The organism is Leptospira meyeri, assembly GCF_004368965.1.
Taxonomy (GTDB): Bacteria; Spirochaetota; Leptospiria; order Leptospirales; family Leptospiraceae; genus Leptospira_A; species Leptospira_A meyeri.
Map to the genome: position 1 here is coordinate 1 of NZ_SORO01000006.1, position 49908 is coordinate 49908.

Here is a 49908-nt window from a genome sequence, read left to right on the forward strand (position 1 = left end):
CCTGCCTAAAGGAGATTTTTGATAAATCCTACAGATTTGCTATTTCTCCAAGGAAAGCTCTTAAGCAAGCCATTTGTAGTAATGAAGAACGCTTAATGTTGAAGATGGAGCTAGAAGAATTTGAAAAAAGAACCAACTTCGTCCTGAATAATTCACTCATTGTCCATATTACTCATGCAAGATATCTACTAATGAGTCCCAGCCAACTTACCAAATGGGATATTATTGTAATCGATGAAGATATAATGAGCACCGTAATCTCACCAAGGAAAATACCAATCGGAAATATCCAGATGCTCTTGGAGAAGTTATTTACTAAAGTCTTAGGTGAAGAAAATAATTTAAAAGAAGAAAGAAAAGAATTGAGCGATATAAAATCTTTAATCTTCAGAACCTCGGATCAATCCCTATCATCACCAACTGATAGAGAAGAATTAATAAGATACCTCGCTCCAAAAATAAACAATATACCAAACCTTGACACTTACATAAGGGTTACCGAGACAAATTTAAGGGAAAAAGAAGATGATTTAAAGAGAAAAAAGAAACTTATAGCGAAACTCAACAGAATACTGTCTTCAACTGAAAATGAACCCCTGAAAACACCCTACTTCCCTTCCCAAATGATCAAAGACATTAATACTGAGATTGATGAATCAGTGAAAAAGGCATTCGAGGAAATACTAACTGAAGAAGAGATTACCGACGATTTCCTTCAATCTACCTTAAGTTTATTTTTAAAATCCAAAAATTACCAAAAGTCCGAAGGATTTATTGAATTTATACCCAAGTTTAGATTCACCAACCAGAAAACTATCGTCCTAACAGCCACTCCCCTATTGATTGCGTATGAGAAATTAGCTGGTGATAGACTTGTTAATCACCGAATTATTACACCTGAATTAAAAGCTTCTATCATACAAGATTGTAGCGGAAGCTACTCAAGACAGTCGCTAAAGAATAAATATGGTAAATCATTCTTTACTGATTTAATCGATACATACATCTCTCTTGGATACTATGCAATTTCCTACAAAAACTCCCACCCTCTTCTATCAGCTCACTTTGGAGCCACAACAAGTTTAAGAAGTCTAGAAGGAAAAAATCTAATTATTGCTGGAACTCCTAATGTTAGACCAGAAACATTTAGGCTTCAGTGTGCTTATCTGGGATTGAAACATAATTCTGTGGTAAACTACTCCGAAGCCATTGAGAGAAAAATTGATAATGGAAATGAAGTCAATTTCAATGGTTTTGAATTCCTATTTGTGACCTTGAGTGAAGATGAAGAGATTATAAGATTCCAACTCACGTTGATTGATGCGGAATTAGTTCAAGCTCTCGGAAGAGTGAGACCATATGAACATGGAGCAATAATTTTTCTATTCGCTAGACTACCAATTCCAGGGGCAAAATTTCTATGATAAAATTGAAAATATTCCCAATAAAGTACAATAAAATAAATTTAACTCATATTAGCTGCCATATTATTTCTTATCATTTTTTTACTAAGAATAGGATTTTTGTCTCGAAAAATTCAAAAGCTCGTTGATAATGCCAATTGAAAAGATTGCTCTTTTTGATTTTCTTTTTGAAATTTTAAAAACTTAAAGAAGTAAAGAGTATAATAATAAGAAGGAGAGGTAAATGAATTCATTTAATAATTCAAATGATAATAGTGTTTCATTGACTCTTTGGGAACTCCTTCTTAAAGTTAAACTCGAAGTAAATTCTACAGGAATATTAAAATCAAATCCCTTGGAGCACTTAAACATCGGAATTATATATGAATTATCGAGAAGGCTTAAAAGAAATTCAGCTTCGCAAAAAATGGAACTCATAGATTGGCAAAAGAATCCTAAACTAGCCAACGAACTTGCTTCAAAAATTTCAAATAACAAATATGAATTCGGCATTGCGAGGCAAACCACTATCCAATCAAACGGTAAAGATAGAATAATTTATTCGTATCGACTTGAAGACAAAATAGTTCAAAAAATCATCTCACTAGTATTAAATGAGATTTTTGATCATGAATTCTTTTCTGAATCCTTCGCCTATAGACCTAACATGAGTATTCAAGCAGGGATGAGGTTAATCGATCAACAGTATCAAGAGGAGAAATATTGTTTAAAGCTAGATATTCACAAATGCTTCAATAATATTGATAACTTGAAGTTAATTCAGATTCTTGAAAGTAAAATCAAGCACCCACATTTTTTAAAAATCATAAAGAAATCCTTAAACACTTACACAAAGTCAGACGGAAAAAAAGTGAAACATTCTGGAATTCCCCAGGGTAGCGTACATGCACCTATACTCGCAAATATTTACTTGCATCACTGTCTGGATAAACCATTGAGGGAAACCTACCCCGATATAAAATTTTATCGCTATGCAGATGATCTGCTACTAACAACAATTAAGGAGGATACAAACAATCAAATCAACAATTGGATTGAAAACACATTAAGGAGCCAAAATCTAAGTATCTCAGAGAAGACTCCAAATATCTCTCTGGAACTTAAGAATGGGCAAAAATTCCTTGGATACAAGGTTAGAAAGGAACAGGAACGATTAGTCATAGACATAGACCAGAGTAAGATCATACAAAAGATTCTTGAAATAGGTCTAAATACACCAAAGCACCTGAACAACTACCTTAGAAGCCAACTCAAATCCACAAGCATCTCGAAGGATACACATAGGTCCTGGTACTACATGTTGGTAGAACTACCCACCTTGATAAGGAGGGAGTTAAGCACCAAGGTGAAGCCAAGTAGTCTTGACACCATCCTTCACGAGATAGACTCTGCGAGTAAACCTTTGCTTAGAGAGTTGTCATCACAGCTACTCGAACATCAAATAAATTAAATCAATGCGTAACCATATTCTAGGGAAACAGGAGGAAAATTACAATATATCCCTAATAAAATTTAAAATTCGGTTATGAAAAAAATAAAAAAGCTCCTATTACAGAAGGACATCTCCTCTCTTATAGGAGCCATTGATTTCATTTCTTTTATAATTTGAATTTAATATCTTCTTATCGATATGGCTATTCATGTAACTAAAATTGAAATAAATTAATTAATTAGATTCTATGATTCCTTTCAAAAAAGGACTAACTAAGGGAAACGAATCGTAACGTCATGAAGTTCGACTTACTAATTTAGTGAAGTACCAACAAAAGGAATCATAAAATACTATGAAATATATCCAATACCAAAATCAATCTGAGAATTTTATAAAGTTCACCATGGAGAGTGTGAATCGATCCGAAATTTTTGGATTGATTGAAGAACTTTCCAATTTTTATCTCCTTCAAATATTCATGGATGAGATATCTCAAAATAAGTTGGAAAATCCAATTGAATTCTCCAGGATAATGCTCGAAGATGATAGACTCAAAGAATTTACAAAAACTATCAAAAATAAGTTACGTGCTATTAAAATGATGCCCGAAGTAAGTTTTAGCGAATTACTTATAAATTTACCAATTATAGAAAAAGTATATTTAGAAAATTATACTGCACAGGAAAGAAACGATATCGACGAGCTTTTCAAAAAAGTAATACGTAATATCATTTTGGAGAGAATGAAAACTTAATTTACTTCAAATTGGACTGCTTTGCAAGTTTTGAATGAATCTTAAGGGAGATATCGTGATCTCTTTGCCTATCACAATCATTAAATATCTCATGAAGATTAGAGCTGAAACATGCTTCCCCGAACTTGACTCTAATTTGCTTGAACTTAAAACCTGGGTTTCTATTTACTAACATGCGTAATAGTCTATCGAGATAATTACAGATAGGGTCGAAATTACTCTGAACACCTGTAAAACCTTTTTCAATCACATGAGAATATTTTAAATTTAAATCAGTTGAATTCATTTACGAAATCAATTTGAATATGAATAAGATTCTATGATAGTCTTATAATTGATAAGAGATTACTTTCCCATCGTAACTACCAATCGAAATCCGAGTGATGGGGATTTATGATCGGGAGGGAAAAAGAACCTGTGTAGCGGTCGATAATTCAATCCTCCGTGACCGTCAATATCAAATGAACCTCCTCTTGCTGATTTTAAAGTACTAGGAGTAATTCCTTTCGGGTCTATAGAAGGTGCATTTATATAAAGATTTTCATCAAACCAATCATCACACCACTCCCAAACATTTCCGAGCATATCATAAACTCCAAAAGAGTTAGATTTTTTCTTTCCGACTGGTTGTGAATTGTTCTTACTATTGTGCAAAGTCCAAGCATTCTCAAATATGTATTTTTCTGAAAATTCAGCTATTCCTTTGTCATTCGCCACATATTCCCATTCTGCTTCAGTAGGCAGACGATAAATTCTTTCATTATCTAAATTAAGTTTGCTGATATATTTTTGAACATCAAACCAACTCACATTCTCAACAGGACAATTTAAGCCACATTCCTTATTAAGTGAAGGATTGTTTCCCATTACATCTTCCCACTGTTTTTGAGTAACTTCAAATTTACTTATGTAAAAATTCTTAGATATAGTAACTTTACGTTTTGGTTTCTCAGAATCGAAACATTCCTTATCTTTCTTTTCGTCACAACCCATCAGAAAATTACCAGAGGGGATCAGTATAAATTCAATTCCATATTGATCCTTAAATTTTGAGTTAATATTTTCAGAGAAAATAGAACTCTTATTTAAAGTAACTAAAGCCAAAACAATGACAAAAAAAATGTATTTCACTTTCATTTCCTCCCTCCATTAATTTATCTCCTATATTATCTAAGAATATAACTAAGTAATTGAAATTTTTTTCCACAAATTATCCAATTCCAAATTTAATTTAAAGATTATACCAAAAAGCATCCGCTCAATTTATTCACAAATTTTTTAAAGATTCCAAATATAGTCTCCTAACTTCTTCTATCTATTCAATGCTTCCACAAAGATTCACCATTTATGCTAAAAACTCTAAAGTTTTTCACTTTCAAATTAATTTGTCTAAATTTTATCATTTTTTCTTGGATATATGGCAATCCTTCCCTAAAGTTTATCTTATAATTTTCAAAATTCTCTTCATTTAATATTCCATTATACTTTGTTGAAATGAAGGCTTTCTCTGTCTTGAAGTCAAAATCATATTCAGCAATCAATTCTACTCCAAAGTATTTTGCATGACCAAAATTTTCGTAAACATTAGCTTCCAATTTTAAAATTAATTCAGGATCATCGAAAATTGCAAATCCTCCTGAATAGGTAGTTTTAGGTCTAATATACAAAGCGACTGAAGGCTTCTTATCAAGAAGCCGATATGAATAATCGAACTCAGCTCTAATATACTTTTTTGATTTCAATGGATATAAATCTTGAAGTTTCTTTTTAAAATCAATCGCATTCAACCGTTCACTTTCTGGAGTAAATCCAAAATAATTTTCTGGATAATCAATTTTGTTTAAGTTCAGCAAAAAAAAGTTTTTCATATTTTCGTCGTCACGTAGGTCAATAGTATCATTCGGGTTTATACCACCTAATAACCTATTCTCATTTTGTTTTACTTGTTCTTTCCAATTACCTGAAACATGAGTAAAATTCTGCTTATTTTGTTCTCCTATAATAATATATGTTTTAATTTCTTCTTGCAGTTGGCTATGTGGACGCACTCCCCTTAGCCCAATATTTTCCTTTTCCAAAATTTTATAAAATTCTTCAAAAACTCCCCAGCTTTGGCTCTCGGTGACTTCATATATTTTTAACTCTTGAGAATTTAATCGAACCTGATCATACCATGCTAAGGAAGAAAACGGTTTCTTTGAATCAAGCAATTTCCACCTAACTCCTGAATATGTATGCTCAAGCACAGTATCTGCCGTTAATTTAATTCTCTCTTTATTACACTCTAAGAATAATTCGTAAGTGTCGCTTAAATCCCATTTATAACAATTTTGAAACGAATTGATATCGGATTCAAAAGTTCCATCTTCCTTCAGAAAGAATAAATAATATTTGTCGACGTATTTATGTGAAAGGAAGTAAATTGGTTCTCCAATTAAAAATTTCAGCTTGTGATCCGAAGCTTTAATTTTTTCTGTATTCGTTGCACAACCGAAAAACGAAAAGAATAATAAAAAAAGCGAGATTCCTTGACTAAAATATAACATAACAACCTACGATAACCTTAATTTTTTAAGTAAAAATATACATATAGTAACTACTAACATTATATATCCAAAACCCAATAATATTCCTGTTATCAATCTCCTGACGTTAATTGAATCAAAACCATAATACTCTTGTAAGCTCCAATCAATTAAAGCAGGTAGCATTGACGCTATAGCTACCCAAGGAGAAATTATAAGTTCAAATAATAAAAACATTACCAAAACCAAAGCCTGACCTATAATTACACCTGTGCATCTTGCACACACAGGAAATTGCGAACCTTTATAGTAGAAACTTCTCTCAGGCAACTGATGGCACATGAACGGAAGAGTTGCCAGATAGGCTCTCGATATATCGATTAAATTCTTGATCATATATTGTTAATTTCGTATTACTGTTGTTTTGGTTTTGCCTGAACCGCACAATCCACAGAGAAGACCAAAGGGACCCAAAGCAAACATACCAAGACATGCACGAAAAAAACGAAATCCTTTAGTTTCTGTTTTAATGGTTATTGTTTCTGAAGGTTTAATATTAGAATTAACTTCACTTTTCTCTGGCTCTATTATCTCTGACTTTTGAACAACAGCCTTTAATTCTTCTAAAGTGGCAACCTTTGCACTAACTGACCTCTGAAAACAGTTAATGCAAATTTTATGTCCTTTAAAGCGAATCAAAGAGGTATTTAAGAATTTTAGTTCAACTCCGCAACTTGGGCAAGATGCCATTTTTAACCTCTTATATTTGGAAGTTATCCTTAGAATGAAAACTTCTTATTTCAATGTAGATGTCTTCAAACTGAGAATTTATTCCCGAGGATTTTATTTTTTTAAGTATTTTGCCTTCTCAATCCTTAATTGACTTTCGATTTCTTTTGGATTCCGTCTAGTAATCGCCACACAAGTTTTTTCTAAATTTGATAACCTCTTTTCGAAAAACCAGGATTTGACTATGGATTCTTCCATTTCATCAGCCAAACTAATCATATCTTTGTTCCTGATCAAGGCATCAGATAGAGTTCGTTCCTTCCCAAAATCCTTATAGAACTGTAGATAATATGCCATCCGTAGGTTTCCCATATGCCAGGGAGACCATGTTTTCCAGCATTTCAGAAGACCTTTTAAACACTTAGTTTCATCAGAAAAGCGAGAGAATCGCTTCAACATATTTTGTGTTCTTAATTCAATATATTTTAATACTAATTCATTCTCGGTAGCCTGATCTTCCGCCAAAAAAGAAGAAATTACCCCTTGCTGAGAAAGAGGAATTAAACGATAAATTAAGTTCCGTATCTCGTCCATTTCTTCAGCTATCTTTTGTTTTCTAAATTGGGGGCTAGTTTTTTTAGAGTAAACGAGTTCATTAAATTTACCAAAAAAATCATTATATTTGGAAATATCATGACAATGTATTTCTGGATCATCGATTAGCGGGTCAACGTTGCAATTCAGGAGAGTGTAATGAACGGTATAATCTTCCAGGAGAAGATAGTATTTTTCCGATAGGGTTCTGATTTCTGGATTGATTAATTTAGGTAAATATTCTGGGAATTTAGAGGGAATAGCTTTATTCAAATTCCTCTTAAGAGTATCTCGAAGATTGACTTGAATAGATGAGAGAATTAAAGGATAACTCTCTTTCCCTTTCAGCTCATCCTCCAATTTAATCTTCTTCAAATTTGGACAATTTCGGTATAAAAATCCAGGATAACCTAAATAAAACTGATTTAGCTCACGATATATATGGTATTCTTCAAAGAGACAAGTTTCTTTTGGAAATTCTAATTCATCCTGTCTCTCTATATATCTTTTTTGATCACGAGTCTTTATTATTTTATCTTGGAATTCCGCATTCTTAAAGTATTCCTGATACGAATTATGATCCGCATTTCTTTGAGCTTCATGAAAGATTGTTATAGGAATTCTATGTTTTTCATAGAATTGAACTATCAAATTATCTTTATCAATATCAGATTCATTGGTGTCTTTCGCTACTAATGGAGAAATAAGAATTAAGAAGAAATAGAAGAATTGCTTCATCTTTTATTTCCTAATTGTCGTAAACGATATCGGATCAATTCTGAGTCTTCTTCGGTAGTCAAAATTCTAATTAGCTCTTCTTCTCTCTTTTCCTTTGGAACTGAAATAGAACTTTTATCATTTAGATAATCATAAACTTCCTTTTTCAATTCTTCAGAATGATGTTGATCCAGAAATCTTTCTAAATTTCCAATTTTACTTTTCTCTTGAGCATTGCTGACATCCTTTTCCTTATCAACTTGAGCAGATTCTATATTAGAATTTGGTCTGGAATATTTTTTATCTATTACTTTAAGAGAATCTATACTTTCGGTTTTTAACTTCGAGTTTTTTCGGATAGCTATAGATTTATTTTCACCTGAAGAATTCTTTGCGGGAACAAAAACCATTTCCAACTCTTGATACTTAGTATTTTCTTCTTTGAAAAAGCTTAAATAAACAACGAAAGCCAAAAATAGTATGATTCCTGATGAATATATTTTTTTTAAACTGGGGATGTATCCAAATTGATTTGCGGGAGAGTATTCACCGAAATGAACTAACTGATAGGCACCAGGATATCCCTTCCCAAATTTCATTTCTAAAATACTTCTGACAACTTTAAGAGCAAATGACGAAGAACGAGATTTTAAGAATTCTGACCAAAAGCCTTTTCCTGCTTCTCTAGCCACATCATTCCGAACATCACCAAGGTATCCGACAACTTCTTTAGCACCTGCCTGGAGAAAGGCATTTGCAAGCAGCGTAGCCGATGAACAGGAGTTAAAGTAAACCAATTGGACATTAGAAAGATCGAAAGAAGCGATTGTCTCAGCATCTAGAATGATATCATCGCTAAGATAGATTCCGTCTCTATAACTATGTCCACTATAATGAATATACTTCATTGATGAAATTTTTTCTAGGAGTCGATTTTTTGTTAGTCCATAGCCAACGAGTTGTTTTGAAACCAAGCGATTTTTATTCCAAATCTTTACGACCTCCTCTCTCTCTTCTTTCATTCCATGAAATAAATTTTCCGCTTTGAAATGATTTTCAATATAAAGAACTCCCTCCCCGATTCTACCTGATGGTGGGAGTCTATCAGAACGTATCGTCCTATAAATTTTTGTATTGTTGGTTTGCAGAATTTCAAATGGTAGTGAAGAGAATGCGAAATCAGCTATGAACCTGGCTGAATCTAGCTCAATTCTTCCAAGAGAATTCCCAAAAAGCAAAGTTTTAAAGTAGTTTGAAAATTCCTGTAATTTTTCACTATAATCTTGATCTTGGGGTTTGCTTTCATCAATCTGGACTGCATCGACTTGCCTTATCCAATCTGACCAACTTACTAGAAACTCAGAGAGAAAACTCTTTTTGATCGAATGGAATGGCTCCACAACATTGAAACGATTACTTGATTCAGAAACTAGAACCTCAGCATATTCTTGTTTTGCGAGAATTCTGATCGTCTTCACAATTCTTATACGATAAGACTTATCTGAGTTGTCACCTATTTTTCAGGCTTCTAAATGAAGAGTGAGACCTATGCTAAAAACTTTCTCTTTTTTCTTTTTAAAAATAACTTCGATTTCCATAGGGTGAGCTAAAGGAGTTTCGAAAGAATTTTTTTTCTCTAAATCGTCGAGAATTTCTGTTTCGACATTATTTATAGCAAGAACAGCCGATAGTCCAATAGAATCAGAAGACTTCACAGATAGAAAGACACTCTTATTATCGGAGGATGGTGTAAATATAAATGTTATATCCTTGTCGTCTAATTTCCGTGTGATTGTGACTGGTCCCGCCGAACTTCCTCTATATGAAAAATCTGCCATTATGCCCTGATATGTAAGTTCGGCTTGATCCGATGCACTTACCAAAATTTTATCTTTGAGGAACCTAAGAATAAACTGAACATGGGTCATTTTTTTTGCTTTTACAATTCCCAGAATCTTTGACCGTTCATCTAACTCTGCTTCATGACCTACATCCATAAGGTATAGAGCCTCTTTCAATGAAACATATTTCACAAAGTAAGATCGATTACTTTGGATTTGCTCTTTCACGAAATTTGATTCTTCGAAAGATAGCTTTCCCTTAATGTAACGCAAAATTAGATCATCATTTATGTTTTTCTTAGGTTCCATAATGAAGATGTTCTCTCATTTGATTAATATTCCCGATTCTTTCATTTTTTTAATTTTTTCTATTCCACGAGCACTTCGAGTTAATACCGTATTTAGTGGAATTTTTAATATATCAGCTATTTCTCGACTTTTGTATCCTCTAAATTTCAAAAGAAGCACTTCACGGAAGGGACTCTCTAAATTTGTCATGAGATATTCTAAAAATTCAGTTTCGTCTTCCGAATCTTGTGAATTTGTATCAGAAGCAAAATGGTGAAAATCTTCAGGCGAGGAGACTATTTCTCGTTTATTTTTTCTGATTTCTTTTCGATTTTCATTTCTAATAATGTTTTTTACTGATTCGCTCAAATATATCAAAAAGCTCGCAAAAAGCTCTCCATCAAATTTCCGAAGAAGTCGGAAATCATCTTCTACTAATTTCAAATAAACGAGTTGGACAACATCTTCATAGTCTTTTCCATAATGATTTTTATGGACTACCCCCGAAATTAATCTGTGAAAAAGATCAATAAATCGATTCCAGGAATTTGTATTCCCTTTTAAACAACCATCCAATATTGACTTTATATCTGGATTATTTGGATTTGAGTATTTCATTGGAAGGCAGATTTTCTATGAATCAGACTAAAATTCGGGTAACTAAATCGAATATCAAGCATTATAGTTTGGTTGAAACCGCCCTATTCTTCTGATTTTTGAAATTGGAACATTTTGTTTGGATTTTAGAAAACATAAAGAAATATATTTCAAATTATTGAAACGCTCAGCAAACTGAATCTTTCATTTAGAAAATTAAACTGGCTAATCTAAAAAGGATGCTACAAATTTACAGATCAGAAGTAATTGGAAAATTGGTTGGTTTTAATGATTTTTAGTAGGCTCAGATAATTTAAAGCTTTAACAATAATATTATTGGATGTATGTTTTGCAAAGATGCCTAATATGGAGAGAAAATCAGTAAATTCAAAGCCTCAAAATCGAAAGTATGTGGTGGAATCGCTGATGGGAATTAGCAAAAACGAGAACCAGGATAATTTCCTTATAATTGAAGAAAAGGATTACTCTCTTTTCTACGTTTTTGACGGGGTTGGTAGTGCTTTAAACAGCAAAAAAGCAACGGAACTATCCAAAGAATACATTTTAATACACTCAAACTCTCATTTCAACAATGGCTTATTTGATTTTGCAAAACTCATGCTTGAAACCAATTCATATTTATTAAATCAAGGAATCCCAGAAGTCAAAACGACTTATTGCTCAGTTTGCATTTCTTTATTAAATCCAAATCTGATACAATATTCAAGCTTAGGTGATTCTCGAATTTATATTATTAATCCGCAATATTTAAAGCAAATTACAGAAGATGATAGATTTTCAACAAATCGTAATTTATTATCAAAATACCTAGGTATGGAGAATTTAAGTTTAAATGATTTCTATACTGAGAATTACAACATTTCCAATAACGAAAAAATTTTGCTATGCTCCGATGGTTTTTACAACTTAATGGAACAGGAGAAAGCTCGCTCTTTTGAAATTCTTAGTAAGCAATATCTTTCTTCTATAAAAAAAAACTTATTCAGTTTCGTGATTAATAAAAACTTAGATGATTCAACTTTTATACTTATAAAGTGAAGCTCAGTATGTTCCAAACAGAAGAAGCATTAGTAAAAAAGCTAAAGAGAAATTATTCAAACATTTGTTATTGGAATACTTTAAGTTTTCCAACGAAGATTTTTGAAGAAGTTGATTTGGGTTTCGGCATTGCCGATTTAGTTATTTCAAAATTGAAAGCGACCAGCATAAATAGGAACAGTTACCTGAATTACTTAGACATTACAATTTACAAAATAATTCAAAATAACTCCGAAATTTCATTTGAACAAATCAAACACCTAACAAGAGCAGACTCAAGAACAATAAAAAAATCAATATCCAAACTTAAACTCGAAAAGTATGTTAAGGAAGTAAATACAATTTATAAACCTGGAAGAACTTACAAGCATTTTCTTTCCGATTCAATTGCGATAGAGGCAAAGTTAAAGAACTGGAGGCGTGCATTGAATCAAGCTTATAGATACAAGTGGTTTGCCTCAACTTCATATGTTGTCTTAGATGAGAAACGAATTTCAAGTGCAGAGTTAAATATCGACTTATTCAAAGAAATGAATGTAGGCTTGGCATGTATAAATAAAAAAGGGAAAGTTTCGATTAGGTATAAACCCAAGAAAGAAAAACCTTTTGATGAGAAAATGCAAATGCTCTTAAATGAGTTAATGCTTGTTTCTTATCTAGACAGAAGGAAGGACTTCCAAATTGCTAAATGATAGTTACTACTTTCCTCTAATAGGAAAACTTTTTGCTTTTCCAAGTTTTCATAAGCTTTTATTGAATCGTCAACTTTCCCAGTAAAAAATTCCTTCCGTCTTTTTAGATCGGGGATTGATTGCAACTCATATAGTAAATTATTTATTGCAAGCAAGTAATTTTTGTGAACTTCAGGCTTATGATTATTCCATAGAAAATTTAAATCCAAGAGAACGTCAGAAAATATATTCTTTTCATTTTTAATCATAGGCAAACACCCTTTTTCACGAACGAGGTCTATAAACTGTGCCTTTACAAAATTCAATAATTTTTCAGAGAAATACCATCCTTTTGAAGGTCCGCCATCTTCTTCCTGTACAAATCTATTTATTTTAAAATTTCTCAAATTTTCATATGTAGCTATTGAAATGAGATCAATATCAGTTAGAGAAAGAAAAACTAGTGCATCCCAATTGGCATAAGCATAAATAGTAAAAAATTTCTGCTTTTTAAGGGTGGAAAAAACTCCCAATAAATTTTTCAAGTATCTCATATCTGTGCTTACTTTTTGCTTTGATTCTGGCTTCGATTCACAGACTATATAATATCCGTCAAATACTATGCTACCATCAGTCAATGCAAATAGGACACTATCAACTTTCGTTTCATCAATAATTGTGTTATTTGTAAATGGAATAGTCATAAAGTATCTATGATTAGTATCTTTATTTTTAAGAAGCCATAAATTTATGGCTTTAACCAATCCTATGAAACTATCAATACTTTCATTTTCGTAGTAATTCGGAATTATAATATCACGAAAACCCATCTCAACTTGAAATTTTATTCCTTCTTTGATAGCCGTTAGCATATATTCATTAGTTGCTGCACCGCCATCGATTTCATTTGAAGGGTGAAATTTATAGGTTTTTAATTTTCCTCCGACGAGTTCTGATGATTCTTTTTTTCCAAAATATTGTAAATCAAGCATCGATAAACCCGACACTTCTTTCAGCTTGTATCCGCTTAATTTTTCCCTTTCAAGGAAATTACTACCAAAACTGTAAGCACAAAAAACAAATCCTTCACCGATTTTGTTTTGAAAATAGGAATCCAAATTCCATTTGAAATTATGTCCGAGTAGATGTATGGTTTTCATATGTTATGGCAATAGATTTATTAAATCTTCTATCAATCTTGGTCTTTCAGCAGGACTAAATCTCATCGATTCAAAGAAAAAATTACTTAATTCTGAATTACTTTTGATTCCAAAATCTTGTTGCTTTAAATTAAATTTGGATTCGATCTCTAATTTCGTTTTACCAAACGGCAATTCTTGATAATATAAGAAATATGCTAACACACCTAAAGAAAAATAATCTGTTCTGTAAGAAATCAGTTCTTTCTTCCCAGCGTATTGTTCTGGAGAGCCAAATTGCCAACTAAATGGCTGTAATCCTGTTGCTGTAAGGGAAGAATTAAAGGTGTCTCTAGCAATTCCGAAATCAAGCAAAACAGGATTTCCATTTGTCCGCATAATGATATTCTCTGGCTTAATGTCTCGATGAATAAAACCTGCCTTCCAAATCGGCTTCATAATCTCACAGATTGATTTAATTAACTTTGTTACTTTTTGATAATCTCCATTGAAGGTATTGACTATATTTGCGAGAGTTTCCCCTTCAATGTACTCTTCAAAAACAATTAAATGATTTTGGTAAATTTCAGTTCTACAGATAGTAGGAATTCCATCTATGTGTTTAAATTTTTCATAAATTTCCAACTCCCTTGCTACTCTTTCATCGAATCCTGAAGAGCGTAAGAGCTTCATAGCAAATTTCTCTCCACCAATCTCAACAAAATGGACAGACTTTTGCCCACCAACAGCTTCTTCTTTGAAGAACTTGTCGATTTTAAATCTTTCGATAAAATCCTTTTTTAATTCATGTATAGCCATTTTTAATAGATTTTTAAGGGCGAAATAAGCAAAAAATCCAGTATTTTATTTTATTTCCTTACCTCACGACAATGGGACTAACCTGACAATTTCCAAGTAATTTTGCCCATTATATATCAAGAACTCCTTAAAACGATAGTTAGTTTTACATTTTATATATCGGCATTCAAAAAAGCCACAATTTTCCTTTCGTCTTCTTTTAACTATCTTCCTCGACTCTTCTTCGCTTTACATATTTACATACAAACTCTTTTTTGCAGACTGACCCCATTTGAAACCTTTGAAGCTTTAGCTATCATGTTCGACATTCTTAGCAGAATATGATTAAAAGAATACACCAGGACTTCCATTTCTTCTCGATTTTCCAAAAAGTGCAAAATCGCACTTTTCCAAAAACTTTGCTTTTCATTTTTCAGAACCTGAATAAGATGAGACATAAGATGATAGTTTTTGATTTTTGGAATGTTAAGGGTGGCTCGGGAAAAAGTAGCAACTGCTATGCCGCTGGGCTTACTCTCCGTGACGCAGGAAAAAAAGTTCTCTTTATAGACCAAGACCCGCAACGATCCATCACGAAAACTCTGAACGCTCATACCAACAAGTCATCCACACTTTTTGATGTGTATATGAGGCAATCAAAACTTCAGGACTCAATAATTGAAACCGAAGGATTTTCAATTTGCCCAGGAGACTTGCGACTACTTAGAATTCAAGAATCAGTAGACCAAAATCGTCTTGCCGAAGAATTACAAACTATCGCTAAGAAATTTGATTTCGTTTTAATTGATAACCAGCCCACTTGGAACGCTATTGTGCGAGCAGGAATCGTAGCCTGCGATTTATTAATTATGCCATCACGAATTTCCATCTTCGATTTAGATGAAGTAAAGTTTTCATACGAGGAGGCGAAAATCCTTCGAAAAAATGTTCCAATCAAAATCCTACTCAATCAAGTTAGCAATGCCGAAAAAGCTTCAAAAGATGAAGTAGAATATATTGAAATGTTTCTAGAAAAATTCAAATCCGATCTCTTGGAATCCCGTATTCCATTCTCAGCCTTTATGAAGAAAATTATCGATAGAGGTGAAAGTCTATCAGGGAAAGACCCATCCAAAACTAGACTAAGAACATCTCTCCACTCTTTTATTTCTGAAATAACGAATAACAAAGTAGATTTAACTCAGGTAGCATAAGCGATGGCAAAACAACTCAAAAGAATCTTTTCAGACCCAGAGTTCAAAAGTGCGAATTCGCACTTTGACGGCATCCAACAATATTTAAGTCTCCCAATTCAAGACATCGAATTAAACTTATCAAAAAATATACGGGATGCTTATGATGATTCTTTATTGGAAGAATTAGCAAACTCAATCCAAGAAAATGGACAGCTAGAACCCGTAGGGATTTCGCCTGACCGAAATAGAAATGGGAAATTTGATCTGATTTACGGTTATCGAAGGTGCTTAGCAATAAAAAAATATGCACCGCAACTCTCAGTAAAAGCCGTTACCGTAATCAGTAAAACTGATGATGATACGATTCAATTGCTAGAAAACATTCAAAGAGAAGATTTAACAGATTACGAAATTGCAAAGGCTTTACTTATCATTAAAGAAAAATCCAATTTGAGAAATGAGGATATAGCCAAGAAAATTCATAAAAGTTTGGACTGGGTTAAAAAAAGAATCATCCATGGGAAATCTATAAACCAACTAGAAGAACATGGTACGGCGAATCCAGAAATTTTAAGAAAATTGACAACTCACCAAATGAGCCAAATATCTTCTTTAGATTTAAACGATAAAATTGCTGTTCTGCATTCTGCTGGGAAAGACGGAAATACTAAAGTAAATAATCTTAAGAAATTTAGATATCAGAAACAAATTCCAAAGCTACAACCGAAAGAATTGATCAAAAAATTGAAATTAGAGAAATCCAATCTTGAGAAACAGATAAAGTCAGCGAATCTTCGTATTAAGCAAATCAATAAAGAGTTAAATAAGTTAACTTAATGCCCAAATTCTAACACTGAATCGATTTCATGAATTTAAAGAAAATACTAATGCAGATATTAGAATTTTAATCCATTGACGTTTAAAAATATACTGACCAATAGCGAACATCTAGCCAACTTAAATGCCCAAAAAATTTTCTCTCAGAAAATAAAAAAGTGGTACCAATTTTCGTACCCTGTTATTATTGTATTAATTAATCCTTAACTGGGTTGTTAATCAAAATCACTCTGGGGCGGTGTGGTAGCCAAACCAGAGACATTTCCGAAAATCCTCAAATAACTTAATTATGTCTCTAAAAACTATTGACGAGATTGCAAATCTGTTCGATATATGGATTTGGTTGGATTAACACGTCCACCCACGGCACTACCACAATGCCGCTAGATTAACAGCCTGGAATCCAAAAAGTTCCAGCTAAATGAACGTTCGAAAGAACTTTCGCAAATTTGACAATCCTACGAAGCCGAAGGCATATTCTTCGATGGAATAGGGATGTTGAGAATGGCAAAAAAACCAAATCGTTTGCCCTAGCCGAGATGTGTTCGGACGATTTGAAGGGACTTAAAATGAAAGCACAAAGTAGAACTGGTGTATGGACACCCGTATGGATCGAAAAATTAAAACTATCACATAGCCAGACTAGGCTTTTGGCGGAGATAGTTTCATTGCATGAGAAAGATGGCTGTTTTGCATCCAACAAATACCTTTCTGAGATACTCGGATTGAAAACAGATACAGTTTCAAGATTGATATCTGATTTGAAAAAGAAGGGGCTTCTAGTCCAAACTGGCTTTGATGGTCGTCGAAGATACCTCAAGCCAATCTATGCAATTCCAACGGAGAGGCAAGCATCGGAAAAAAATCCAATACAGAAAGTTTCAGCAGATAAAGAAATCCAACCGACACCCATGAAAAAATCCAATCCTGACTCTGATTTTGCATCGGTCCCTATAAGTACATATGAGGTACATAATAAAATACAGAAGAGAGATGTTTATACTAAGGATGGAAAAAATCGAACTTGGGAAAGATTCATCGAATGGAGCAGGGGTAAGGTATCGCATACCACCTGGACAATGATTCAAAATAGTTCTAATCCGTCCCAGCTCTCGGGTGTAGCATCTGTATATTGGAATCGGTGGCAGTCTGCCTAAGAGCTTTAAGTATGACATTTTCAAATCAGTCGGATGATGACCAGTTTGTCTACACGGATGAAGTAGAGAAATATATAAAAACATGGAAGTTGCCAGCATGTCAGAAATGCAAAAAACCAATTGATAAAATCAAAATGACCAGAATTGAAGGCAAGGGGAAGTTAATTCATATTGCATATGATTTCTCATGCCATGGAAAAGTTCTTAGATTTTTGACGAACAATGGAATAGTAGCTAGGGTAGAGGAGAAAATTTGACCATAATTCTTCAAAAATGTCCGAACTATGCTTTATACTACTGTATAGAAAAAAGGAAATCCTACCGATTTCGGTTGTGTTAGGGGATGTGGCGAAAAAGGATATTTAAATCAGATGGAAATTTATCTTAAATTAGACACTTTTTTATATTCACTTTTTCCATTTATGAAGCCAGGAAATGAAGCATCCATCATTAGTGAGTTAGAGAGATTTTACACTCTTGGTGCATTCAAACCCAAAGTGACAATCCTAAATGATATAATAAAGGTCGAAGTCGATATTACCACCATTGCGAATCAAGATGCTGATTATAGAAAGAGTGTTGCTTTATGCAATAAAGGTAAATTTGCGGAAGCAAAACCTATCTTAAAATCATTAATTCAGAAAAATCCCACAAACTCAGAATATCATCGCATCCTAGGGCAAATTCTTTCAGAAGAGGGTGACCAAGATGAAGCGATAAATTCTCTTATCGATTCGTTACGCTGGGATACTAAGAATGCGTATGCCCTCATTATGATGGGGAATATTTATATCCGTTATAAAGATGATCCGAATATTGCTATGAAATATTTCAATCAAGCTCTGATTGTAAATCCAGGCGATTACCTTACCGCAAACAATATCTCTGCAACTTTGCTACAATTAAACCGATTTGATGAAGCTGAATTTTATTTAAAAAAAGCGTTAGAGTCAAATTCAGAATTCCCAAATACTCATTACGGGCTTGGAGTTGTAGCAGAAAAAAATGGAGATAGATACGGGGCTTTTGACTCATTTTACAATTCAGTAAAATTAAATCCCAAAAATGACGATCTTAAAAAGCAAAGTTTACATAAGCTCTTTGAGATAGCAGAAGCAATTGTAAACTCAGAAGATATAAATACTTTAATTCAGGACTATAAAAAAGAATTAGAATCAAAACAACCGCTTCCTATTCAGATCGAAGAATCGGCATCCATTCCTTATAATGCAAAAATAGAATATGGAGAATTGTATAATAGGGATTTCCATTTAATTAAATTCCAGCCAAACAAACATGCGGTGGCACATCTTGTAATGCATGAGTTGGTGCATTTAGAATTTGCAATCGAAGCACGCCTAAGTAAAAAGTATAAACTTATCACTTCTGATATTGAAAACCAGAATGCATTTAAAATCCAAATACATGGTTTTTTAACAGAATTAGAAAAGAAAAATAAGTCCATCGATACAAATGAATATCTGAGAAAACTTCATGATGGATTAGTTTCCCAGATATTCAATGCTCCAATTGATTTGTTTATTGAAAAATATTTGTTTGAGCGTTTTGAAAAACTCAGACCATTCCAGTTGATTTCGCTTTATTCCATGATGAAGGAATATATTGAAGCATCAACGAGCAAAAAAGTTCAAGAATTTGCTCCTCAATTTGTAATTTCGAAAAACCGAATTTTGAATTTAGTGTCAGCAATGCAGTTTAAGGAACTCTTTCATATTGATTATGTAAATGATTTCAATTCAAACGCAAGTGAACTGAAAACGACGAACGATTTTTACGAAGAATTTGCGAATATAAATAAGGAAAAGCCTGAGGGTATAGAATACGATTTAATTGAAAAATGGGCAAAACGCCTTCAGATCGATTATTTGTTTAACCTAGTAGATGAAGAATACCACATTGCTCCTATTTCTACAGAAAATAAGATATCTAATGAAGATGATGAAATGGCTCGGTTTCTGCGATCTCAGGAAATTATTGGAACCAACCATGCGGTGATCTTGCACATGATAGGTGCTTGAAAATATTTTGATAAATTGTCAAAAGAAGAAGTAAAAAACATTGCGATTGAAATCGCCACAATTGGAACTAATGGTATCAGCCCTGATAAAAGTGGATATATTGTTTCAAAAATTCCTGATAAAACTTTTTCAGGTTATGAATTACTGTCTTATTATTATGTGAGTTTTGCTATTGCTTTACCTGAATTGCTTCCCAAATTAGGACTTCCTTTTCGTGATGAATTTGAAATCGCAAAAAAGTTTACCATTTGAGTTCGATATAGTTAGCATTGAAGGATTTTGACTCAAATCTACGGCAATGAAAGAAGCCAATCGATGAAATTAACGAACTATCATTGTAAGTATATTGCATATGACCTAACAAAAAAATCAGTTCAAGATAATGAACGGTTATCTGTCGCCTTATTTAATGCCGCTGTTGATTTAAATCCTCACCAGATAGATGCGGCTCTATTTGCCCTTAAATCTCCTCTATCTATGGGAACAATTTTGGCTGATGAAGTAGGGCTAGGGAAGACTATAGAGGCTGGAATTGTTGTTTGTCAGTATTGGGCTGAACGAAGAAGAAAAATTCTTATCATTACACCTGCATCAATTCGTAAGCAATGGACTTTGGAATTAGAAGAGAAATTTAATCTTCCAGCAATCATTCTGGATTCCAAAACTTACCATGAATTGAAAAGGAATGGCAGACATCCATTTCAACAGAAGGCGATCATTATTGCTTCATATAATTTTGTAAATAAAATCAAGGAAGAGATTAAGACTCTAGATTGGGATTTGGTGGTAATTGATGAAGCCCATAAATTACGTAACGCATATCGCTCAAGTAATCGGATTGGACAAGGAATTAGATGGGCAACTGAATCGTGTCGAAAGTTATTGTTAACGGCAACGCCATTGCAAAATTCCTTATTAGAATTATATGGACTTACATCACTTATAGATGAGAATATCTTTGGGGATGTAAATAGCTTTCGATCTCAATATATGAATACTGGAGGAAGTATTTCAGAATTAAGGGAGCGATTGAGATTTTTTTGCAAACGAACCCTTCGTAATCAAGTAGTAGAATATATTTCATATACCAAGAGACGAGCAATAACTCGTCCATTTCATCCAACGGACGTGGAACACAAATTCTACGAAGCTATTTCTACTTTTTTACAAAGAGAAGAAAGTTACGCAATACCGCATAGGCAAAAGCATTTAACGCAAATCATACTCCGAAAGCTTCTTGCATCTTCCTCAAAAGCAATAGCCGCAACTTTAAGAACTATGATTGATCGACTCGAAAAGTTGAAAAAAGACGGATTGAACGCAGATACAGACCTTGTTCAAAGTATTCTTACTGATGAGGAAATCGAAGATGAACTATTAGATGAGATTTTGGAAGGTCAGGAAACTGTAGTTGATTATGAATCGGTAAATTTACATAAACTAAACGAAGAAATTGCGGAGCTAAAACAACTTGAGAATAGTGCCCATGCTATCGGAACCGACACTAAAACTCATAGTTTGTTGATCTCATTGGCAATTGGATTCAATGAAATGGAAACCAGTGGGGCGGCAAGAAAGGCTTTGATTTTCACCGAATCTAGACGGACTCAGGAATACCTTGCAGTATTCCTGGAAAGTAATGGATTTGAAGGGCAAATTGTTCTCTTTAATGGATCGAATAATAGTCCAGCGACGACAGAAATTTATAAGCGATGGCAAGAGAAGAATAGAAGTTCTGGGAGAGTTTCATATTCAAGAGACATCGATATTAGAACAGCGTTAGTTGAGCATTTTAGAGATAATTGTAGTATAATGATTGCTACAGAAGCAGGTTCAGAAGGAATTAATCTCCAATTTTGTTCCCTCGTTATTAATTATGATCTACCTTGGAATCCTCAGCGAGTAGAGCAACGTATAGGTCGATGCCATCGATATGGGCAAAAATTTGATGTAGTGGTAATAAATTTTCTAAATGAAAGGAATGATGCTGATCGTCGTGTTTTAGAGTTGCTTACTGAAAAATTTCAGCTATTTAGCGGAGTTTTCGGTGCCTCTGATGAGATTTTAGGTTCGATAGAATCGGGTGTTGATTTTGAAAAAAGGATACTTGCAATATACCAAGAATGTCGCACTCCCGAGGAAATCGAAACAGGGTTTAGGATACTTCAAGATGAAATGGATGAAGTAATCCGAGCAAGAATGGAAACCACCCGAAAGATGCTTTTTGAGAATTTTGATGAAGATGTCCATGATCGATTGCGAGTTAGGCTAAATACTGCGAGGGAACAATTAGATAGATTCTCCAAACGATTTTGGGATATCAGCAAGGCAATTTTATGGGAATTTGCTGAATTTAATGATGAGAACCTCTCATTTCATTTAAAGTATCCACCAAATGAAAACTATTCGGTGGGAATTTACCATATGATTAGTAAAGAACATAGAATTCAAAATTATTCAAATGATCTTCATGATTCCTATTTATATCGGCTTAATCATCCTTTGGGCGAATATGTTATTGAATCCTCAAAGTCTCTCGAAACTCCGTTGGCTGATTTAACCTTTTCAATAAGCGAGCATCCAGCGAATATTTATTCTGTTGAACAACTTATCGGGAAAAGTGGATATTTAACATTAAATCTACTTAAAATTGAGAGTTATGAACTAGAAGATTATCTTCTTTTCTCTGGCTTTGATGATATGGGAACTTCACTTGATCAAGAAACATGTGAAAAACTATTTTCTTGTTTAGCTACTACAAGGAAGATTGAATCAATTCCAAACGATATTCATGAAAGACTTGTAGCGGAAGGTAATCGTCATGTAGATGCAAGCATAAGTTTATCATTAGAAGCAAATAATAAATATTTTCATGAGGCTAGAGAAAAATTAGAAAAGTGGGCAGATGATATGGTTCTCTCTGCCGAGAAGGCTCTGAAAGAAACCAAAGAACAGATTAAGGCAAACCAGAGAGAAGCAAGACAATCTGTAACTTTGGAAGACCAGCACATGATTCAAGAGAAAATTAGAAATTTAGAAAAGTTACAACGAAAGCAGAGACAGGAAATCTTCGTTGTTGAAGATGAAATAATAAGCAAACGAGATGAATTGATTAGCAAGCTGGAAAAGAGGCTCGCTCAAAAGAAAGAAATTAAAAATTTATTTACCATAAGATGGAGAGTCGTGTGAGCCAAAAATACGAAAAATTAAAAAATCTATTAAAAGAATTATTTCAGTTAGATCAGCCAGACCTTGACTTTGGTTTGTATCGGATAATGCATGCTAGAAGCAAGGAGATAACCGAATTCCTTGATAAAGACTTACTGCCTCAAGTAAAAGCTTCGTTTGCTGAATATAAGCCAGCAGATAAGGCGACAATCCAAGCAGAATTAGATAAAATTACTGCATCGGTTAGTGATGCTGGTATGAATCCAGATGAATCTCCAAAAGTTCGTGAGTTGAGGGATAAGCTAAAAAGCGAAGGTGTAGATATTTCCACTTTAGAGAGTGAAGTTTACGACCACTTATTTCGTTTCTTTCGTCGTTATTATTCTGAAGGTGATTTTATCAGCAAACGTGTGTATAAGGAAGGAGCTTATTCCATTCCTTATGAAGGAGAGGAGGTAAAGCTCCATTGGGCAAACGTTGACCAATACTATATCAAGACCAGTGAGTATCTGAGAGATTATGCGTTTAGATTGAATTTAGATGATGATTCCAATCCAAGACGAGTTCATTTTCGACTGGTAGATGCCAGTGAGGGAGAACATGGAAATGTCAAAGAATCCGAGGATACAAAAAGAGCATTCATCCTCGCTAGTGGAAATTTTGTCTTTGAAGAAGATGGGGAGTTAGTAATTTCCTTTGAATTCCGAACGGCTTCCCTTTCCGATTGGACAGACGATCAAAAAGCAGGAAAAACAAAACCGCCTTTACAAAAAGAACTTATCACCATTGCAGAGAGAAGAATATTAGCTCATGCTGGAGCTTCCCTAGCTGCTTGGATAGCGGATTTAAGTTCCAGACATCTTAAAGCCAACGGTGAGCTAGCGGATTATTCGAAATTAGTTGCCCACTTAAATCGTTATACTGCTCGAAATACATTCGATTATTTTATACATAAAGATTTAGGAAAATTCTTAAATAGAGAATTAGATTTCTACATCAAAAATGAAGTAATGCATTTAGATGATGTGGAAAATGAATCAGCTCCTCGTGTAGAGCAATACTTATCTAAAATAAAAGTTATCCGAAAAATAGCAAAGAAGATTATAGATTTCCTATCCCAACTGGAAGATTTTCAAAAGAAACTTTGGCTCAAGAAAAAATTCGTCTTAGAGACTAATTATTGTGTTACTCTTGACCGTATCTCCGAATCTTTCTACGAAGAGATTGCGGCAAACAAAGAACAAGTTGAAGAGTGGGTCAAACTTTTTTCCATTGATGATCTTAACGAGACATCTGAGGCTCTAATTTCTCCACCTCAATATACTAATCCACTTAGCATAAATTTTCTGAAGGCAAATCGCAATTTGGTATTAGATACTAAGTTTTTCAGCGAAGAGTTTAAGCAAAAGATGATAACTTCAATGGAAAATTTAGACAATCAAATCGATGGGCTTCTGATTTATAGTGAAAATTTTCAAGCATTGAATTTGATACAGTCTAGGTATCTCCAACATGTAAAAATAGTTTATCTAGACCCTCCATTTAACTTAGGTGGTAATGCCGATTATCTTTATCGAGTTGATTATAAAGACTCCTCTTGGATGTCTCTGTTGCAGGATCGCCTTGAGGTAACTAAAAAAATGATCAGTATAGACGGAAGTATTATGATTCGTTGTAATCATGATGGAAATATGCTCTTGCGGATGTTTATGAATGAATTCTTTGGAAAAAATAATTATAGAAATGAAATTATAGTAAGAAGGGCTGAGGAATCAAAAGGTGATTTGAACAAACAATTTGCTGGCGTTAAGAGTATTACGGTTAATTACGACAATATTTACTGGTATTCTATGAGTTCGAGTACTCGATTCGGTAGATTTTTAAAACCAACGATTGGTAAACAATCCGAATCTCATTGGCATTCTTTTTGGAAAGCTGAGGATAGACCGAATATGCGATATGAAATTCTTGGGATAGATTTGAATAATCATTATGGTCAGTGGATGTGGGAAAGGGTAAGAGCTTACAGAGCCATTGAAAATTATAAAGTTTATAAAGAAGTTTCGGAAGCAAATCAAATGACTCTTGAGGAATATTGGGTGAATAACTCCAAGGCATATGAAGAGAAGAACAAAGTAAAATTAGAATTTGTTGAAAGATTTGGGAATGGGTACTCTTCTATAAAATATTGGATTCCTCCTAGAGATTACGTGATGGCTGATAACAATTGGTTGGATATTAAAGGTTACTCAAATAACTGGAATTTCCAAACAGAAAATTCTGAAGGTTTACTAAAAAGAATTATAGGTTCACTAGTAAGTCAGAAAGACATAGTAATGGATTTTTTTGCAGGCTCGGGAACTACAGCTGCTGTCGCTCATAAACTCAACAGAAAATGGATTAGTGTTGAAATGGGTGAACACTTTAATAGCATTTTGAAACGTAGATTAACCTTTGTTTTAAATGGTGAGCAATCAGGCATATCAAGTGAAGTATCATGGTCTGGTGGAGGATTTTTTAAGTATATCCGTTTAGAATCTTATGAGGATACGTTGAATAACTTGGATTTTCAAAGAAGTTCTGCACAGGAAAGCCTGCTAAATTTTCAAGGCAAAGGTATAGAAGAATTTCGAGAGGACTATATTCTCCGTTATATGCTGAATGTGGAAAGTAAAGGCAGTAAATCTCTTCTGAACGTTTCTGGTTTTACTGATCCGACAGCCTATGAACTCAAAGTGAAAATTCCTGGCAGTGATGAAAGTAGGAGAGTCCATGTTGATCTTATTGAAACATTTAATTTTCTCTTAGGATTGCAGATAAAGAACATTTCTGCTCCACAATTGGTCACAGCGGATTTTGAAAGAAATAGTGAAAAACGACTTCAGTTAAAAGATAGACTAAAGGTACTTTCTAGTGAATCCAAGAAAGTAGAATCATGGTGGTTTCGCACAGTCACAGGCACTACTCTAGATGGAAGGAATGTATTGGTTATTTGGAGAAAGCGTCCTGGTGGGGAGTTAAGTGAGGGAGTTGAGAAGGATAATTTGGTGTTAAACGAATGGTTTACTAAATTGGGTTATTCCAGTAGGGATAGTGAATTCGATCTCATTTATGTTAATGGCACCAATAATTTGGAAAATCTAAAGACTCCTGATGACCTCTGGAAGGTTCGATTGATTGAGGAAGATTTCCATCGACTAATGTTTGAAGATTCAGGAGATTAATCATGCCAGCTCCTAGAAAGAAGACTACTCCTGCTAAGACAATGAGAACTAGAAGAGCACCTTCACGAATTCCTTTCTCTTATAAGTTAGCATTGAATCGATTTATTCTCTCTCTATTTAGTGTAGATAAATTTGAAGATTTAGTTTTTCACTTGAGAGATGAAAGTTTGGAAGGTCTTGACGAAAATAATATTCATAAGTTTTGCCATGCTTTAATCACTCACTTTCCAGACCTAAATGAACTTACTCCAGAAGTATTATTAAGGTATGATCAGAATATTGTAAAACATACTTTACGCTTAAACGAAAGGCGAATAATTCATGGTGAGAGGGCTATACAATGGAAATACTTTCAATATATTTCTCTTCTTTTTACTGAGATTTATCTCGATAGATATTTCGCCGATGCATCTCTCCTTAGAGATGGTATATCTGAATTTATACACTTAATTAATGAAAATTTAGAAGAGTCTGATCATATTCAGGGATTTAATAATCGAGATGATGCGACTGAAGATTTGAATAAATTATCTTTTTGGATTGCAACGGGGGGTGGAAAAACTCTCCTTATGCATGCGAATATCTATCAGTATAAACATTATTTAGAATTATACAGAAAATCAAGAGAATTGAATCGAATCATTCTTCTTACTCCAAATGAAGGTTTATCTCAACAACACCTTAGGGAATTTAATCTATCTGGAATTGATGCTACTATTTTTGAGAAAGAGAGTGGTGAATTGTTTTCTGGTCATAGTGTCGAGATAATAGAAATTACTAAGCTCAAAGATGAAGCTGGAGATAAAACTGTTTCAGTTGATGCATTCGAAGATAATAATTTGATTCTCATCGATGAGGGGCATCGAGGCGTATCCACAGGTGAACAAGGTGCATGGATGAGATATAGGAATGCTCTCTGCGAGAAAGGCTTTTCCTTCGAATACTCTGCTACTTTTTCACAAGCGGTAAAAGGAAATCCGTTTCTTACAGGACTATACTCTCGTTGCATTTTAGTGGATTATTCATATCGATTTTTTTATAATGATGGATTCGGGAAGGATTATCAGATTTTGAATTTAGATGTTCAAACTCAAGACCATCATTTAGAAATCTATCTGACCGCCTGTTTGTTAGCTTTTTACCAACAACAAAAACTATTTTTGAGCAATGAAAATTTATTTAGAACTTTTTTAATAGAGAAACCATTGTGGGTTTTTGTAGGTAGCAAAGTCACTGCGACCCTTGCAAATACGGATGCTTCAGATATAATACAAATTCTAAAGTTTTTGGCTAATTTTATTGCCAATCGACAAGCAAGTATATTTCAAATTAACAATGTTTTGAATCAAGGATTAACGACCGCAAACGGAATTAATCTTTTTTCAAATCGTTTTCCTTTCCTTATTAATTCTAAGGTACAATCATCAGAAATTTTTGATGATATTCTTGATACATTATTCCATGCCCCTGGTGGTGGACAACTTTACGTTGAAAACTTAAAAGGTGCTCAAGGAGAAATTGCACTTCGGATTGGTGCAGACAACGAACCTTTTGGAGTAATCAATGTTGGAGATGATGCTAAACTTGTGAAACTCTGTTCGGAAAATGGGATTGAAACAGGTGATTTGGAATTTTCAGGCTCATTATTTCATGATATTAATAAATTAGATTCAAAAGTGAATTTACTTATAGGTTCCAAAAAATTTACCGAAGGTTGGAGTAGTTGGCGGGTTAGCACACTTGGTTTGATGAACATAGGAAGGTCTGAAGGATCACAAATTATTCAATTGTTTGGAAGGGGAGTGCGATTAAAAGGTTATAATTATATGCTCAAAAGAAGCTCTCGTTCTTCTTTGCTGAATGGAATTAATCGTCCACAACATATTCAATTACTTGAGACTTTGTCAATTTTTGGCATCAAAGCTGATTATATGGCACAGTTTAGAGAGTTTTTGGAGGAAGAGGGGCTACCAGCCGATGAAAATCAAGTAGACTTTTTATTGCCAGTTATTCGGAACCTTGGAATTCAGAAATTGAGAATGATTCGGCTAAAAAAAGAAATTAAGGGAATACAAACCGAATTTGGAGAGGCGTTCCGAAGACTCGCTCCTATTCCTACATTAAATTTACCGAGTGAATATTTAAAAAAGAATAAAGTAGTTATAAATTGGTATCCTAAGATAGAAGCGATTCGATCTAAGGGAATTAGAAAAGAAGATTCAAATATTATTACAAATATAGCCTGGTTTCAAGCTAAACATATCGCATTTTTGGATTTGGATAAATTATATTTCGAATTGGAACGGTTTAAAGCCGAACGTGGTTGGTATAATTATAATTTAACAAAAGATATAATTAGCAAACTACTTGTTGATCAAACTTGGTATGAAATATTAATTCCATCCAGTGAACTAGAAATTAGCAATTTTCAAAAAGTATTTCAATGGCAAGAAATTGCTTTAGCATTACTGAAAAAGTATCTAGAAAGATATTATAGCTTTTGCAAGAGGGATTGGGAGATGCCCTATCTGGAATATATAGACTTAGATTCCAATGATCCTAATCTACTTATCGATAAATCTGGTCAAGAAACTGGCTATTTGATACGAATTGAAAACTCACAAGAGGAAATAATTGTTAAGTTACAGGAACTAAAAGAAATTATTGAAAGTGGTTCCTTGCGAGAATGGGATTTTAGAGGCATGAAGGCAATTTGGTATGGAAAACATTTATACCAACCTCTACTTCATCTAGATAATGGAATCGTTGATGTCAGCCCAACAGCTTTAAACAAAGGAGAAAAAAATTTCATCGAAGACTTAAAAATTTTCCACGATAATCATCCTTCGTTCTTGAAAGACAAAGAGTTGTATCTCCTAAGAAATTTGAGTAAAGGAAAGGGTGTTGGTTTCTTCGAGGCAGGCAATTTCCATCCTGATTTTATTTTATGGCTTTTAGTAGATAGAAGGCAATATGTAACATTCCTTGATCCCAAAGGTATCAGGAATATAGGATTAAATGATCCTAAGATACAGTTTTTTCAAACAGTCAAAGAGATTGAAGATCGCCTTGGCAATGAAGATGTTTTCCTTAATTCATTTATTATTTCGGGAACACCATCCAATGAGATGGTTCGTCTTTGGGGAGTTCCAAAAGAAAAGATATTAAGTTGCAATGTAGTCTTTCAGGAAGAAGATAAGGATCATTATATTGGCTCCATTTTTGAGACGATACTTAAACGATAAATAATCGACTATTTAATTAGAAATGGAAGCTTATAAAAATATTTTAAAAACTCCGAAAGAAGAACTTCTGAAATTTTGAAGTAGCTTGAGAAAGCAGATTAGAAATTTAGTATTAGAATCAGAAACGAATTTAAATTCGAGTAAGCTTCTAAATGATTGCTCGAAATTTGAAAAACACATCACCTTAAATTTTTTTTGTTTGGATTTCTGAATAAAAAGTAGCTGCTGATTTTAATGAAGTTGATGGATGGTCCACTAAAAGTGGACCATCTAATTTACTAATATTAACATTCATTATTCCGTCTGGAACTTTAACTCCGCTATAGTATTTTTTCCAAAGAGTGAGGGCTTCTTTTTCACATGAAATTTTTAGTTTAGTACAAAGCTCCTTAATTGTATCGAGAAAAACTGCATTAGGTTTGAATATACTTATACCAAATGTAGAAACTCCATTTGTCGTAAAAGTTGTAACTTCATTCATTGAAATAAATTCACTCTTTGTAAGTGGGATTTCAAAATCAATATCAGAATGAGCACTAAATTTATCCCTGAGTGCAATCAGACGTTTATGAAATTCAAGATATCCTTCGGGGATGTTTTTTTCCTCAAGCCGTATCTCCTTTTTTTGTTTAAACGGTTTTGCATAAATAGTATAAAGGCTTATTAGTAAAGGGTCATAGATTTTGTTCTTCACATTGTAAGGATTTTGCTGAAAATATTCACATAAATCTAGTGCCATATCAAAATGTATCGTGCCTGATTTGTATTTGAAGAATGCAAGACGATCCTCGTATTTTGCGATCATAAACATTAAAGTATATTTTGTGAAAAATTTCTCAATCTTTAAAGTTGTGTTTATCTTGCGGGAAATTGAAAAAACGCAGCAAACATAGCTAAAGCAAATATGGAAATTCCCATCAGTTCGGTAGCTTTGCATCTTCGATCATTCAAATTCTATATTTTATACTTGTTAAGGCTTGAAATATCAGAGGCTCTTGTATAGAATTGACAGATAAATGTGTAACCTATGTGACTTGTTCAAAGTGTTACCGATGTGCCTTTCTATACAATTCGCATAATGTGTGTTATGAGACATAATAACTATTATCGAACGCTACATATTGCTTCATAATTCATGATATCTGAAGTAAAGCTACTTTCTATAATATATCTATTACAAATAATTTATAAAATAGCTTCTTTTTCTATAAAAAATGCGGATAAAGTTTTTTGTATAAATAACAACTTGTCAAATGACATGACGACCTAACAACATTGAATTATTTAACCTATGTATAAAGCAGCAAAGTTTAAAGTTGACCCAGCACTGACTAAGATATTAGGAGAGAGTTACACTTCTGTTGAGGCAGCGATAAAAGAATTGGTTGACAATTGCTATGATGCAGATTCTACAATTGTTTCAGTTGAATTTCCTAATCCATTTGACCATTCTAAAATTATCATAACCGACAATGGGGATGGTATGACCCCTGATGAAGTTCGAGATCAATATTTAAAAATTGCTAGTAGTAGAACTTCACGTAAGGGTGATACCACATATGGTAAAAAACGCAAAGTAAAAGGAAGAAAAGGTATAGGAAAATTTGCAGGATTAATGATTGCGAGTTTTATGGAAGTTAAAACAAAATCGAAAGGTCAAGAGACGACAATAGTAATTTCAAAGGAAGCCATACTTGGTAAGGACAAAGACCTTGATTCAATTGAACTGCCAATAAATTCTATTTCTTGCGACAAGAACAGTCATGGTACAACAATCACCTTGACAGGGCTAAATCAAAATTTTACTTTCCCTAATCCCGAAAAACTTAAACAAATTTTATCTAGAGAATATTTACGAGAAAACGATTTTTCTGTGACTGTCAATAATGAAGAAGTAAGTGTTAAGGATATTCCAGGGCAAAAATTTGAGAAGGAAATAACACTTTCTAATGGTCAGACAGTGACAGCAATTGCGACTATAACAGACAAAGCTCATAAGTATCACGGAGTAAATTATAGAGTTGATGGAAAGATCATTGGCAAGCCTAATAACCTTTTATCGGAGAATGAACTTATCCCACAAAAAGTACAAAAAAGATTACACGTCGAAGTAAAGGCAGATTGTTTATTAAGCGACACAACAGCAGATTGGGGAGAAATAAATGAAAGCAGTAAACTGAAACAAGAAATTGAAGAGGCATTGCAAAGTTGGATGGTTGACAGTTTACAGGAAGGTTGCAAACAAGAAATGATCCTTGCAAAAGCAAGACATCAAAAAAAGATTAACGCTTACTTATCAAAACTCCCTGAATTTAGACAGCAGTTTGCAAAAGCAGCACTTGAAAAAGTTATTGAAAGATTTTGGACAGAGGACGACACTAAAATCGATACTATAATTTCAGTAATGATTGATGCATTTGAAAAAGGACATTATTGGGCAGTATTAGAAAATATAGACGAAGCAAACGACCATCATATTGAAAAGCTAGCAGACGCTTTTAACGAATTTGGTCTTTACGAAATTACAATGATGACTCATCAGGCATCTGCAAAAGCCAAGTTCTTGGACAAACTTCAAGCTCTCATTGACAACTCAGACACATTAGAAGCAACAGTTCATCAAGCTCTAGCAAACAACCTTTGGGTCTTTGGTTACGAGTATTCACATTACATTTCTAACCAATCATTGAAAAAAGCTTGCGAGCAACTTTGCGACAAAATTTATAGAGGCGAAAACGCAAACAAACGACCTGACCTCTTTTTAGGAATGGCATTTAATCGTGAACGACTTTTAATTGAGTTCAAAAGACCATCACATACTTTGACACGGAATGACGAAGCCCAAGCACAACGTTACAGAGACGAACTTTCAACAATGTTTCCTAATGACAGAATTATCGTAAAACTAATTGGAGGTGACTCAGGAGCAAAAATAAAACAACTTAATAACGCCACCGATTTGACATATCACTCTTACACAGAAATTATTTCTAACGCAAGAGCAAATTATGAATGGCTTATTAATGAACTGACACAATCAAATGGTTAATTTGATACATACGACAAATACGAGCAATTCACATAACACGAGATAATCGAAATCGATAAATTCTGATCAATAGCTGCACTCTTTTTTAAATGTAAAAAATCTTTTCCTTAAACACTCAAAAACAGTCTTTTGTCCGAATTTACTTAAATATTTTGTCAGCAATAGTTATCATTTTTATCTTCCAACTGTCAAGAAGATTAAACATAATCTATGATAAAGTAGTTCTAAATTTTCAGAAAAAATAATGACAGAAAAACATTTTTTTGGATAAAAATAGATGTTTTTGATTTTTTACTTATTAATTCTTAGAAAAGTGCTATAGAAATTCAAAGAAGCAATTTGTAACTTTTTTGGGGATTTAACTAAAGAAATGTCTTTAATAGGCAAATGAGATTTTTATCCAAATGAAATACATAACAAAAACTAAAAATTTAATTTTCTAGATTATTATTCAATTCATCTGTTATTATAGGTAGAAATTATTACGAATCATGTTTAGCGGAAGTAAATGATAGAAAAACTAAAACAACGATATAGTAAAGCCGTTCGGACAATCCTTTTAGCGCAGGATAAACTGACAAAAAAATGGTATCATTTATTTTCTGTCATTGAATTGCAAACTGAAGATGAATACCCCTATTCCATTCCAAACGAAAAATGGGAAAAAGGATGTGTAAGAACTAAGCAATCAAAATTGGAAGAGTATACATTTTATCTATCAATTGACGAAATAGCTTCTGTTGACGATGCTATAAAAGCATTTAATAATCCTTTGGATAACTACGAAATTGACGGAGAAAAAATATTATTTGTTAACTCATTTTTTGTGAAAGAACCTTCAGGTAATTATCCTTTAGTTTTTGCCTCAAATTTCTTTGCCGACAAAGGCATTTCCTCAATCCTTCCGAAAAGAAAATCTGGTCTATTAGTATGGTGTCAAATTGACAATGAAAGGAAGACAGATTTTAAATTTCTTGCAGAAAAGACTGTAACAAAAGAAATGTACGCAATACAAAAACTAACTTTAGAGTGGTTAGGTTTCGATATTTTACAAAGAAGAGAGCACATTGGGAACGTATATTTATCCGCACCAAATCCATATTTTAGAGAAATAAAAGTATCTCTTTCGAGTGACCCATTGGGTGTGTTTTACAAAATACTTACACGAAAAAGTAATTTTGAACCTCTAATATTTAGAATTATTGATCAACACGGAGATGCAATCGCACTAGACAAATCCTTTGAAATTACAAATCTAACAGACCTTATCGAACTTCCTCACGAACCACATTTATTTGAGCTTCGAATATATAATAAAGATCATGACTTAATTGCTATTCACGAACCTTCAACATTCATGAGGAGTATTCAGCTTGATATGTCTATGAAACAAGCAGACTTTCATGTAAAAGTAAATTCTGAAAAAGGTACTAAGGAATTTATTATAGAGAAATACGTTAAAGAGAAAACTAATGTCATTGGAAAACCTAGAGATTTTATTCCTGAAATCTTTTTTAAAAACGCCGATACAGAAAGGCAACATAGAGAACTTGCAGACCGCAAAGAATTCATTTTTTACCCAGGAGCAAAAGAAGAAACGGAAAGACTCAAACTAAAAGAAAGTGCAAAGGCAAATATAAGAGAAATTATCAATAACGCCAGTGATACCTGTTACTTATGCGATCCCTATTTCAGTAGTATGGACATTGTTGAATTTGCATTTCATATAAAAGATTCTGGAATTAAAATAAATATTCTTAACAGCAAAGAATCTGTTACTAAGGAAGAGGCTAAAAAAATAACAACCGTAATAAATGAATATAACAGCAAACCTTTTGGAAATATCGAAGTTCGCATTCTTAGGGGCAACAGCATTCTTCACGACAGATTTATTGTTACTGATAAAAATATTTGGTTCATCGGAAGTTCCTTCAGTGAAATTGGAAATAGAGCAACGTGCATTGCAAAAATTCCTGAATCATCAGGAAAACTTATAATTAAAGAAATTGAAAAATGGTATAGTTCGGACTTGTTTTCCCAAAACATTTCTGACTTCGCAAACGAGGAAGAAAATGGCTAATTTGTTTTTGAAAAATTCTTTAAATGATTCTCTTAGAATGCATGAATGCGGGCAAGATGAATATTGGTATTATTATAATGGCACTCATCCTAGAAATAATCCCATGTTGTATCAAGAGTTGATTAATAATGCTACGAAAGAAATAATCATTTGGGACCCTTACTTTAATGTTAAGTATCCTGATTCCGACCAAGATATATTTGCAAATATTAAAAAGGACATTACCATTAAGATTCTAACTTTAAGAGGATTGGACCGACCCCAAACTTATCTTACATCAGTTCATAATGCTATAAAATCTATAATAGAACCATCAAAAGATTGTAGGTTTGGATTGCGAGTCATAAATAGAGGTGATAATATGAATCAAGGAGAACGATTTTTTCATGATAGGTTTTTAATTATAGATAATTCTCAAGTGTTTTTAATTGGAAGTTCCTTGGGTTGGCATTTAAAATCTCGTGAATCCACAGGAATTTTCAAAGTCTCCAATTTAAATACTATAACTTTTATTAAATCAATATTTAAAGAGTATTGGGATAGGTCTTCTAAACATCAAATTCGATTAGCTTATTTGCATTCATGATGAATAAAGATAATTTTTACAAATATGACCTGTATACTCTTGAACGAATATATCCTGAACGCTTATTCGTGCAAGAATTGGAAACATTCTCATCGCTTAATGAATCAATAATTCCTTTCATTCAACAAGTTTCTGATTTACTTCACACTTCTATAAAAGAAAATGAAAATGTAGATATTAAAAAGATTAATCTACCTAACATAAATGAAGAATTAGATGAATTTTTAGCAGATAATCCACTTTATACCTCGTATTCAAAAAATAATATTTCTGATTTTGTATTTAAAAAATTTGTAAGTAGAATTTTCATGAAGGATGGTCAAAACAATCAAACGCATGTAATTCTAGATTATATTCATTCCTGGTTGGAGAGAAAATTGGCTCTGAGTATTGTCAAAGATTCACGCTTTAACTCCTTAGAGGTATTAAAATTATTAATAGATAAAACTGAGATGCTCCGCAGTTTTCATATTGATTTACTTGAGAATATTCCAAAAGAATGGGTTATAAAAAATAAAGAAGACTGGACAAGTGTTAAAGTTAGCCCCGATAAATTGCTTGATCCTATTCGAACATATGATCGAGAATTTATTAACCAATATGAGATAACTCTATTAGAACTTCCTATGGAAAACATTTGGAAGTATGTGCAAGAAGCGACAAAGAATTCGGATAATATTATGTTAAATCATGAGTTTAACTTTTTATCTTCCGTTCTAATAAGAACGGATATTTTTCTTTGGATTGAATTTTGGGACAATTTAAATCTTCCAATAATTCAAGATTGTGTTTTTTTCTCTTTGTTCGATTTTCCCCCAGATGTATATTTACAATTGGTTTCCACTTTGACTGATAAAGAAGTATTTATTAAATCAAATTTGAAAGTACTTTTGCTCATTCTTGCACACAATTATTTTGAAGCCTCAAATAAATTGACTCAAAGATTTTCAATCTACGAGGACTTTGAAAGAAAAAATGAAAGAAATGCGTACATTTTTGAAAAGGGAATTGAAAAACAAAAAGAATGGCTTGAAGAAAGGAAAATTAACTACGAGATATTAATTCAAAAGCTAAATGTAAAACTATCTAACTCTGAGGTAGAAGAATGGATTTTTAGTTACAAACCTAGAACAAATAATCGTCGATTCAAACTAGACACCATTTATAATTCGGAAATTGAATTGCTGACGGAAACTTACAAAAAGAAATCTACTAATCGCTTGAGTTTTGATTTAGAGTCATTCAATTTGCAGAAATTCAATTTCTATGTCAAAGTTATCAAAGAAAACGAAAACAAAGAAGTCAGTTCAGCTTTACTTGAGGCAATGACAATTTTTGTTTCCTCAGAGAGATTCTTTTGGGACAGGACTTTTTCCGAGCCATATTGGTCTGCTTTAAAAGACTTAGGTTTTGTAATAAGCCAACAAGAAAATCCGATACAAATAGCAAAGGAATTAATCATTAAATTTAAATCAATTCATCAAGGATGGAATCCTTTCAAAATCGACTATTCGCCAATAATGAAGGAATCTTTCATATGTTCTGGTGTTGCTTTGTTATTTGAAAATGAATCTGCATTCAGAGATAAAAATGAGAAAGCCTTTTTTTTTAAAGAATTATTAAATCATATTTTAATGCAGGACAGATTCTCACAAATTGATAGTTCTGAATACTACCAAGTTCCCTTGAGGTTATTATTTTTAGTAGCCAATCAGCTCTTTCCAGATGTTAAAGAATTTTGTGAAATTACATTAATCGATGATTACGACCATTTTTATTCTCTTTTAGCTATTTTAACCATCGATAAAATTCCGCTTTTGGAGATATCAAAAGATCGATTTAAGGCAAGAATTGAATCAGATTTCTTATTGCTGAAACGTCAGTTGAAAAATCGTAACCAAATGGACAAGATTCAGGAATTAGAAAAGATGATAGAATCATTGGAAATTGATAGATCGGATGGGAAAGCTAATTAGTGAATTATAGAAACCAGAAAAAATTGAAGTTAGCGATAAAAAATTAGTTAAATTTTCCACTTGCTATTTTTTTCTATTAGAACATGTTTTAAGGTAGGATATTTCTATCCTGGCTTTTTTAGAAGCCACTATTCTTCAATATAATCATGTGTGGATAGTTTATTTAACTCCTTGCCAAATTCCTTCTTAAGGAACTTTGATTGAAAAAATAAATTAATCCTGCGACTACTCCTAAAGTTAGCACTCCTTTCACCGCTGTTGAAGTTTCAATTCCGTCTACAATTGAACTACTAAAATGCTGGCAATTAAAGGTTGTCAGATTATAACTTTTGCTTTCATTTAATGCCATCTTCATATTTCGAAATACATCTCTAATGGGCAAACTAGGTTTGCGAATTTGAAAGATTTGTTCCCCGCCTAGAAACTCATTTAAAGTTACAATTTCAACATTATTGCGTTGATGATTATGAAGAATAAGTATGTTTCCAAAGATATCTTTTCCATATACTACACCTGTATGTCTAAATCCAAATTCCTTCGCTCTTGATATCTCCCAGCCTATGTGCCAATCTAAATTCATAGAATTTTTCTCCCTATTTATTAATCAGTTTTATTTAACTATCATTAAGTTTTATAATTTTAGTATTGCTTTTGCTGTTTCATATCCTTGCATCTCTATTTCTGTAAATTCTATTACTTTCATTTGAGATAATGAGGTAGGATAAAATGCGACTTTCATTCTGGATTTATTCGTTAGAATAGAATAACCCTCTTCATTCTCATTCATCGAATAGGAGCCTATATAGACATATGCACCCCTTTGAGTTCTATTGATAAAATTCATGAATGATCTTACTCTCAGCGACCTGGTTTGATCCAATGCTAAGTTAAACAGACGATAGAACCTCAAAGGATTAAGAAATCCTGGGATTGAAGTTTTCTCGAGGGGCAATCCAGCATCTGAGACAATTAAAAAATCGATTGGTTCATTTCCCTGTAATTTTAATTCCTGTCGTCCGCAATCAAAGAGTGGTTCAATTCCTAAATTGTCATATACTCCACCATCATATAAATTGATTGTCTCATTACTTGTGATCGTTACATCTTCTTCACTTGAATCCCAACTATTTCTCTTTTGCCAATAGAAACTATTCTTTCGTAACTCTAGTGGACCAATCCCACCTGGAAAAGCAGCTGAGACTGCCATTGCATGACTCAATGGGAAATTACTTGCATCGGCATAACCTAAAGTATATTCTCCCATCATGTGACCTTTGAATCGGAATCTTTTGCCAGTTTCAGCTGTCGTTGCATTAATAGACCATACTGGAATTGAAGGTATATCCTTAAGCTTTCCTTTAATACCCCAACATTTTTCTAAAGCATCAGCCAATATGAAAGCTCTAGAAAAAAAATGAATCCAGTTTTGGATTGTAAAAAATAACCTCATTAAAGCAGTTTTCTGCAATGATTTACTTGTTAGAGTAGTTTTCAATTCAATTGATATACGATCCAAATAATCTTTAGAAGTGGGAAATTTATATTTATTAAGTGAATACATTAACCCGATCAATAAACTTCCGCCAGATACCGTTGATAAATTAGTTACTTGTTCTAACTTTCCTTTCTCAGCTAAATATCGCAACAAACCCGCATGGAATGTCGCAGCTCTAACTCCTCCTCCCGATAAAGCCAAACTTATTTTCTCAATTTCTCTCGACATAATTATTCTCTATTTTATATAAAATCTTAATTCTTCGCTGACAATAATCATTAGAATTGGCATTCCTTCTGAATTCATTACTCTCGCAAATTCGTTCAACGATGTTAAATCTGTTTGGCTGGCTTCTGAAGAATGTCCTGCTGGATGAGAATGCCAATCTCCAATATAATCACAATTTTCAGATGTTCTTTTTTTTACTTTATCAAGATACTCTTTTAAGCCCTCGCAACCACGATCGAATCCAGAAATCGAAGACCTGCTATCTCTAGGTGCATCTGTTATATCAACTATATATATGGACTTTGTTTTCTGATCTGTGTAACCTATTACAATTCCGCCAGTCTCTTTTGGTAGACTAGAAGCTCTTAACCGTTTTAATTTGTCTTCAATAAAGCTATCATAGAAAATATTCCATCCGTTAATTTCAATACTCTTTGGGCTAAAGAGTTCGACCTCATAAGTGTCCATATGTCCAGTCTCAGAATCTAATTTTAAAATACAAAGTCTTGCATTATTAGATTTAAGTTTTAAGCGAAGCAAATTTGACAATGAAGATGAAAGTAAAACTACCCTTTCATAGGATAGAACCACTGAAAGGTCACTACAACTTGCACCTACCCTTTGCTTTGGAATATTATTTTGAAGAAAATTTTCGCCCCATTCTTCAGATATTAATGCTCTTAAGTAGGAGGCTTCTATAAAATCTAACCTTTTTGATCTTTCGTTATCCTCTAAAAATAAAACTCCACCCGTACCGATTTGATTAAAAAACAAGGAACAAGCTCGAGGAAGTTCATTTGAAAATGAGATATCACGAAGTAAAAAGCTAGAAGCACTTGCATCAACGATCAAATCAATAGATTTATAATCAGACAAAGATTCTGAGAATCTAGTTGGACTAAACCTCTTGGAAATATAAGTAACTAATGGATTACCTGGTGAATAATTCTGGTTCATTAATTCTGCAACAAGCTCTACTTTTTTTCTCCCAATATCTTTTTCTTTCGCCAAATGTCGAAAAACATTGTGAGGTGCTATGCAATCATTATCAAATAAAGACCATCTTCCCCATCCTGACTTTGACCAAATTTCTGCAAGTGTGCTACCCAAAGACCCTACTCCAATTAATACTCCATTAAACGAAGCTTCTGTGAACTCAATGCCTGACATCAAAGCGGCAAATTTTTGAGTTAATGGTTTAACAATCTCTACAGGTAAAATACGAATTTCAGATAATTTATCATTATCCGAAAGATTCTCGATTCCAAGTAGATCAATCTTATAGTAATTATTTGGGTCTGTTGGGGAAATACTTAAAATTCCAAGCAGATGACCCAACTCACCTATTGCTTTAGGAATAAAGAATGCAAAAAAATCAGGTTTCGAAAATAAATTCCCTGAACTATCATATCTCTTAAATTTTAATAGTATAAAAGTATGTTTGAGATTTTCTGTAATTGGAAATCCAGACGAAGGTGTTCTTAATAAAATTTCCTTCTTTAGGTTATCAATAACTGAGGAAGACCTTTTTTGAAATTGTTCTTCAAGCAGTTTAAGATTCGATGGTGCAGGGAATACCCTAGTATGCTCTATTGGCTTAATTTCAAGTGTTAAGAAATTGCAATTTCCAAAATTATTTGTATTTGAAATTCTGATTACTTTTGATGTCTCATCAATATTAGCAAAGGCGAATGATTTTTCCTCTTCATAGTATGTTGGAAGTAGCAGCTTATACTCACTTATAAAATATGGTCGTTCTAATTCCTGCTCATTTGAATGTATTTTGTCTTCCGAAGTTTTTATAAACCACCAACAAATTCGATTCAGAAATTTTTGTGGAGTCCAAGATCGCTCTACTTCATCCCAAGATTCTAGATACAGACATAAAGTTTTGGGAATTATTTCAAATGGGAAATTCATATGTAAAACATCTTCTGGGAAGTTTTCTCGTATTGGTACCACTCGGAATTGATGCTCATGAAAATCTTTAATATAAATTATTGCCAAAGGCTCTCTGTTTAATATACCTATTGAATTTTTGCTTTTGATAGACGGACATTTTAGGTCAACCAAAAGTATTTCTATTATTAATTCTTGGAATTGAAAAATTCGAGTCTCGTTTAAATTAAATTCTTTGCACTCATAGATTTCATTAATTAAACTATTAACTTCTTTAGAATGCTCAGAAAGTCGATTGTCTGGAGATATAATTCTAGATTTTTCAATTATCATCATAAAATTATCCAGCTTTATAATTTTTGCTTATTGCAATACTTGAAGCAGATATTTTTTTCTCCTCCTTCGCTATTCCTGCTTCATCGATGATGAACTTAATGGGCTGTGGAATACTGGTATCGGATTCCTCCATAGTCACCAAGTACATACATCCTTTTACTTTATCTAAATATTTTTCATAGCATTTCTTTGCCTGAATATGAGGTGGTTGTATCTGTTCGTAAGCTTCCTTGTTATCTGGAATAGCGTGACTTGAACTTATAAGATACGATCCTTCCTTCCCGTATAATAGTAATTCTTCAATTTTTTCCTTAGGATAAGTTATTTCTTTACCTTTTTCATCGCTAAGAGCTAAATAACTTGAATGATGGGGAACGTTAAAAATATCCCATTTTAGTCTGTCTTCATTATTCCTCTTTTGCGACTTCGTGACAATATCCTCTAAAATATCCCACTTTGAATCTCCAATAGCAAGATAATCATAAATTTCGGCTCCAATTTTAAATCTAATGTTAAATATTAACGAAGCTTCATTGCGAAATTCTTCATTCTCATCGACATGTTTTACAAATGGAGAATGACAAAAGAATTCGATTCCATCGCTATCTAAAGAAAAATCAGGGGCTAATTGACCCGCATCAGTGATCAGATGTTTTCTATCATCAATTGAAAGGTCATTTTCTTTGAGCCATTCCTTTAACCGATCTGGTTTTGAAAATACCCGAATACCCTCTCCCTTTTTCAAACGGTAGCGTGCTTCTTGTCTCCATATAACAAATTCATCACTTTGATTCTCGCTAGGTGCTTGTTCAAGAATCATAGAAGCTGGAACCCAAAGTGTATTAATTTTTATCCTACCTTCACCTTGATATTTGGAAGCATAAGATAATTCAAAAAATTCGGTGCTATTTTTAATGTGATCTTCATCGCCATGAGTAAAAGCCACAACATCAATGTAATCTCTGTTAGCATCAGCCAACTCTTTACCTAATACTTTTTTAAGATTTATTTCTGGTCCTACATTTTCCTCCTCTGACTTTTTGATATGCCGAAAATCCATTAAAATACGCTTTTTGTTGTCTAGAATTATCTGGCTAGTATCACCATTTCCGACTGGGTAAAAAATAATTTCATGTTTCATGATAATACCTTCTGTGTGAAATATTATCCTATTTTAGGATAGCCGCATTATGTCGTCAAGTAAAAGAGTTGAAATATTTTCCTATTTTAGTATATTTTACCTGTGAGCATAAATGAAATAGTTGCCCTTAAAATCCGAGAACTGCGAGAAGCTAGCTTTTCTGGAAAAGGAATCTCGCAGACTGAATTAGCAAAAAAGTTAAATAAGACCCCAAACACCATTTCAAGATGGGAAACGGGAGAGTATAAACCGAGAATTGAAGATTTATATGAGTTAGCTAAGTTTTTTAAAGTCTCAATCCTTTCATTTCTACCTGGAGACACTGTAGGAACTGAAAAAGATCAGAAAATTGATATGATGTTTAGAGGAATGTCAGGGCTATCTGACAAAGAATTAAATGAAATTTCGAACTATTTAGAGTTCTATCTTGCTAAAAAGCAATTAAATGCGATCCAAAAGAAATCCCCAGGGAGAAAGCGAAAAGATGAGTCAAACACGGTATGAATACTATGAATCATTAAAGTTAGGTGCAAATAACCTAAGAAAAGAGTATGAGATAAATTTACCAAGGATTCTACCAAGTGAAATTAAAAAAATAATGAAATCTGAAGGTATAAAGGAAATCAATTACTGGAAAGATTTTAGTGACTTACGTGGAGCATATATAATTGATGATGGAATTCCTCATGTAGTTGTTAATAAAAATCTTCGAAGGGATCAGAAGACATTTACCTTAGCTCATGAGTTAAAGCATCACTTATTTGATAGGAGCTTAGGTAGTTTATATTGCACGAATAGAAATATAAATGAACAAATTGAAATCGGAGCTGAGGTTTTTGCCGCCGAGCTTTTATTCCCTGATCAGCTTTATTTATACCATCTAAATGAAATGGGTGTTACACGAAACAATTTTCAGCCAGCACATTTGGTCTTATTGAAAAATGCTACAGATACAACATTAAGCTATCCTGGCTTGGCTAAGAAGGCGGAGTTTCTTCAAATTGCAGAGAAAGGAAGCTTGAGTAAAATCAACTGGGATAGATTACAAATAGAAATTTTAGGCAAGCCATTTTATAGGAAATCTGCATAAATTTTTGAATCAATATTTAATAGCTAAAAAGATTCCAAATTCTTTACCGTTTTGAATTATATAATTATATATTTATTTAACTTCTAAAAGTTTTTCGTTTGGTATAAAATATTCTATTTTTAAGAATGAAATCCTTTTTCGTATAAAATTGCCATTTAACTTACATCTGATATTGATCAGACTTTAGCTTAATTATTTCCTTATTGAATTTTTCCTCAGATGCGAATTTACTAAATAAGCTATGCGTAAACCATTTAAAGTGAAATATACGTGAGACAAGAAGGAAAGTTTGAGATGGATGATGGAACAAATTTTATAGAAGACGCAATTAAGATATCTAGATCAGCGATAGAAAATCTTAACAGTAATTATTTAAGTAGACCTTCCATCTATCTTGAAGAAAAGCACCTTCATAATGAATTCGATAAAATTATAAAAGAAATGACGGTTGATTTTAATTTTCCGCTTATAACCAAAACATTTGATGGTCATGAATTTCCGATATTTATTAATGAATATGTTACAATAAATAAGTATAAGCGGTCTGATTCCTATGAGTCTATAAATCAATATCGATCGAATCCAGCAAAATTAGATTACGTAATTCTTGATCCAAATTGGATAAATAAAAATAAATATATTGCCTGTGTTAATAAACACGAGCCAGAAAGAGGAACAATTAGAAAGAATAATGAAATCCCATTTTTAGTTTCAATAGAGTTTAAATTTTTGCATTTTGGAAGGAAATACAAATCATTTGATAACTCAAAAAATTCGTTATCTTTTCTTGAAGAGACCAAAACTTCAAGAAAAGATAGAATAAAAAAGGAAATGATTGCGGACGCTACAAAGCAAGTAAAAGAAGGAATTCCAATGCCTAATGTGGTTTATTTTAATTCCGAGATTCCTTTACCTATTACAGATATTAAAACTATATTATTAGATGTGAAAAGCACTTTTAAAAACAGTCAATTAGCCTTATGGTATTCACAAGGAGGAATTACTCAGAGGTTTAAAGATCAAAACGATTTTTATTCAATTAATATTTGATCAGAAAGTTTTTCTCATTTCATATGTTTAAAGTATAAATTGAATTATAGCATTGGAAGAAATGTTTTGATCGATTCTAAGATATCATCCAAAGAAGGATAATCTCGATAGTATAAAGCCTCAGTGTTTTTGTATCTCGCCTCAACTTCCTTCCTATGTGTAGGATTGGATAAAATAAATGCCTCATTCTTTGATAAATCTGATTCATCATCTTTTCTAAAACGCTTTAACTTGTGTCTTTTATATTCTTCAGAACCAATGAATGTTTGCACATCGGTAGTATTTATTAATTTATACATATCATAATAGTGCCTGGCAAAGTTTTTGATTTCAACTCCTGCAATCATCTGCCTAAATTTAGTCGAAATGGCTTGAAGCTTTTCTACAAAGGTATACTGAGGTAAGTAGCAATTAACGTCAATTGCTCGATTATCGATGTAATCTCCAAAATTAACTTTTGATGAAATGTGTTCAAAAACCCAAGAAGAGATAGTTATTTTCCGAGATGGTTCGACATCATCAAAACCAACTTCTAGTAAAATATGTTCTTTAATTCCTGGCTCGGGGAAATGGGTCGGATAGATGATTGGAATCTCCGCATTTCTGTATGAATCATCACTATAGTTAAGTTCTTTGCCTAACGAACCAGGAACTTTTAAATTCTCTTTGATATTTTCAAAGAAATTTTTCCTTTTAATTATAGCTTTTTCCGTCTTATTTTCTTGAGAACTTCTCGATTCAAATTCCTTAGCTTTAACAAGTAAATCAATATCTTCGGAAAATCGATCGATTATTTTGAAACCTTTAGAAAGAGATGTACCTCCTTTCATGCTAAACTGGAATCCTGATTCCGATAAAGAATAAAGAACATGCATAATCCAATAGTCCTTTTCGACCAATGGAACGGGAATGTCCTGCTCATTTGAAACGATTCTTAGGAGTGATTCCCATTCTGGATCATTATGGAGGAAAAATTTATTCATAATTCTCCAGAAGACTATCTATCATTTTCCTAACAGCTACTTTACCGAAAACTTTTGCATATCTTTTGAGCTTTGCAATGTTCAAGTTATCAATTAGGTTCTTGATTTTATTTTCTAAATCCAAGGCTTCTTCCGCTAATTTTTTCCTTTCGTTTAGATACTCTATTAATAAGAATTCTCGGTCAACTTCTAGTGGATAACCGTTTCTTCTTTTGAAATATAGTTTATCGGAACCTAACTTGAAGTGTCCATGTCGTTTATGATTGTAGACGACCATTTCTTTGTACAACTGCGTCAAGCCTAAACCAAGACTGTTAAATTTATTATATTCAACGATCAAGAAGTCGTTTGTATTTAAGAACTTTTTTACAAGCTCTTTAGTCGCAACTGGTACTTCTCCAAATTTACTCGTTCCCAGACGAGAATAGAGACCGTTTCGCTCCTTCTTTACATAACCCATTTTGACGAGCTTCTTCAACTCCCGATCCACACTCGGAGAGTACGTAACTAGTTCACCTCTCCTGTAAGAATGCCCTGGCTTGAGATGTCGTTTTAGCTCTACGATAGACATATCTTGATTTTCGTAAATTTCGAGTCATATGTCAAATATTTTACAAAATATTTTGCCACTTTCAATGCTAGAATCAATGATCACGAGCCAGATTTCAATAAAACTAGCGAAATTTTGGGTAGTTTAAGCCCAAAATGAAGGATTTAGGGGCATTAACTAGGATTGGAATGGATACTTTTTCCTAAATTCTTTAATTGAAGCTGGAAAAATCGAAAGAATGTAAAGGTGACACCAAGAGACATCGGAATAGTCAAAAAGCTCCGCAAAGTCCCCTCCTCCGTTCTGGTAGAAAAGTAACATATGAATGATTATGTTATTTTTTTACTCGAAGGCAATTTTTCTTAGAGACACAGAAATTGGTCCACTTTGGATTTGATCCTGAATGGACCGTAAAACAAACGCTACATATACATATAATAACCCACAATCCCTACCCCAGTCTTACGAAGGTGTGTTGAAGCAATTTTTACAATTTCAAACTCAGAATTCCCTACCATTGAATACTGACACTATAAGGAGATTCATCAATCTTCCTAAAATAAAGGGAAATGGTGAGTATTCCGAAGCTTCCAAAGCATTCCGCAAATGTGCAGTTTTTGTAGCCTTGAAACAAATTACTCACGATACAAGAGTAAAAGCCTATTTAACCGAAGAATCAAAAATGATCAAGGTGGCTAAAGTTCACAGGGCTATTTATAAAGAAAAAATTCTATCTTGGGAGGAAATTCATAAACTGATATTCAAGTCGAAATTGTTGGATAAAGGAAAGGATAATAAGTATCATCGGTTGTCTTTAATTATAGAAACCCTAGCTATGACTGGAATGAGGATTTCGGAGTTAATCAATATAAAACTGAAAGATTGCTTAATAGATGGTGAGAAAGTTTATATCAATATAATTGGTAAAGGAAACAAACCCAGACGAATTTTTCTTAGCGTAAACCTACTCTCACGCATAAAAAGAGAATTCAATTCGGAAGCTCTATTGTTTCTTTCGAAGCAGAGAAAGAAGTATAATAGATCATATTTACAGAAAGAAATTAATCTTTTAGGTAAACTATTACTTTCTAAAAACCATGTTACTTGTCATACTTTCAGACACAGCTTTGCTACTAGGGAAATAAAACGACTAGGTTGCACTCGACCAGTACAACTATACTTGGGACACGCTAGTTCAATAATTACTGAGATGTATAATCACACAACTCTTGAGTATGAAGATTTATTCGGATGTTGAATCCAGATATTCTCGCTTATTGAGCTAATCCAAATACGATTATATGAATATTTTGCCTAAAAAAATCTAACATATTTTTTTCAATAAACCCAGCTTGGTCAATGCTTCCAGCTAATTTTCAGACATAAATCGCTCAAATTTAGAATAGAATTTATATAAAACACTATGTTAGTATCTAAATTTAAATGAACTTGTCTGGATTTTTTATTATATAAATCTCAAAATAATTGGAAATTTTTCTCTTATGATCTCCGCTTTTTCTATTACAGTTCAAAGCATCAATTAATCCATATTTTTCTAGTCTCTTTCCTGTCTGTTCATCAAAATCGTCAACAAATCCTGAACGCTGCCAATCTCTTAAAAATTCTCTATATTTATCACCATGGATTAATTTTATAAAATATCTAATACTTGATTCTCTACATCTCTTCATGAATAATTTCCTCGTACTTTATATTAGTTACACTCTCGGAAATATTTTTCACAAAATTGGATTGAATATGCATTGAAAGCTATGCATGAATGGTAACTTAAAAATTGTTTTCTAAAAACTTGCCATTATGATATCCCTAAGTCGCTCTGTATTCTTAATTCTTAAACCAAATACAATAGGGATTCCTCGGGAAGCAACTGATCTAAACCAAATTGTAATGAATTACACTTAACAAATTTGTTATTTTAATTTTGCTCAAAAAAGAATGAATTACTAAGGTACTCGATAAAGTCCAGTTTTCGGCTTATATTTAAAAAGTTCTGTATTAAGCCTCTTATGAACTATTTTCATCCACCACTTTTCTAAACGAAAATCATTGCTTTCTGAATAAAATTTGGTATATTATTTCACTCATACTTATCTTCAGAAAAAAAATGCTATAAAAAATAGGAGAAGCAGAGATGTTTTCAAAATTATTCATTTACCAAACAGGATTATAATCCAAGTGAATTTTCATTAGTTATGTCGCTGGGAATTTTTAAAAAGCGTCAAATCAGGCTATAACCAGATTATATTAGTACATTCGGATAAACTACATACTCTATTTTAGTGCAACTATCATACGTTACACATTTCTCTGGTTTCTAAAAATTTATTTTTGACAGATTTGATGCAAAAAATATTCTAATTTTGAGCGGCAATCGCCGTAGGACGCATCCTCTGAATGCTCCCATTCACCTTGGAACCATAGGCTCCCCTAGAATGAAAATTAAAATTCATCAAGAAGGGGCGAAGCTATGCAACAATCAAGAGCCATTCGATTCTTTGAAATCGAGACAAATGTTAATAATCCCGATTATATCAGATTTCTGGGTATCGATTATCTGAATCGTTACTTAAACATCCATACGAGATAGACCTCGACTGGAAAAAGAAACCGATCCTTATGATACGAGGTATCCATTACTAATTAAATGAACTACATAACTAGTTTAGGAATTTTCATAAAATTTGAATTTTTTTCCGTACTATCGTTTAGATTCGATGAAACGGAGTATATTACATTTCAGAAATTGTTCAGGTAGGATGTCGCCTGAGATAGCGGATTCAGTTGAATTCCAAATTTCTGCAAAAAATGAATTAGGAGTTAATAGTCCGTACTATGTCTACACAGTTTTTCACACCAACCTTTGTAACTAAACATAAAGGCTCTCAAACCATCCCTACCATCCTTCCTAACCAACCTATAGGATTACCTCAAAATACCTCTAGAATAGGCTTAAATACCCTTATACATGAATTTGATAAGGTTAGAATCCAATATCAGGATTTATATTTTCCACTCCAGGTAACAATATCATCAAAAAGATTAACAGCCAATTATCCTCTAAAATTCAATGATCTGTTTTCCATTGTAGATAGAGCAATTAAACAATTTGAACAATATTTATTTAAAAAACATTACAAACTAAAATTATCCCTCCCAAAACTAGTATGGAAGGGAACAGGTTCTGATGATCAAAAAAGGGATCACTACCATATCCTAATTTTACTTCCACTTCAATACGATCTCAAGGCACTATTCATCGATTTCCTATGCGAAAACTATGATAGAGAAGCCAAGTCTATTGATCATCATTCTAAGGCAGATTTATACCTGAGAGATTATACAGGATCATCTCGGAATTTCCTATGCTATGTAGCACGAAAAGAAACCGAAGAAATGGGTATAGATAAATTAGAGTTGGGACTTAGTAACATCTACGGTCAATATTCTAGTGATACCTTTAGCAACCATAATGGATTTATTCATAATAATATATCACAATGTCAATTAGAATATCAATTCCATTTACATCAGGACGCATTGAGGGATTTTGGAATCTTTCTTAGCAACTCAAATAATAATCGACTAGGAACAAATAAACAAGATATCCACCTGCCATCGACCTACGATCATCCAGTAAAACGATTATGTAATGAACCTTACACATATGTAACATTAGAAATAGCAAGAGAGGAGTTTTTACGGAAGTTCATAAATGCATTAAACTCGAATGATAACAATATACATCTAATAGTTGCCGTTACTGGAATAGGCAAGAGCTATCATATAAACAGATTAGACGAATTATTAAAAAATGAATGCAGGGTCCTTATAGTATCTCCTCGGCACGATACAATCAATGAATATACAATTGGGGATAAGCTCCCAAAAATCCCAACCTGCCTAAAGGAGATTTTTGATAAATCCTACAGATTTGCTATTTCTCCAAGGAAAGCTCTTAAGCAAGCCATTTGTAGTAATGAAGAACGCTTA

Annotated in this window: 41 protein-coding genes; 23 read left to right on the top strand and 18 right to left on the bottom strand. The window is 33.0% G+C overall.

Translation table 11 applies throughout. From position 1 onward, the window contains the following. From CLV96_RS19110 to CLV96_RS19120, 3 genes are all read left to right on the top strand, one after another. The coding region (locus CLV96_RS19110) for a hypothetical protein (protein ID WP_208325427.1) at positions 1–1424 on the top strand (1424 nt) is incomplete at its 5' end. A 223-nt stretch (positions 1425–1647) separates the two neighbouring features. Beyond that, positions 1648–2874 carry a reverse transcriptase/maturase family protein gene (locus CLV96_RS19115; RefSeq protein ID WP_004787770.1) on the top strand — a complete coding sequence of 409 codons (1227 nt, stop codon included), beginning with the start codon at positions 1648–1650 and terminating at the stop codon, positions 2872–2874. A 334-nt stretch (positions 2875–3208) separates the two neighbouring features. Then, positions 3209–3610 (top strand): hypothetical protein, encoded by a 402-nt coding sequence (locus tag CLV96_RS19120; RefSeq protein ID WP_040917383.1) that lies wholly within the window; start codon positions 3209–3211, stop codon positions 3608–3610. Positions 3611–3955: 345 nt separating this feature from the next. On the opposite strand, the gene CLV96_RS19125 is transcribed toward CLV96_RS19120, so the two are convergent. From CLV96_RS19125 to CLV96_RS19160, 8 genes are all read right to left on the bottom strand, one after another. After that, the gene (locus CLV96_RS19125; RefSeq protein ID WP_004787779.1) at positions 3956–4741 is read right to left on the bottom strand and encodes a formylglycine-generating enzyme family protein; all 786 of its coding nucleotides are present in this window, start codon (positions 4739–4741) and stop codon (positions 3956–3958) included. A 188-nt stretch (positions 4742–4929) separates the two neighbouring features. Continuing rightward, positions 4930–6156 (bottom strand): hypothetical protein, encoded by a 1227-nt coding sequence (locus CLV96_RS19130; protein ID WP_004787782.1) that lies wholly within the window; start codon positions 6154–6156, stop codon positions 4930–4932. Positions 6157–6162: 6 nt separating this feature from the next. Next, positions 6163–6531: a DUF2085 domain-containing protein gene (locus tag CLV96_RS19135; RefSeq protein ID WP_051012804.1), complete on the bottom strand. Its 369-nt coding sequence runs from the start codon at positions 6529–6531 to the stop codon at positions 6163–6165. A gap of 6 nt (positions 6532–6537) precedes the next feature. After that, entirely contained in the window at positions 6538–6885 is a 348-nt protein-coding gene (locus CLV96_RS19895; protein WP_004787764.1) for a hypothetical protein, read from the bottom strand. A gap of 93 nt (positions 6886–6978) precedes the next feature. Beyond that, positions 6979–8196: a hypothetical protein gene (locus CLV96_RS19145; RefSeq protein WP_004787775.1), complete on the bottom strand. Its 1218-nt coding sequence runs from the start codon at positions 8194–8196 to the stop codon at positions 6979–6981. Further along, on the bottom strand, positions 8193–9197 hold the full coding sequence (locus tag CLV96_RS19150; RefSeq protein ID WP_134152090.1) for a CHAT domain-containing protein: 1005 nt from the start codon (positions 9195–9197) through the stop codon (positions 8193–8195). The genes CLV96_RS19145 and CLV96_RS19150 overlap by 4 nt, the downstream gene beginning before the upstream one ends. A gap of 498 nt (positions 9198–9695) precedes the next feature. After that, the gene (locus CLV96_RS19155) at positions 9696–10325 is read right to left on the bottom strand and encodes a hypothetical protein (RefSeq protein ID WP_004787776.1); all 630 of its coding nucleotides are present in this window, start codon (positions 10323–10325) and stop codon (positions 9696–9698) included. A 15-nt stretch (positions 10326–10340) separates the two neighbouring features. Further along, the gene (locus CLV96_RS19160; RefSeq protein ID WP_004787752.1) at positions 10341–10922 is read right to left on the bottom strand and encodes an RNA polymerase sigma factor; all 582 of its coding nucleotides are present in this window, start codon (positions 10920–10922) and stop codon (positions 10341–10343) included. Between the two features lie 345 nt (positions 10923–11267). Here CLV96_RS19160 and CLV96_RS19165 point away from each other — a divergent pair, with 345 nt between their 5' ends. Both CLV96_RS19165 and CLV96_RS19170 read left to right on the top strand, forming a co-directional pair. Continuing rightward, positions 11268–11960 (top strand): protein phosphatase 2C domain-containing protein, encoded by a 693-nt coding sequence (locus CLV96_RS19165; protein ID WP_004787785.1) that lies wholly within the window; start codon positions 11268–11270, stop codon positions 11958–11960. Between the two features lie 8 nt (positions 11961–11968). After that, a complete protein-coding gene (locus CLV96_RS19170) occupies positions 11969–12652 on the top strand; it encodes a hypothetical protein (RefSeq protein WP_004787757.1) in 684 nt (227 codons plus the stop codon). Here CLV96_RS19170 and CLV96_RS19175 read toward each other — a convergent pair. Further along, complete coding sequence (locus tag CLV96_RS19175) at positions 12613–13791, bottom strand: hypothetical protein (RefSeq protein WP_004787771.1); 1179 nt, start codon at positions 13789–13791, stop codon at positions 12613–12615. The two genes, CLV96_RS19170 and CLV96_RS19175, sit on opposite strands and share 40 nt — an antisense overlap. A gap of 3 nt (positions 13792–13794) precedes the next feature. Next, on the bottom strand, positions 13795–14589 hold the full coding sequence (locus CLV96_RS19180; protein ID WP_004787786.1) for a serine/threonine protein kinase: 795 nt from the start codon (positions 14587–14589) through the stop codon (positions 13795–13797). Between the two features lie 428 nt (positions 14590–15017). Here CLV96_RS19180 and CLV96_RS19185 point away from each other — a divergent pair, with 428 nt between their 5' ends. From CLV96_RS19185 to CLV96_RS19225, 9 genes are all read left to right on the top strand, one after another. Continuing rightward, entirely contained in the window at positions 15018–15782 is a 765-nt protein-coding gene (locus tag CLV96_RS19185) for a ParA family protein (RefSeq protein ID WP_243836553.1), read from the top strand. A 3-nt stretch (positions 15783–15785) separates the two neighbouring features. After that, positions 15786–16601, top strand: a complete 816-nt coding sequence (locus CLV96_RS19190) for a ParB/RepB/Spo0J family partition protein (protein WP_004787754.1) — start codon at positions 15786–15788, stop codon at positions 16599–16601. Positions 16602–17170: 569 nt separating this feature from the next. Continuing rightward, the gene (locus tag CLV96_RS19195; protein ID WP_004787753.1) at positions 17171–17758 is read left to right on the top strand and encodes a helix-turn-helix domain-containing protein; all 588 of its coding nucleotides are present in this window, start codon (positions 17171–17173) and stop codon (positions 17756–17758) included. An 11-nt stretch (positions 17759–17769) separates the two neighbouring features. Then, positions 17770–18015 carry a hypothetical protein gene (locus tag CLV96_RS19200; protein WP_040917389.1) on the top strand — a complete coding sequence of 82 codons (246 nt, stop codon included), beginning with the start codon at positions 17770–17772 and terminating at the stop codon, positions 18013–18015. A 114-nt stretch (positions 18016–18129) separates the two neighbouring features. After that, positions 18130–19797, top strand: a complete 1668-nt coding sequence (locus CLV96_RS19205) for a tetratricopeptide repeat protein (protein WP_004787773.1) — start codon at positions 18130–18132, stop codon at positions 19795–19797. A gap of 15 nt (positions 19798–19812) precedes the next feature. Beyond that, positions 19813–20049 carry a hypothetical protein gene (locus CLV96_RS19210; protein WP_004787772.1) on the top strand — a complete coding sequence of 79 codons (237 nt, stop codon included), beginning with the start codon at positions 19813–19815 and terminating at the stop codon, positions 20047–20049. 27 nt (positions 20050–20076) lie between these two features. Beyond that, a complete protein-coding gene (locus tag CLV96_RS19215; protein WP_208325428.1) occupies positions 20077–22986 on the top strand; it encodes an SNF2-related protein in 2910 nt (969 codons plus the stop codon). Next, positions 22983–26189, top strand: coding sequence for a DNA methyltransferase (locus tag CLV96_RS19220; RefSeq protein WP_004787756.1), 3207 nt, complete (start codon positions 22983–22985; stop codon positions 26187–26189). Before CLV96_RS19215 ends, CLV96_RS19220 begins: the two co-directional genes overlap by 4 nt. Positions 26190–26191: 2 nt before the next feature. Beyond that, a complete protein-coding gene (locus tag CLV96_RS19225; protein ID WP_004787783.1) occupies positions 26192–29434 on the top strand; it encodes a DEAD/DEAH box helicase family protein in 3243 nt (1080 codons plus the stop codon). 184 nt (positions 29435–29618) lie between these two features. Here the strand turns inward: CLV96_RS19225 and CLV96_RS19230 are convergent, their stop codons facing one another. Next, a complete protein-coding gene (locus tag CLV96_RS19230; RefSeq protein WP_134152096.1) occupies positions 29619–30239 on the bottom strand; it encodes a hypothetical protein in 621 nt (206 codons plus the stop codon). A 486-nt stretch (positions 30240–30725) separates the two neighbouring features. On the opposite strand from CLV96_RS19230, the gene CLV96_RS19235 reads away from it, so the two are divergent. From CLV96_RS19235 to CLV96_RS19250, 4 genes are all read left to right on the top strand, one after another. Further along, entirely contained in the window at positions 30726–32483 is a 1758-nt protein-coding gene (locus CLV96_RS19235) for an ATP-binding protein (RefSeq protein ID WP_004787758.1), read from the top strand. Positions 32484–32991: 508 nt separating this feature from the next. Next, positions 32992–34563 carry a VPA1262 family N-terminal domain-containing protein gene (locus CLV96_RS19240; RefSeq protein WP_004787760.1) on the top strand — a complete coding sequence of 524 codons (1572 nt, stop codon included), beginning with the start codon at positions 32992–32994 and terminating at the stop codon, positions 34561–34563. Further along, a complete protein-coding gene (locus CLV96_RS19245; protein WP_004787751.1) occupies positions 34556–35149 on the top strand; it encodes a hypothetical protein in 594 nt (197 codons plus the stop codon). The genes CLV96_RS19240 and CLV96_RS19245 overlap by 8 nt, the downstream gene beginning before the upstream one ends. Further along, complete coding sequence (locus tag CLV96_RS19250; protein WP_208325429.1) at positions 35146–37125, top strand: hypothetical protein; 1980 nt, start codon at positions 35146–35148, stop codon at positions 37123–37125. Before CLV96_RS19245 ends, CLV96_RS19250 begins: the two co-directional genes overlap by 4 nt. Before the next feature lie 163 nt (positions 37126–37288). Here CLV96_RS19250 and CLV96_RS19255 read toward each other — a convergent pair whose 3' ends face one another. From CLV96_RS19255 to CLV96_RS19270, 4 genes are read right to left on the bottom strand one after another with little or no spacing between them, the layout of a single operon-like run. Further along, complete coding sequence (locus CLV96_RS19255) at positions 37289–37705, bottom strand: hypothetical protein (RefSeq protein WP_051012803.1); 417 nt, start codon at positions 37703–37705, stop codon at positions 37289–37291. A gap of 51 nt (positions 37706–37756) precedes the next feature. Then, positions 37757–38848 carry a patatin-like phospholipase family protein gene (locus tag CLV96_RS19260; RefSeq protein ID WP_004787781.1) on the bottom strand — a complete coding sequence of 364 codons (1092 nt, stop codon included), beginning with the start codon at positions 38846–38848 and terminating at the stop codon, positions 37757–37759. Between the two features lie 9 nt (positions 38849–38857). After that, positions 38858–41083, bottom strand: coding sequence for a ThiF family adenylyltransferase (locus CLV96_RS19265; RefSeq protein WP_004787787.1), 2226 nt, complete (start codon positions 41081–41083; stop codon positions 38858–38860). A 4-nt stretch (positions 41084–41087) separates the two neighbouring features. Next, a complete protein-coding gene (locus CLV96_RS19270) occupies positions 41088–42224 on the bottom strand; it encodes a ComEC/Rec2 family competence protein (protein WP_004787784.1) in 1137 nt (378 codons plus the stop codon). A gap of 102 nt (positions 42225–42326) precedes the next feature. Here CLV96_RS19270 and CLV96_RS19275 point away from each other — a divergent pair, with 102 nt between their 5' ends. The 3 genes from CLV96_RS19275 to CLV96_RS19285 all read left to right on the top strand — a co-directional run bounded on the left by CLV96_RS19275 (position 42327) and on the right by CLV96_RS19285 (position 44364). Further along, entirely contained in the window at positions 42327–42728 is a 402-nt protein-coding gene (locus tag CLV96_RS19275) for a helix-turn-helix transcriptional regulator (RefSeq protein WP_040917379.1), read from the top strand. Then, complete coding sequence (locus tag CLV96_RS19280; protein WP_004787750.1) at positions 42709–43314, top strand: ImmA/IrrE family metallo-endopeptidase; 606 nt, start codon at positions 42709–42711, stop codon at positions 43312–43314. Before CLV96_RS19275 ends, CLV96_RS19280 begins: the two co-directional genes overlap by 20 nt. A gap of 294 nt (positions 43315–43608) precedes the next feature. Next, on the top strand, positions 43609–44364 hold the full coding sequence (locus tag CLV96_RS19285; RefSeq protein WP_004787761.1) for a hypothetical protein: 756 nt from the start codon (positions 43609–43611) through the stop codon (positions 44362–44364). 44 nt (positions 44365–44408) lie between these two features. On the opposite strand, the gene CLV96_RS19290 is transcribed toward CLV96_RS19285, so the two are convergent. Beyond that, complete coding sequence (locus CLV96_RS19290; protein ID WP_004787777.1) at positions 44409–45347, bottom strand: nucleotidyl transferase AbiEii/AbiGii toxin family protein; 939 nt, start codon at positions 45345–45347, stop codon at positions 44409–44411. Then, a complete protein-coding gene (locus CLV96_RS19295) occupies positions 45340–45918 on the bottom strand; it encodes a hypothetical protein (RefSeq protein WP_004787765.1) in 579 nt (192 codons plus the stop codon). Before CLV96_RS19295 ends, CLV96_RS19290 begins: the two co-directional genes overlap by 8 nt. A gap of 382 nt (positions 45919–46300) precedes the next feature. Between CLV96_RS19295 and CLV96_RS19300 the strand changes: the two genes are divergently transcribed. Next, complete coding sequence (locus tag CLV96_RS19300; RefSeq protein ID WP_004787767.1) at positions 46301–47155, top strand: tyrosine-type recombinase/integrase; 855 nt, start codon at positions 46301–46303, stop codon at positions 47153–47155. Positions 47156–47336: 181 nt separating this feature from the next. Here CLV96_RS19300 and CLV96_RS19305 read toward each other — a convergent pair whose 3' ends face one another. After that, positions 47337–47588: a hypothetical protein gene (locus CLV96_RS19305; RefSeq protein WP_040917381.1), complete on the bottom strand. Its 252-nt coding sequence runs from the start codon at positions 47586–47588 to the stop codon at positions 47337–47339. Positions 47589–48750: 1162 nt separating this feature from the next. Here CLV96_RS19305 and CLV96_RS19310 point away from each other — a divergent pair. Further along, a partial coding sequence (locus CLV96_RS19310; protein ID WP_134152100.1) for a DEAD/DEAH box helicase family protein occupies positions 48751–49908 on the top strand: 1158 nt, incomplete at its 3' end.

Bases quoted from the DNA above. Each gene is read 5' to 3' on its own strand.
- CLV96_RS19190 (WP_004787754.1), top strand. From the start codon at position 15,786: ATGGCAAAACAACTCAAAAGAATCTTTTCAGACCCAGAGTTCAAAAGT.
- CLV96_RS19235 (WP_004787758.1), top strand. From the start codon at position 30,726: ATGTATAAAGCAGCAAAGTTTAAAGTTGACCCAGCACTGACTAAGATA.
- CLV96_RS19205 (WP_004787773.1), top strand. From the start codon at position 18,130: ATGGAAATTTATCTTAAATTAGACACTTTTTTATATTCACTTTTTCCA.
- CLV96_RS19280 (WP_004787750.1), top strand. From the start codon at position 42,709: ATGAGTCAAACACGGTATGAATACTATGAATCATTAAAGTTAGGTGCA.
- CLV96_RS19175 (WP_004787771.1), bottom strand. From the start codon at position 13,791: ATGAAAACCATACATCTACTCGGACATAATTTCAAATGGAATTTGGAT.
- CLV96_RS19245 (WP_004787751.1), top strand. From the start codon at position 34,556: ATGGCTAATTTGTTTTTGAAAAATTCTTTAAATGATTCTCTTAGAATG.
- CLV96_RS19145 (WP_004787775.1), bottom strand. From the start codon at position 8,196: ATGAAGCAATTCTTCTATTTCTTCTTAATTCTTATTTCTCCATTAGTA.
- CLV96_RS19270 (WP_004787784.1), bottom strand. From the start codon at position 42,224: ATGAAACATGAAATTATTTTTTACCCAGTCGGAAATGGTGATACTAGC.
- CLV96_RS19160 (WP_004787752.1), bottom strand. From the start codon at position 10,922: ATGAAATACTCAAATCCAAATAATCCAGATATAAAGTCAATATTGGAT.
- CLV96_RS19135 (WP_051012804.1), bottom strand. From the start codon at position 6,531: ATGATCAAGAATTTAATCGATATATCGAGAGCCTATCTGGCAACTCTT.
- CLV96_RS19260 (WP_004787781.1), bottom strand. From the start codon at position 38,848: ATGTCGAGAGAAATTGAGAAAATAAGTTTGGCTTTATCGGGAGGAGGA.
- CLV96_RS19155 (WP_004787776.1), bottom strand. From the start codon at position 10,325: ATGGAACCTAAGAAAAACATAAATGATGATCTAATTTTGCGTTACATT.
- CLV96_RS19295 (WP_004787765.1), bottom strand. From the start codon at position 45,918: ATGTCTATCGTAGAGCTAAAACGACATCTCAAGCCAGGGCATTCTTAC.
- CLV96_RS19200 (WP_040917389.1), top strand. From the start codon at position 17,770: ATGACATTTTCAAATCAGTCGGATGATGACCAGTTTGTCTACACGGAT.
- CLV96_RS19150 (WP_134152090.1), bottom strand. From the start codon at position 9,197: ATGAAAGAAGAGAGAGAGGAGGTCGTAAAGATTTGGAATAAAAATCGC.
- CLV96_RS19185 (WP_243836553.1), top strand. From the start codon at position 15,018: ATGAGACATAAGATGATAGTTTTTGATTTTTGGAATGTTAAGGGTGGC.
- CLV96_RS19285 (WP_004787761.1), top strand. From the start codon at position 43,609: ATGGATGATGGAACAAATTTTATAGAAGACGCAATTAAGATATCTAGA.
- CLV96_RS19225 (WP_004787783.1), top strand. From the start codon at position 26,192: ATGCCAGCTCCTAGAAAGAAGACTACTCCTGCTAAGACAATGAGAACT.
- CLV96_RS19115 (WP_004787770.1), top strand. From the start codon at position 1,648: ATGAATTCATTTAATAATTCAAATGATAATAGTGTTTCATTGACTCTT.
- CLV96_RS19300 (WP_004787767.1), top strand. From the start codon at position 46,301: ATGGACCGTAAAACAAACGCTACATATACATATAATAACCCACAATCC.
- CLV96_RS19130 (WP_004787782.1), bottom strand. From the start codon at position 6,156: ATGTTATATTTTAGTCAAGGAATCTCGCTTTTTTTATTATTCTTTTCG.
- CLV96_RS19195 (WP_004787753.1), top strand. From the start codon at position 17,171: ATGAAAGCACAAAGTAGAACTGGTGTATGGACACCCGTATGGATCGAA.
- CLV96_RS19250 (WP_208325429.1), top strand. From the start codon at position 35,146: ATGATGAATAAAGATAATTTTTACAAATATGACCTGTATACTCTTGAA.
- CLV96_RS19290 (WP_004787777.1), bottom strand. From the start codon at position 45,347: ATGAATAAATTTTTCCTCCATAATGATCCAGAATGGGAATCACTCCTA.
- CLV96_RS19120 (WP_040917383.1), top strand. From the start codon at position 3,209: ATGAAATATATCCAATACCAAAATCAATCTGAGAATTTTATAAAGTTC.
- CLV96_RS19255 (WP_051012803.1), bottom strand. From the start codon at position 37,705: ATGAATTTAGATTGGCACATAGGCTGGGAGATATCAAGAGCGAAGGAA.
- CLV96_RS19265 (WP_004787787.1), bottom strand. From the start codon at position 41,083: ATGATGATAATTGAAAAATCTAGAATTATATCTCCAGACAATCGACTT.
- CLV96_RS19305 (WP_040917381.1), bottom strand. From the start codon at position 47,588: ATGAAGAGATGTAGAGAATCAAGTATTAGATATTTTATAAAATTAATC.
- CLV96_RS19170 (WP_004787757.1), top strand. From the start codon at position 11,969: ATGTTCCAAACAGAAGAAGCATTAGTAAAAAAGCTAAAGAGAAATTAT.
- CLV96_RS19230 (WP_134152096.1), bottom strand. From the start codon at position 30,239: ATGATCGCAAAATACGAGGATCGTCTTGCATTCTTCAAATACAAATCA.
- CLV96_RS19895 (WP_004787764.1), bottom strand. From the start codon at position 6,885: ATGGCATCTTGCCCAAGTTGCGGAGTTGAACTAAAATTCTTAAATACC.
- CLV96_RS19180 (WP_004787786.1), bottom strand. From the start codon at position 14,589: ATGGCTATACATGAATTAAAAAAGGATTTTATCGAAAGATTTAAAATC.
- CLV96_RS19240 (WP_004787760.1), top strand. From the start codon at position 32,992: ATGATAGAAAAACTAAAACAACGATATAGTAAAGCCGTTCGGACAATC.
- CLV96_RS19165 (WP_004787785.1), top strand. From the start codon at position 11,268: ATGGAGAGAAAATCAGTAAATTCAAAGCCTCAAAATCGAAAGTATGTG.